This window comes from Streptomyces sp. NPDC008121 (assembly GCF_042957155.1).
Lineage (GTDB): Bacteria > Actinomycetota > Actinomycetes > Streptomycetales > Streptomycetaceae > Streptomyces.
Window position 1 is genome coordinate 800,627 of record NZ_JBIBHT010000002.1, and the last position, 56,203, is coordinate 856,829.

A 56,203-nucleotide genomic window follows, 5' to 3' on the forward strand; every position below is an offset into this window, starting at 1 on the left:
GCCCGGGGGGGGGGGGGGGGGGGCCGGGTTACGGTCCCCCCCCCCCGGGGGGGGTTGTGTGCCCACCCCCCTCACCCAAACCACACCCCCTAGGCGACCGGGACGAGGGTCAGGTACGCGATGCCGAGGACCTCGCGGTAGCCGTTCAGCCAGGCCGAGCGCTGGCGGTCCACGCGGGTGCGGGTCTCGGCGGCGAGGGGGTGGTCCGGGTGGGCGGCCAGCCAGAGTTCGGTGGCGTGGCGGTAGCCCGACTCGAACTCCTCCCACTCCTCGCGGCTCGCCGTCTCGATCCAGGCGGGCCGGAAGCCCGCCTCGATCGCCAGGTCCACCAGCCCGCCGAGCGACAGGTGGTCGTCGGTCCGCGCGTCCGGCCACATCCCGGCGAGCTGCTCCGCCGTCGGCGTACGCTCCCAGAAGCCCTCGCCGAGCACGACCCGCCCGCCCGGCGTGACCAGGCGTCGCAGTTCACGCAAGGCCGCGGCCGGGTCGTGCGGCTGGTCGGGGTCGCAGAGGGCCTGGCTCGAACCGAGGCACAGGATCGCGTCGACGGGCCCGCGCGTGGTGCCGAGCGCCGACTCCTCGACGAACTCCACCCGGTCGGCGAGTCCGCGTTCCCCGGCGAGGACACGGCCCCTGGCCAGGTCCTCCCCGTTGATGTCGAGTCCGACACCGGTGGCGCCGGGCGCGGCTTCCAGGACGCGCATCAGGAGTTCGCCCCAGCCGCAGCCGATGTCGAGGACGGTGGCGGGCGCGGGGGCCGCGAGCCGCTCGATGAGGCGGGTCGCCCGGGCCTCGGAGAGCGGGCCGTGGAAGGTGAGGTCGCCGAGACGGGGCGGAAGATCATTCGCGGTCATGGCGGGGAGGTTAGTGCGCGGACCGGGGCTCCGCCCCTCCATTTCCGTCCGCGGCGGAGCGCCAAGGCATGGGCCGCACGAGACCCCGGGCGCACGCACCCCGGTCGGGGCGGCGCGGGCTTCGGGATCCGCGTGCCCGGCAGACCGGGGCGTAGGGCGCCGCCCTCTAGGCCACCGGTCGGCCGAGGGCGGCCAGCGGGTCGTCGAGGACCGGCTGCCAGGCCAGCTCCGCCGCGCCGACCAGGCTGTTGTGGTCCAGCGTGCACGGCAGGATCGGCACACCGCCGCTGCGCCCCCACAGGCTGCGGTCCGCGACGACCGCGCGGAGCCGGTTGGGGTCGGCGTCGAGCAGCTCGCGGTGCAGGCCGCCGAGGATGATCCGGTCGGGGTTGAGGATGTTCACCAGCCCGGCCAGGCCGAGCCCCAGACGATCGATCAGCTCCTCGGTCGCGGCCCGAACCCCCGGGTCGTCCGGCCTGGTACGCAGCAGGTCGCGCGCCTGCTGAAGCAGCGACACTTCCGGCCCGGGCGCGCGACCGGCGACCGTGAGGAAGGCGAGCGGATCGGTCTCGACGTCCAGGCAGCCCCGGCTGCCGCAGTGGCAGGGGCGGCCCTCGGGGTTGACGGTGAGGTGGCCGACTTCGAGGGCCAGGCCGGAGCTGCCCGTGTGCAACCGGCCGTCCAGGACGAGGGCGCCGCCGACGCCCCGGTGACCGGTGGCCACGCACAGCAGGTCCTTGGCGCCCCGCCCGGCGCCGTGGCGGTGCTCGGCGAGGGCGGCGAGATTGACGTCGTTGCCGGTGAAGGCGGGGCCCTCGATGCCGGCGGCACGGACGCGTTCGGCGAAGATCTCCCGTACCGGAGCGCCGGCCGGCCAGGCGAGGTGGAGCGGGTTGAGCGCCGTGCCCTCCGGTTCGGCGACGGCGGACGGCGCGGCGAGCCCGGCCCCCACGCAGCGCCGGCCGGTCTCGCGGAGGAGCGCGGCGCCCGCGTCGACGACGGCGCCGAGCACCTGGGCGGGGTCGGCGGAGACGGTGACACAGCCGGGGGCGGTGGCGACGATGGTGCCGCCGAGGGCGACCAGCGCGGCCCGGAAGCCGTCGGAGTGGACCTGGGCGGCGAGGGCGACGGGGCCCTGGTCGGCGACGGCGAGGCGGTGCGAGGGGCGGCCCTGGGAACCGGCGGCCGCGCCGGGATTCGAGTCGACCCGGATGAGCCCCAGCGCCTCCAGCTCGGCGGCGACGGCTCCGGCGGTGGCGCGGGTGACGCCCAGCTCGGCGGTGAGGACGGCGCGGGTGGGCGCGCGGCCCGTGTGCACCAGTTCGAGTGCGGGTCCGAGCGCTCCGCGCCCCCTGTCCAGACGTGTCTTGGTCGTCGTCGCCTTGCCGTTCATGGGGGCGAGTCTCCCATGATCGGGGAGGGCCCCGGTTTCGGCGGGGGCCGAGGGGGTAGCGGCGCGGCGGAAACACGAGGTGCGCGGGAGGTCTCATGGCACGCTCCGAGGCGAGTGCGCGGGCGCGGGCGCTGGTGGCGGACGAGGCCGGGCGGACGTACGCCGAAGAGGCCGGAATCCGACTGAAGGACACGCCGCAGCCGCTGTACCAACTGCTCGTGCTGGCTCATCTGCTGAGCGCCAGGATCCGGGCGGCCACGGCGGTGGCGGCGGCCCGGGCCCTGTTCGAGGCGGGGATGCGCAGCCCGCGGGCGATGCGCGACGCGAGCTGGCAGGAGCGGGTGGACGCCCTCGGCGAGGGCGGCTACCGGCGGTACGACGAGCGGACCGCGACACAGCTCGGCGAGGAGGCCGGGCTGCTCCTGGAGAAGTACGGCGGCGATCTACGCCGGATGCGGGCCGCGGCGGACGGAGACGTGGACGCGCTGGGCGCGGCGCTGCGCGAGATGCCGGGGATCGGTCCGGCGGGCGCGGACATCTTCCTGCGGGAGGTGCAGGGGGTGTGGCCGGACGTCGGCCCCTATCTGGACGAGCGCGCTCTGGAAGGCGCCCGCCGGGCCGGCCTTCCCGCCGACCGTGCGGCGCTGGCGGAGCTGGTTCCGGGCAAGGACCTCCCGGCCCTGGCGTCGGCCCTGGTGCGGACCTCGCTCGACCGCCCCGCTAAGGGCTCGTAGGGAGAGCTTGGGCCCGCGCCACGGGCGCCCTACGGGACGGCAGGGCGGTGGTTCGCGCCGCACAAGGCGCCCTCCGGGACGCCGGCCTCCCCTCGCTCGCCCTCCTCTCCCGAGGGCGATCGGCTCGGCGAGGGGACCGCCCGAGGCCGCCCGCACGGAGCAGCGGGTGCGCGTAGCCCGTCCGTGGCCCAAACCGTCCGTCCCTCGCCGGGGCCGCCCGCCGTACTCCGCCAGCTCAAGCGCCGCCGCCCCGAACCAGCGGGCACCCGCCGCCCGTCCGTGGCCGAGGCCGCCCGTCGCCCGTCCCTGGCCGAGGCCATCCGTCCCTGGCCGAGGCCGCCCGCCGTACGCTGCCACCTCCCGGGACCAGAGCAACCCGCCGCCCGCGACCAGCGCGTCCCGTCCCCCACCCCCGGACGCGGGGTCACTCCTCGTACTCCGTCACCTCCAGCGCCGCCTCGCGTACGTCCGGGTCCGCGTGGCGGCGCAGGGTCCGCAGCAGGTCACGCCACTCCGCGGGCCAGCTCAGTCGGGCGCCCATGCCCGACACCATGCCGACGGCGAGCAGGCCGTCGATCGCGTCGCCACCCGTGGCGGCGCCCAGCAGGGCGGTGCGTACGGCCGAGGTGTCCTCCAGGCCGTCGACGGCCATGGAGGCGCGGGAGTCCAGGCTCCGGGCGACGGTGGCGGCGGCCACCCGGCTGTGCCGGACCGTGTCGGCCAGCTCGCCCAGCTGCGCGGAGAGCCCGGGGGCGTCCTGGTCGAACGCGACGAGGGAGACGAGCAGGCGTGCGCGGACGGCCGCCAGGCCGGGCTCGCCCGCCAGCAGGTCGGCCACCGCACGCGGCACGTGGCGGGAGGAGGTGGCCGCCCGCAGCGATTCCGCCAGCGACCGGAGTCGCCGGCGGGCCGGGAGGTCCCGGCCGTGCGGGTCCTCGTAGCCGTCCTCCTGTTCGCGGCGGACCCCGGCGAGGAGCGTGGTGACGGTGGTGTGCAGCAGGCCGCCTTCCACCGCCCCGCCCACGGGGTGCGGCGCACCGGAGCCGGCGAGGTCGGCGAGCGCGGTGGAGTGTGTCCGCCAGGCGCCGCCCGCGGCGAGGTCGGTCACCCGGTCGCGGAGGACGGTGAGCACCTCGGGCGTGGAGGCCGCCCATCGCGGAAGGGCCCGGTTCGCCGCCGCACGGACGTCGGGGTCGTCCGCGGCGGACAGGCCGACGACGAGCCGCCCGTACCGCGCGCGGTGCGCGGCCGGCAGGGCCCGGGGAAGGGTCTCGACGAGCGCCATCCGCACCGGGGGCGCGTCGCGCGCGGCCTCCTCCAGCACCTCCCAGGTGCCGGGCTCGCCGAGCAGCCCGGGTGCGGCCCGGACGATCACCGCTCGCACGTCGGGGTGCCCGCCGGGGGCGCGGAACGCGGCGGCCAGCAGCGCGGCGGCCCGGGCCGTGGGGAGGAACCGCGCGGCCAGCCGGACGGCCTCCTTGCGGCTGGTGACCTTGGCGTCGCTTCCCGGTGCCAGAACGGCGGCCAGCTCTTCGGCGAACGGTTCCGGCGCGCTGTGCGCGGCGGCCTTGCCCACGGCGTGGACGGCCACCCGCGCCCGGTCACCGCCCGCGTGGTCCAGCAGGATCCGCAGCGATTCGGCGGGCCGGTCCGGTCGGACGGCGGCGATGAGGGCGGCCTCCGCGAGCACTACCTCCGGTGCGTCCAGATACGCGTCGACCACCTCCCGGCCGTGGCCGCCGGGCAGGGCTCCGGCGGCGAGCAGGGCGGCGGCCCGCTCCCTCAGGGGCCGGGACGTGTCCGCGACCGCCGCCCGCGCCACCCGGGCCGCCGCCTCCTGCTGGCGCGGCAGCCAGCGGTCGGCGTACGCCACGTCGGGCAGCGGGCGGTCGGCGCCGCGCGGCAGGAAGCGTCCGTACGGCGGTTCCTCGGCCAGCAGCGCGTCGAGCAGGTCGGTCCGCCGCCGGGCCACCACCTCCCGTACGGCGGGAAGGACGGCGACCGAAGGCTCCCGTTCCAGGATTCGGCTCACCCGCGCCTCGCGCGTGCGCGGATCCGCCAGCCAGTGTCGGGCCGCGGTGGCGGCCGCCTCGTCACTCCCGCAGCGGAGGGCGCTCTCCAGGAGATCCTGGAGACCGGGGATGTCGTGGGCCCTCCGGCCGAGCGCGGCGGCGAGACCGAGGAGGGGCGCGTGGTCGCCCTTGCCGGCGGCCGTCTCCAGCCACGGCCGCACCGCGGCGAAGACCTGGTGCTCCTGGCCCCTGCGGAGCGTGGTGCCCAGGGGGCCGAACACCAGCGTGCCGGTGTCGCCGGTGATCAGGGGCAGGGCGGCGAGCGCCCAGGCGGCCAGGGCGGGCCGACCGGACACGGGGGCAGGCCGGTCGGGGGACGTGCCGTCACCGGCCGGGGCGGAAGGGCGTTCCTCCGCCGTGGCGGGCGTACCGGAGGCGGTTCCGCTCGCGCTCACGTTTCCGCCGCGGTTTCCGCCGCCCACCGGCTTCGTCGTCCGGTCGGTCCGACGGTCGACGGACCCGGAACCGCCGGACTGTCGCCCCGCATCGGCCGTACGGGGAGCCGGGCCGGCACCCCCGCGGCCGTCCGCCCTCCCCGTGTCGGTCTCCGCGTACGCCACCACCAGGCCGAAGGCCAGGCGGCAGAGGGCACCGCGGCCGGCCTCCGAGGCGTCGCGGGCGTCCAGCGCGTCCCGCAGGACGCGGTCGAGCCCCGGCACGTGCCGGTCGTGGAGCGCCGACGGGGGCAGTCCGGCCAGGGCGTCCAGGGCTTCGGCGCGTACGGGGTCGCGCTCGTTGCGCAGCCGGCCCATGAGGTCGAGGGCGTCGGTCACCGCGTCGGGGCCGCCGTCCCGGCCGGCGCAGGCGAGCAGCTCCCGCCACACCCGGGCCCGGTCCTCGGCGTCGGGTTGCCGGAGGGCGTCCAGCATCCGGGGCCGCGCCTCGGCGTAGGGCCCGAACGCGGCGGTCTCCAGCACGTCCCACCAGAAGTAGCCGCCCTCCGCGTCGGCCTCGGCGAGCCAGCGCCTGACCTCGGCCCACCGGCGCTCCCGGGGAAGGACGTCGAGCAGGTCGTCGGGGACGTAGCCGGTCGACGGCTGCCGCCCGTTCAGGGAGTCCAGGAAGGCGGCCCGGCGTCCCAGGGGCATCGCCTTCAGCAGGGCGGCGAGGTGCGGTGGATGCCTTAGCCACGCGCGGGCGAACCGTCCCAGGGACGGCGGTTCGGCCCTCACCAGCGCGCGCACGGCGCCGGGCGACAGCCGCTGGGGATACCGCTGGTGGTCGCGGTCCGGGGAGAGGAGCCATCGCAGGGTGCGTTCGGCGTCGGCGTCGAACAGCCCGCCCACCCGCTGCCAGATCGGGTGCGGCAGCATGCCGGGCCCGTGCCGCTCCAGCAGGTCGAGGACACGGTCCGGGCGGAGCCGCACCAGGACGGCCAGGCCGTGGGCGTTGCGCTGCCACCACCCGTCGCGCTCCCAGCGGTCGTACAGGTCGGCGAGGTCGCGCCCGGCCTGGTCGAGGAAGGCGTCAGGATGACTCCGCGCCAGCCGGGCCGGCCGCTCGACGGCGTGGGCGACCTCGGGAAGCAGCGCCGCGACGAACGGTGCCGAGCAGGCGGGCAGCAGCCGCGCGGCTTCGGCGTCGCCCCATGTGGCGCGTATGCGCGGTACGAGCCGTTCGGCGAGCGCCGTGCGGCCGCCGGCGAGCACGAGCCGGGCCAGGCGGGCGCGCAGCGCGGCCGACGCGCCGTCGTGGGCGGCCTCCACGGCATCGTCCGGGACCGGGAGCGTACGGGCGGCGCGCAGGGCGTAGCCGCCGACCACGGGGTCGGGGTCGGCGAGCCCGGCGACGAGGAACGACTCGCGCCGTCCGACGAGCGCGGCGAGGGCGGCGAGCCGCCGCTCGTACGGGCCTCGCCGGTCTAGCTCGTCGAGCACGGTCTCCAGCTCGCCGCCGGCTTCGAGGCCGGGGACGCTGAGCGCCAGGTGCCGCAGTCGACGGTGGTGCGGGAGGGGGTCGAGGGCGGCGAGCAGGCGGTCCACGGCGTACGGCATCCGGTGATCATCCCGTCGTCGCCGTGATCCCGGCCACTGGTTTTCCGGCGGGAGGCCGGTTGAAAACCACCCGGCCGGACCCCTATCCTGCGTTTGTGCCGCTACTAAACAAAGTACGGACGGCCGCAGCGGGGAGCCCCGGCGGAGACACCGCCGCCCACTCCCTGTCCCGCCTCCGCTCCGCCCTGACCCTCTTCTTCGCCCTCGACGGATTCCTCTTCGCCGGCTGGGTGGTCCGCATCCCGGCCATCAAGCAGCAGACCGGCTCCAGCGCGAGCGACCTCGGGCTCGCGCTGCTCGGCGTCTCCGCCGGGGCCGTGGTGACCATGACGCTGACCGGGCGCCTCTGCCGGCGTTACGGCAGCCACTCCGTCACGGTCGTCACGGCGCTGCTGCTCTCCCTCTCCATCGCGCTGCCCGCGCTGACCGGCTCGCCACTCGCCCTCGGTCTTGTCCTGCTGGTCTTCGGCGCGGCCTACGGCGGGATCAACGTCGCCATGAACAGCGCGGCCGTCGACCTCGTCGCCGCCCTGCGCCGCCCGGTGATGCCCAGCTTCCACGCCGCGTTCAGCCTCGGCGGGATGCTCGGCGCGGGCATCGGCGGCCTGGTCGCCGGCGGCCTGTCCCCCGCGACGCACCTGTTCGTCCTGACGGCCGTCGGCCTGCTGCTCACCGCCGTCGCCGGCCCCGTCCTGCTCCGGCACCCCTCCCCGGCCCCGCCGGAGGCCGAAACCGTCCCCCAGGCCGCGGCCGCCCGATCACACGGCCGGGCAGGATCGCGGGGCGGAGAGGGGTCCGAGGCAGGGAACGTATCGCGGGGCGGAGAGGGATCCGAGGCAGGGAACGGATCACAGGGCCGGAACGGATCGCGCAAGCTCGTGATCGTGTTCGGCGTGATCGCGCTCTGCACGGCGTACGGCGAAGGGGCCCTGGCCGACTGGGGCGCGCTGCACCTGGAGCAGGACCTCGACGCCCACCCGGGCATCGCCGCCGCCGGTTACTCCCTCTTCGCGCTGACGATGACCCTCGGCCGGCTCTCCGGCACCGCCCTGCTCGAACGCCTCGGCCAGACCCGGACCCTGGTCGCAGGCGGCACGACCGCCGCCGCCGGAATGCTGCTGGGCGCCCTCGCCCCCACCATCTGGGCCGCGCTCCTCGGCTTCGCCGTGACCGGCCTCGGCCTGGCCAACATCTTCCCCGTCGCCGTGGCGCGCGCGGGCGCCCTGGCCGGCCCCAGCGGTGTCGCCACCGCCTCCACCCTCGGCTACGGCGGCATGCTCCTCGGCCCCCCGTCGATCGGCTTCCTCGCCGACTGGTTCTCGCTCCCGGTCGCCCTCACCACCGTCGCCGTCCTCGCGGCCGGTGCCGCGGTGATCGGCTTCGCCGCCCGCAACGCCAAGGCGCACGAGCCGAGTTGACCGAGGACCGACCGGCGCCACGGAACGGGTGGCCTCCGGGCGGCCGGAGGCGAGGGCCATCCGCTACCCGTCCCGTCGGCTGGCAGAATCCCGGCACATGGAGATCATGAAGACAGCCGCCCACATCGAGACCCTCGACGCGCAGGGCCGGTCCCTCGCCGAGATCGCCGCCGCGGCGGGCATGGACGCCGAGGTGGCGACCTGCCCGGGCTGGCGGGTACGCGATCTGCTGCGGCACACGACGATGGTGCACCGCTGGGCGACCGCCTTCGTCTCCGAGGGCCACACCTCCTACCACCCCGACGGCGGCGAGCCCGATCTCGACGGCGACGCCCTGCTCGCCCACTACCGCGAGGGGCACACCCGGCTCGTCGCCGCCCTGCGTCAGGCACCGGACACCCTGGAGTGCTGGACGTTCCTGCCCGCCCCCTCGCCCCTCGCGTTCTGGGCCCGGCGGCAGGCCCACGAGACGACCGTCCACCGCGCCGACGCCGCGTCCGCGCTGCCCGGGGGCGCGCCGGGGCGGATGGACCCGGCCGTCGCCGCGGACGGGATCGACGAGCTGCTGCGCGGCTTCCACGCCCGCGACCGCAGCCGGGTGCGGACCGCCGAACCGCGCACCCTGCGCGTACGGGCGACGGACACCGGTGACGTATGGACCGTGCACCTGTCGCCGGAGCCGCCGCGGACCGACTACTCGGGCGCGCACCCGGCGGGCCCCGGGAGCACGGCGGGCATGGCGGGCACGGGCGTGGCGGCGGGCCCGGCGCGGGCGGCGGACTGCGAGCTCGGCGGGCCCGCCGACCGGCTCTACCTCATGCTCTGGAACCGGCTCCCGCACACCGCCGTGTCCGTGACCGGCGACGCCTCCCTCGCCGAGCTGTGGCGGGAGAACTCCGGCATTACTTGGTCGTAGACCGGCGCGGCGGGGGCGGCGCGGCGGGGGTGGGGCGGTCAGCCCAGCCAGCCCGGGCGCACGAGCCCCGACTCGTAGGCGAGGACGACCAGTTGGGCCCGGTCCCGGGCTCCGAGCTTCACCATCGCCCGGCTCACATGGGTCTTGGCGGTCAGCGGGCTGACGACCAGCCGTCCGGCGATCTCCTCGTTCGAGAGGCCGATCCCGACCAGGGCCATCACCTCCCGCTCCCGCTCGGTGAGTCCGTCGAGGCCGCGCGCGTCCGCCGGGACCTTGGAACGGGCCGCGAACTCCTCGATCAGCCGGCGCGTCACCCCCGGCGAGAGCAGCGCGTCCCCCTCCACCACCGCGCGCACGGCCCGCAGCAGCTCCTCCGGTTCGGTGTCCTTGACGAGGAAGCCCGAGGCGCCGGAGCGGATGGCCTCGAAGACGTACTCGTCCAGCTCGAAGGTGGTCAGCATGACCACCCTGACCGCGCCGAGCGCGGGGTCCCCGGTGATCGCACGGGTGGCGGCCAGACCGTCCCGCCGGGGCATCCGGATGTCCATGAGGACGACGTCCGGGCGCACCTCACCCACCAGCGCCACGGCCTCCTCGCCGTCCGCCGCCTCCCCCACGACCTCGATGTCCGGCTGGGCGTCCAGGAGCGCGCGGAACCCCGCCCGTACCAGCGACTGGTCGTCGGCGAGCAGGACGCGGATCACGGCGTCTCCTTCGGGCGGACGGGCAGGACCGCGCGCACCCGGAAGCCGCCGTCCGGCCGGGTGCCCGCCTCGATGGTGCCACCGAGCGCCGCGGCACGCTCCCGCATGCCGGCGAGTCCGTGGCCGCTGCCGCCCGCCTCGGCGCTCGCGCCTCCGGGGGACGCGGCGGCGGCCGGTCCCTCGTCGTCGATACGGAGTTCCAGACGGCCGGGGGTGTAGTGGATCACGACCCGGGCGGTACGGGACGCGGAGTGCCGGACCACGTTGGTCAGCGCCTCCTGCACGATCCGGAAGGCCGCGAGGTCGGCGCCGGGCGGCAGCGCCACCGGCTGCCCCTCGGTGACGGCGTCCACGGTGAGCCCTGTGGAGGCGGCCTGCTCGACGAGTTCCGGCAGCCGGTCGAGCCCGGGCGCCGGTGTGCGCGGCGCCTCTCCGGGCGCCCGCAGGGTCGCCAGCACCTGACGCACCTCCCCCAACGCCTCCTTGCTCGCCGCCTTGATGGTGGTGAGCGCCGTACGGGCCTGCTCCGGGTCGCTGTCGAGGAGGGCGAGGCCGACCCCCGCCTGGACGTTGATCACGGAGATCGAGTGGGCGAGGACGTCGTGCAGTTCGCGGGCGATCCGCAGCCGTTCCTCGTCGGCCCGGCGCTTCTCGGCCGCGGCGCGTTCGGCGCGCTGCTGCGCCCACTGCTCGCGGCGGACCCTGACCAGTTCGGAGGCGGCGAGGATCGCGACGACGAAGGCGGCGACGGGGAGTTCCCGCCCCCAGGGGGCCGCCGGGTCCCCGTCGGGCGGGAGGTGGCGGTACAGCCAGTGGCCGATCAGCAGGTTCCCGAGCCAGAGCCCGCCGAGCGCCGCCCAGGCCGCGTACCGGTGCCCGTGCACGATCGCGGCGTAGCAGGCGACGGCGACGGTGAGGAAGACGGGGCCGTAGGCGTACCCGGCGGCGAAGTACGCGAGAGTGGCCGCCGCCACGCCGAAGACGACCGGGACGGGGTGGCGGTTGCGCAGCAGGAGCAGCGCGGCCCCGGCCAGCAGCAGCACGCGGCCGAGCGCGTCCAGCGGCTCCCGGTCGGGCTGCCCCTGCGACGCGAAGCCGGAACCCACCGTCACGAAGACCGCCAGGAGCAGTGTCGATCGCCAGGGCAGTCCGCCGCCGGGCTCGGGCCCCGCCCACTGCCACAGCCGGGCCGGCCCGCTCCGCGCCTCGCGTACCGGGGGCGGTCCGCCGCGGCCCGGTGTCCGGTGTTCGTCCATGGCCGCCACGCTAGACGCGGACGGGACGCCCCGGCGTCAGCCGGGCGTGGTGGTCACGCCTACTCCCGGGGAAGTACGCCGTCCGCGCGCGGGGTGGGTGAGGGCGGTGAGCTCCGTGAGGCGGACGTCGCCGCTGGGAAGGTAACGGGAGAGCGCGGACGAACCGTGGAGGAGACCGCGCCTTCCCACCCTGGCCCGTTCTGTCCTGCTGAAGGAGTCTGCCGATGACCTCGCCGCCGTACTACCGCCGGGGCAGTGCGCTCGCCATCCGCGTCAACGGCGTGGTCGGCTGGCTCGCCCGCCACGGCGTCAGCCTGCTCGGCTCGGCCGAACTCTCCGTACCGGGCCGGAAGAGCGGCCGGATGCAGCGCATCCCCGTCAACCCGCACCGCTTCGGGGGCGAACGGTATCTGGTCTCGGCCCGCGGCCACTCCCAGTGGGTCCGCAACATGCGCGCGGCGGGCGGCGGAGAGCTGCGCGTCGGCCGGAAGGTCCGCACGTTCACGGCGACCGAGGTCGCCGACCACGAGAAGCTGCCGATCCTGCGCACCTATCTGGAGCGCTGGGGATGGGAGGTCGGCCAGTACTTCCAGGGGGTGACCGCCGCCTCCTCCGACGCGGAGATCCTGGCGGCCGCTCCCGACCACCCCGTCTTCCGCATCACGACGACCGCGTAGAGCGGCGGCCACGCCCACCCTTGCCGGGGAGCGCCGACGCTGTCGTCGCAGCGCCGGCGAATCGATCCGTCAGAGCCGGCCCGGGTTCGGCCCGGTCAGGGACCCGAGGGGTCTCGGCGGTCTCAGGGCTTTTCGGGGGCCGTCGGGTCCGGGGTGCCCGTGACGCCGTCCTCGGAGACCGGATCGGCGACGGACTCCGCCGCGTCCGGGCCGTCCGCGGAGCGGGGGGCGACGCCCCGGCCCGCCGCCGTGCCGCCCGCCGCCGCCATCCGGCGGTCCAAGAGGTCCAGCGCCCGGCGCGCCAGCCCGTTCGAGCGCACGAGGCCGGCGAGCGTGGTGGAGCCGCGGGTGATGTCCGTGAAGGCGTTCCACGCCGGTCGCAGGCCGGTGATCGCCGCGTGCAGCAGACCGGGGCGGCGCTCGAAGAGCGCGAGCATCCGCCGCCCGACCGCCATCTCCACGCCGAGGCCGGCCTTGATCGCGAAGGCGTAGTTCAGCGCCTGGCGGCGCGCGTCGACGGCGTCGTTCGCCTCGGCGATCCGGACCGCCCACTCGCCCGCGAGCCGCCCTGAGCGCAGCGCGAACGAGATGCCCTCGCGGGTCCACGGCTCCAGGAGGCCCGCCGCGTCGCCGCACACGAGGACGCGGCCGCGCGAGAGCGGCGAGTCGTCGCTGCGGCAGCGCGTGAGGTGACCGGAGGAGATCGCCGGTTCGAAGCCCGCCAGGCCCAGGCGGGCGATGAAGTCCTCCAGGTACCGCTTGGTCGCCGCGCCCTCGCCGCGTGCCGAGATGACACCCACGGTGAGCGTGTCGCCCTTGGGGAAGACCCAGCCGTAACTGCCCGGCATCGGCCCCCAGTCGATGAGGACCCGCCCCTTCCAGTCCTCGGCCACCGACGGCGGTACGGGGATCTCCGCCTCCAGGCCGAGGTCCACCTGGTCGAGCTTGACCCCGACGTGGGCTCCTATCCGGCCGGCGCTGCCGTCCGCGCCGACGACGGCCCGCGCGAGGAGCGTCTCGCCGTCGGCGAGGACCACGGCGACGGTCCGCCGATCGGGGACGGCCGGTCCGTGCTGCTCGACGCGCGAGACGGTGGCGCCGGTGCGCAGCTCGGCGCCCGCCTTCTGCGCCTGCTCGACCAGGCCGGCGTCGAACTCGGGACGGTTGATGAGGCCGAAGAGCATCCGGCGCGAGCGCCGGGTGCGGGCGAAGCGTCCGTTGTGGGAGAAGGTGACGGCGTGCACCCGGTCCTGGAGCGGGAGTTCGAAGCCCGGCGGGAGCGCGTCGCGGGAGGGCCCGATGATGCCGCCGCCGCAGGTCTTGTAGCGGGGCAGTTCCGCCTTCTCCAGGAGCAGGACCCGGCGGCCGGCGACCGCCGCGGCGTAGGCCGCGGACGCGCCCGCGGGGCCCGCCCCGACGACGATCACGTCCCAGACGGTCGGAGCCCCCTCGGGGAACAGCGCCTCCGCACCGGCTTCCGCACCGGCCTCGGGCTCGGGAGCGCCCGCCTCGGCTTCCCCGGCGGCCCGGTCCCCTGCCTCCGGACTCCCGCCGGTCCCGGCATCCCCGTGGGCGTCACCTTCGCCGTGGGCATCGCCGTGGGCATCGCCGTGGGCATCGCCATCGGCGCCGGAAGCGGCCTGCGCCGATTCGGGGGCCGGAAGGACCTCCTGGGCCTCACTCGCCTCAAGGGCCTCACGGGCCTCGGATGCCTCGGATCCGGTCCCCGTCTCCGGGGCGGCGAAGGCCGCTTCCGACTCCGCCGCTCCGGCGTCTGCGTTCTCGCTGCTCACGATGTGCTTCTGCTCCTGATCCGACCGGTGGTCCCTGCTCTGTACCGCATCCTACGGCGCGGCCCTCGACGGCCCGCGCCGTAGGATCGACCGTACGTTCGCCGTACACCCGACAACGGCAACGCCACTCTTAACGTCGCACCCACCAGGAGCGTGCCCATGACCGCGAATCCGATCGCCGAGACCGTCGCCGGCCTCATGCCCCGTGCCCGCGCGGAGCTCGCGGAGCTGGTGGCCTTCGAGTCGGTCGCGGACGAGGCCGTGGCGCCCCGCAGCGAATGCGAGGCCGCCGCCGCCTGGGTGGCCGACGCACTGCGCGCCGAGGAGTTCCAGGACGTGGAGCTGCTCGACACCCCCGACGGCTCGCAGTCGGTGTACGGCGTGCTGCCCGGCCCGGCCGGCGCCCCGACCGTCCTCCTCTACGCGCACTACGACGTGCAGCCGAAGCTGGACGAGTCGGCGTGGCTCAGCCCGCCGTTCGAGCTGACGGAGCGGAACGGACGCTGGTACGGACGGGGCGCGGCCGACTGCAAGGGCGGCTTCATCATGCACCTGCTGGCGCTGCGCGCGCTGAAGGCGAACGGCGGGGTGCCGGTCACGGTCAAGATGATCGTGGAGGGGTCGGAGGAGCAGGGCACAGGCGGTCTGGAGCGGTACGCCGAGGCGCACCCCGACCTGCTGGCGGCGGACACGATCGTCATCGGCGACACCGGCAACTTCCGGGTCGGTCTGCCGACGGTGACCGCGACCCTGCGCGGGATGACGATGATCCGGGTCCGGATCGACACCCTCGAAGGGAACCTGCACTCCGGCCAGTTCGGCGGTGCCGCGCCCGACGCGCTGGCCGCGCTGATCCGTGTCCTGGACACGCTGCGCGCCGAGGACGGCTCCACGGTCATCGACGGTCTGCCGGCCGACGCCGTGTGGGAGGGCCTGCAGTACCCGGAGGAGGAGTTCCGCAGGGACGCCCGGGTCCTGGACGGGGTGGGCCTGCCGGGCAACGGCACGGTCGCCGACCGGATCTGGGCCCGCCCGGCGGTCACCGTCATCGGCATCGACTGCCACCCGGTGGCGGGCGCGACGCCGTCGATCCCGTCGACCGCGCGCGCCCAGATCAGCCTGCGGGTCCCGCCGGGCCAGGACGCCGCGGAGGCGACCCAGCTGCTCTTCGCGCACATCCAGAAGCGAGTGCCGTGGAACGCGCGGGTGAGCTTCGAGCAGATCGGCCAGGGACAGCCGTTCAGCGCGGACGTGACGAGCCCGGCGTACACCTCGATGGCCGAGGCCATGCGGATCGCCTACCCCGGCGAGGAGATGCAGGCCTCCGGCATGGGCGGCTCGATCCCGCTCTGCAGCACGCTCGCCGCGCTCTACCCGAAGGCGGAGATCCTGCTGATCGGCCTGAGCGAGCCGGAGGCGCAGATCCACGCGGTGAACGAGTCGGTGTCCCCGGAGGAGCTGGAGCGGCTCTCGGTGACGGAGGCGCACTTCCTGGTGAACTACGCGCGCTCGAAGCGGGTCTGAGCGGAGACTCCGACGGACGCGGCGCCCGAGGGGACGGCGGGCCCGCCGTCCCCTCGGGCCGGCGGTTCGCTGGCTCCGGGGGCCGGCGGGGAGCGGGTGTTCAGCGCTCGGCGAAGCTCGCCGAGAGCGTAGCGGCCTACGGCGGACGGACGTGATGCGTACGTTCGCCGTATGGACCTCATCGAAATCACCCCGCGGCTGCACATGCTCCGTTTCTCCATCGGCCAGGCATATCTGTGGCGGGACGGCGACGAGTCGACCCTGATCGACGCCGGGTGGGTGGGCGCGGCCGACGCGATGGAGACGGCGATACGGACGGTGGGCCTCGACCCCGCGCGGCTGCGCCGGATCGTGCTGACCCACTGCCACCGCGACCACGTGGGCTCGGCCGGGGAACTGGCGGAGCGGTACGGCGCGGAGATCCTGGCCCACCGCCTGGACGCCCCGGTGGTCCGCGGCGACGCCCCGGTCCCGGAGCCCGACCTGCTCGACTGGGAGCTCCCGCTGTACGAGCACGGCCTGACCGTCCCCGAGGCTCCGCCCACCCGGGTGGACCGCGAGCTGGAGGACGGGGAGGTGCTCGACTTCGGGGACGGGGCCGTGGTGGTGCACACGCCGGGGCACACCGACGGCTCGCTCGCGGTCCATCTGCCGCGCCACGGCGTGCTGTTCACCGGGGACACGGTCGCCGCCGTGCAGGGGGTGACGTTCGGCGTCTTCCATGTGGACCGCGACCGCGCGAGGACGTCGATGCGCCGGCTCGCGGAGCTGGAGCCGGCCGTCCTCTGCTGCGGCCACGGCGACCCGGTGACGCAGGACGCGGCGGACCTGCTGCGGTCGGCGGCGACGACGGACGCCTAGGGGCGTGTTTCGAAAGTCCCGTCGGACCGGCCGACGGGCCCGTACCCGTCCGACCGCCGCAGCGATCAGCCGACGGGCACGCCGGCCTCGCAGTTCAGGACGGTGCCGCGTTCACGTGCGCGCAGGGCCCAGCGCAGGCGCTGGTAGCGGACGGGCGGGAGCATCTCGGCGGCCTCTTCCTCGGTGACGAAGCGCCAGGCGCGCAGTTCGGCCCCGGGCAGCAGGAGGCGGTCGGCCCGGGCGGCGGGCAGCCGGCCGCCGTCGAAGAGGAACCGCAGACCGCCGTAGCCGGGCGGCTGCGGGCGCTCCCAGTCGACGAGCAACAGGCGGGGCACGGCCTCCAGTTCGACGCCGATCTCCTCGGCCACCTCGCGCATGCCCGCGCGGGCCGGGGGCTCGCCCCGTTCGACGACGCCGCCGGGGAACTCCCAGCCGGGCTTGTAGGTCGGATCGACGAGAAGGAAACGATCCTCCTCGTCGAAGAGCAGCACGCCCGCGGCCAGCGTCTCGCCGGTCGGCTCGGGCGTCTGGACGATGCCGCAGGAGCCGGCGGCGCCGCTGCCGAGGGCCTCGACGACGGCGGCGGCCGACTCGGCGACGGAGAGCGCGGAGGTGTCGACGGTGTGGGCGTCGGCGTCGAGCCAGTCGGCCCGGGCGGCCCGGTAGGGCTCGATGTGGTCCAACGACCACTGGCGGACACGCTCGAAGCTCCTGGTGTCGGAGCCGTCCGGCGTCCGGGCCGTGATCCGTTCGCGCAGGATCGTTTCGTCGGGAGCGAGCAGCACATGCCGCACCTCGATGCGACGGGCGGCGAGACCGCCGAATATCTCGTCGCGGTACTCCTGCCGCAGCAGGGTCATCGGGACGACGAGCACACCGCCGACCTCCGCGAGCAGAGCGGCGGCGGTGTCCACGACCATGCGGCGCCAGATCGGCAGGTCCTGGAAGTCGTTGACCTCGGCGAGTCGTTTCTGCGGAAGCAGCCAGCCCATCGCGCCGCCGATGAGCTCGGGGTCGTACAGCGTGCTGTGCGGGATCAGATCGACCAGCTCGCGCGCGGTACTCGACTTGCCCGCGCCGAACGCACCGTTGATCCAGACGATCACGATTCCCCCTCTTCGGTAGCCCCCAGTGGCTTGCCCGCAACACCCTGCCACGGAAACCCCCGCGGGCAATCGGGCGATTCGGCCGGGCCGCAGGCCTGGTCGGGCCGGACGGGGGTACGCGAAGAGCAGACGCGTCACCGAACGAACGCGCGTGCGGGGCGGTGCGTAACACTTCGGGGCCGGCTGTCGTTGGACCGGCAAGGCAAGGGGGTGCGGAGATGAACCGTACGGTATTGGAGAAGTTTCCCGCGGGCGGTCCGCGGGGCAGTTGGCCGGCGGAGGAGTTCGCCAGCGCACGCCGGGACGAAGGACTCCCGGCGAAGGTGATCATGGACCTGGAGTCCGACACCTTCCTCGTCATCGTCGAACAGCGGACGGCCCGTTCCACCTCGGCCCGTCCGCCGAAGACGCCCCAACCGGCGGGCCGCTGACGGCCCCTGCCCTTCGGGCGGACGGCGCTACGTCCCTGACACGGCCCGGCCCGTCACGCTCGGCGCGCCGTCGCGGGCGTGGGAGTGCGGGGCGGGGACGCCGCGGCCGCCGCGCCCAGGAGTCCGGCGTCCGTGCCCGTGAGCGCCGGGGCGACCGTCAGGTCGCGGACGAAGGAGAGCGTGGCGTACGACCGCAGGGCGCGGCGGAGGGGCGCGAAGAGGACGTCGCCCGCGCCCGCCACTCCCCCGCCGACGACCGCGATGTCGATCTCCACCAGGGTGGCGGTCGCGGCGATTCCGGCGGCCAGTGCCTGGGCGGCGCGGTCGAAGGAGGCCACGGCGACCGGCTCCCCCGCCTTCGCGGCGGCGGCCACCGCAGCGGCGGAGGTGTCGCCGTCCGGGCCGGGCCGCCAGCCGTTCTCCAGGGCGCGGCGGGCGATGTGCGGCCCGCTCGCGATCCGCTCCACGCAGCCGCGTCCGCCGCAGGCGCACGGGTCGCCGTCCAGGTCGACGCTGATGTGACCGATGTGGCCGGCGTTCCCGGTGGGACCCGGGTGCACCCGGCCGTCGAGGACCAGGCCGCCGCCGACGCCCGTGGAGACGACCAGGCAGAGGGCGTTGGCGTGGCCCCGGGCCGCGCCCCGCCAGTGCTCGGCCGCCGTCATCGCGACGCCGTCGCCGACCAGCGTGACGGGCCGGCCCCCCACGACCCGGTGGACCCGCTCGACCAGCGGAAACCCGCGCCAGCCGGGGACGTTGACCGGGCTGACCGTGCCCGTGGAGGCGTCCACCGGGCCCGCGCTGCCGATCCCCACCGCGTGCGCCGCCTCCCACAGGGGCGAACGGGCCAGCTCCGCCAGCACCTCCTCCACCGCCCGCATCACCGTTTCGCCGTCCTCGCGCGCGGGCGTGGGCCGCTGCGCACGGAGGAGGATCCGGCCGTAGCCGTCCACCAGCGCACCGGCGATCTTGGTGCCGCCGATGTCCAGCGCGACGACGAGGTCGGCGACGAGGTCGGTGTGCATGGGGCGAGGTCTCCAGGAGGGCAGCCGGAACGATGATCGGTGTGATGTACAGTCTCCCCTCCTCTGACAACGTTGTCCAGGGCCTATGCTCGACAACATCACGACGGTATCCGCGAAGCCGTCCGCCGAGCGTCCGACAAGACAGAGGATCTGCGCACCGTGGCCGACAACGCCCGCCGCCCCGAGCACCGTTACGGCAATCGGCCCACGATGAAGGATGTCGCGGCGCGGGCCGGCGTGGGACTGAAGACGGTCTCCCGGGTGGTCAACGGCGAGCCGGGGGTCACGCCCGACACCGAGCGGCGGGTCCAGGAGGCGATCGACACCCTCGGCTTCCGCCGCAACGACAGCGCGCGCGTGCTGCGCAAGGGCCGCACCGCCTCCGTCGGGCTGGTCCTGGAGGACCTGGCGGACCCCTTCTACGGCCCGCTCAGCCGCGCCGTCGAGGAGGTCGCCCGCGCCCACGGCGCGCTGCTCATCAACGGTTCCAGCGCGGAGGACCCCGACCGGGAGCAGGAGCTGGCGCTCGCCCTCTGCGCCCGGCGGGTCGACGGGCTGATCATCATCCCGGCCGGCTCGGACCACCGCTATCTCGAACCGGAGATGAGGGCGGGCGTGGCCACCGTCTTCGTCGACCGTCCGGCGGGCGGGATCGAGGCGGACACGGTGCTCTCGGACAGCTTCGGCGGGGCGCGGGCCGGCGTGGCCCATCTGATCGCCCACGGCCACCGCCGCATCGGCTTCATCGGCGACCGGCCGCGCATCCACACGGCGACCGAGCGGCTGCGGGGCTACCGCGCGGCGATGGAGGAGGCGGGTCTTGCGGTGGACCCGTCGTGGGTCTCGCTGGGGCCGACGGACCCGCTGCGGGTACGGGACGCGGTGGAGGCGATGGTGGCGGGCGGGGAGCCGGTGACGGCGCTCTTCGCGGGGAACAACCGGGTCACGGTCACGGCGGTCCGCGCCCTGGCCGGACGCGACCACCCGGTGGCCCTGGTGGGCTTCGACGACATCGAACTGGCCGACCTCCTGGGCATCACGGTCATCGCCCAGGACGCGGCGGCGCTGGGTCGCACGGCGGCCGAGCGCCTCTTCCGCCGCCTCGACGGCATCGACGAGGCGCCGGCGCGGGTGGTGCTGGGCACGACGCTGATCCCGCGCGGTTCGGGGGAGATCGCTCCCCCGGCCTGAACGCCTCTTCTCTCGCTTGTTCGGCTCGGTTCGCCTCCGGGGCGCTTTGTGCGGCTGTCGACAGTCGGACGTGCTCGGTCCCTCGTACCTCGGGACCTGCGCGCGACCTCACTTTCGACAGCCGCGCGCCCCTTCGGCTCACTCGCCGGCCGCCCCGAGCCCGTGGCCTCCGTTCCGGCCGCCGGGGCGCCCGGAGGGAGGGGCTCCGGCGCGGCGATGAGTCTCGGGGCACCCGTGGGTCTATCTCTATGACGGAGACAACCGACTCATCGGGAGCACGCCATGGGACTCATCCACATCGAGCTGTTCGCGACCCTCGACCTCGTCGGGCAGGCACCCGGCGGGCCCGACGAGGACCCCGCGGGGTTCCCGTTCGGCGGCTGGCAGGCACCCTTGCTCGACGAGGTCGCCGGGGCGCAGATCGGTGCCGCGTACGAGGGCACGGACGCGCTCCTGCTCGGCCGGCGGACGTACGACATCTTCGCCGGCTTCTGGCCCCACCAGGAGGGTGGCGAGGACAGTGAGATCGCCACGCTCTTCAACCGCATCCCGAAGTACGTGGCCTCCCGCGGGACGCCCGACCTCTCCTGGGCCGGGTCCTCGCAGCTCGGCCCGGACCTCGCCGCCGCGGTGCGCGAGGTCCGGGAGCGGCACGAGAACGTGAAGGTCGTCGGGAGCCTGAACCTCGTGCAGACCCTTCTGCGCGAGAAGCTGTTCGACCGCGTCGATCTCTGGCTGCACCCGGTGGTGCTCGGCGTCGGCAAGAAGGTCTTCGACGAGGGCGCGGTGCCCACCAACCTCACGCTCCTCGCGCCCCCGGCGGCCGGCCCGAAGGGCGCCGTGTACCTGCGCTACGGGCTCGCCGACGGCACCCCTGCGACCGGCGACATGAGCAAGCCCGACCGCGGTACCGCGAGCGACGGCTGAAGCCGCCCCGCGCCGCTCCGGAGCCCTGACGCCCGGCGGCACCGCTCCGGAGGTCCGCCGCCCGGCGACGGTCCGGCCCCGGCGGAGCCGGGCGTCGGCGGATGCCCCTGTGCGTCAGAGCGCTATGCCCGGCTTGCCCGGATATCGTGGGGAGGGTGATCGAGTCTGGACGGCCGCGGCACCGTCGGCGCTACGGCCGGGGGAGGCTTGTGCGGCTGTCGCCGGTCATCCTGACCGTGGTGATCGCCGGTCTGGCCTACGCCACCCCGCCGGAAATGGCGTTCAGCCGCCTCCTGCCCGCGGCCCCCGCCCTGGCCGCCGCCATGTGGCCGGTCCTCCCCACCATCCTGCTCGGCACGGTCTGCCTCCTTCTGATGATCGGCCTCAGCCTCGTCTTCCCCGACCTGGGGACGTGGTGGACGGCCGCGGGGATCATCGCGGTGACGGTGGCCGCCGCCTATGGGAGTCATGTCCGGCTCCAGCGGGAGCGCACGCTCTTCCAGGTGCGGCTCGTCGCCGACGCGGCGCAGAAGGTGGTGCTGAGCCCGCTGCCCCGCCGCTTCGGCAGCATCGAGCTCGAGTCGCTGTACGTCGCGGCCGCGGCGGAGGCCCGTATCGGCGGGGACTTCTACGAGGTGGTCGACACGCCCCACGGGGTCAGGCTGCTCATCGGCGACGTGCGGGGCAAGGGCCTGCCGGCGGTCGGGGCGGCCGCCGCGATCGTCAACGCCTTCCGGGAGGCCGCGTACGGCGAGACCGACATGGTCGACGTCGCGCGCAGGCTGGACGCCGGCAGTACCCGCTACAACGCCGCGTTTCCCCCCGAGGGGCCGATGGAGCGCTTCGCCACCGCCCTCCTCGTCGAGATCCCGCACGGGGGCGGACGGATCGACGTTCTCAACTGCGGGCACCCCCCGCCGCTGCTGGTGAACCACGGAAAGGTGCGCATCCTCGAACCGGGCACGCCGTCGCCACCGCTCAGCCTCGCCGAGCTGATCGGCGATCACTACACCGTCGACACCTTCGCCTTCGCCCCCGACGACCTGCTGCTGCTCTACACCGACGGGATCGCCGAGGCGCGCGCCCGCGACGGCGAGTTCTTCCCGCTGGCGGCGTGGCTGCGCCGGCAGCCCCTGGCCCCGCCCCGCGAACTGCTTGCGGCCCTGCACCACGATCTCCTCCGCTACAGCAGGGGCCGGCTCGACGACGACATCGCCGCCCTCGCCGTACACCTGCGCGCGCCCTGAGCCGGGGAGCGGCCGGCCGCGGCCCCCGGTCCCGGGCGGCTCACCCGGACGGCCCGGCCGGGGCGGGCCCGCCGAGCAGAGCCAGGGTCTCGCTCAGCCGCTCGCGGGCCCAGTCGTACTGCTCGGTGTCGGTGTACGCCCGGAAGTCCGTCTCGATGATCTGGATCAGGGCGAGGTGGAGGTTGTACAGCCGTCGGCGGGTCCGCTCGGCCGGGGTGAACGGCCGGTGGCCGTAACCACGGATGAAGGCCGCGGAGTCGCCGTACGCGCTCGACTCGCCGCCCGCGAAGCCGAACTCCATCAGCGGATCGCCGTAGAACGCCCGCTCGTGGTCGAGGATCGCGACGATCGCGCCGTCGCGCACCATGCAATTGCCCGGCCACAGATCCCATTCGACGAACCGGGGCTCGGTCACCTCGTCCAGCGCCCCGGCGTGGGCCGCCACGATGTCACGGATCACGGTGGGGTCGTGGCCCAGGTCGACGGCGCGTCGCGCGCCGTCGGCCAGCAGTTCCTCGACCATCCGGTGGAAGGCCGCGCGCCAGGTGGGTTCGCCCGGCCCGGCCAGCGGCCCGAAGGCGGGGCCGGGGATGCCGTTCAACTCCCGCGTGACCGCCCCGAGCGCCTCAACGGGCTTGTCCCGCCTCTCTGTTGCCCGGAAGGACACCGGGCCCCGTTCTCCGGTGGGCGCGTGGTGCGTGCCGGAGTACGGGGCCCGGTGGAATCCGCGGGGCGGGGCGGCGGCTCGCTACGGGGCCGTTGTGGTCAGGTCGCCGCGCCGCGGGGCCGCGAAGCGGTCCAGGTCGGTGCGGGTCAGGCCGGTGAGGGCCTGGACCTCGGCCGTGTCCAGGGCGCCGCAGTCGATGCCGCGCAGCAGGTAGGAGCTGAGGGCCTTGGCGGTGGCGGGTTCGTCCATCACGTCGCCGCCGGCGTGATTGGCGTAGGCGGAGATGCGCTGGGCGGCGGCCTCGAAGCCCTCGCGGTAGAAGGCGAAGACGGCGGCGTAGCGGGTGGGGATGTGGCCCGGGTGCATGTCCCAGCCCTGGTAGTAGGCGCGGGCGAGGGCGCGGCGGGTGAGGCCGTAGTGCAGGCGCCAGGCCTCGTGGACGTGCTCGGTGGAGCCCACCGGGAGGACGTTGGTGGAGCCGTCGGAGACGCGGACGCCGGTGCCCGCGGCGGCGACCTGCATGATCGCCTTGGCGTGGTCGGCGGCCGGGTGGTCACTGGCCTGGTAGGCGGCGGAGACGCCGAGGCAGGCGCTGTAGTCGAAGGTGCCGTAGTGCAGTCCGGTGGCGCGGCCCTCGGCGGCGTCGATCATCCGGGCGACGGCGGCGGTGCCGTCGGCGGCGAGGATGGACTGGCTGGTCTCGATCTGGATCTCGAAGCCGAGGCGGCCGGCGTCCAGGCCGTGGGCCTTCTCGAAGGCCTCCAAGAGGCGTACGAAGGCGGAGACCTGCTCGGGGTAGGTCACCTTGGGGAGGGTGAGGACCAGGCCGTCGGGGAGGCCGCCGTGCTCCATGAGGCCGGTGAGGAAGATGTCGGTGGTGCGGATGCCGCGGTCGCGGACGGCGGCCTCCATGCACTTCATCCGGATGCCCATGTACGGGGCGGCGGTGCCGTCGCGGTAGGCCTCGGCGATCAGCCGGGCGGCGCGGGCGGCGTCGTGGTCCTCGTCCGTGCCGGCGTAGCCGTCCTCGAAGTCGACGCGCAGGTCCTCGATGGGCTCGCGCTCCAGCTTGGCCCGTACGCGTCCGTAGACGTCCTCGGCGAGGGAGCCGGGGAGGCCGAGGACGGCGGCGAAGGTCTCGGCGTCGCGCGCGTGCTCGTCGAGCGCCGCGAGGGCCTGGTCGCCCCAGGAGCGGATGGTCGTGGCGTCGAAGAGCTGGCCGGGGACGTAGACGGTGTGGACGGGCTGGCGGGTGCCGGGGTCTCCCGGGTAGCGGCGGTCCAGCTCGGCGTCCACGGCTGCGAGGGAGGCGCTGATGCCCTCGCTGACCGCGCCCGCGAGGCTCGTTGCCACCTTCTCCTGCTGACCCATTCCCACACCCTTCTCTTTTCCGCTTCACGGAATCAACAATCCGTATAGCGAAGTTAATAGGCCCCGGGACCTGCGTCAATGGTTGTCCGAAACGGCCGGGGGCCGCACGGTGAGAGATCACCGTGCGGCCCCCGGGCCCGAAAGAAGCGCAGGTCACGCGCGCCAGGTCAGCCCTTGCGGGCCTTGACCTCTTCGGTCAGCTGCGGGACGACCTCGAAGAGGTCGCCGACGACGCCGTAGTCGACCAGGTCGAAGATCGGGGCCTCGGCGTCCTTGTTGACGGCCACGATGGTCTTCGAGGTCTGCATGCCGGCGCGGTGCTGGATCGCGCCGGAGATGCCGGAGGCGATGTACAGCTGCGGCGAGACCGACTTGCCGGTCTGGCCGACCTGGTTGGAGTGCGGGTACCAGCCGGCGTCGACGGCGGCGCGGGAGGCGCCGACGGCCGCGCCGAGCGAGTCGGCGAGGGCCTCGATGATCGCGAAGTTCTCGGCGCCGTTGACGCCGCGACCGCCGGAGACCACGATGGCGGCCTCGGTCAGCTCCGGGCGGCCGGTGGACTCGCGCGGGGTGCGGGCGGTCACCTTGGTGCCGGTGGCCAGCTCGCCGAAGGAGACCGCGAGGGCCTCGACGGTGCCGGCGGCCGGCGCGGCCTCCACGGCGACCGAGTTCGGCTTGACCGTGATGACCGGGGTGCCCTTGGACACCCGGGACTTGGTGGTGAAGGAGGCGGCGAACGCGGACTGCGTCGCGACCGGGCCCTCGGCGCCGGCCTCGAGGTCGACGGCGTCGGTGATGATGCCGGAGCCGATGCGGACCGCGAGGCGGGCCGCGATCTCCTTGCCCTCGGCGGAGGACGGGACGAGCACGGCGGCCGGGGACACCGCTTCGTAGGCGGCCTGGAGGGCGTCCACCTTCGGTACGACGAGGTAGTCGGCGAACTCGGGGGCGTCGGCGGTGAGGACCTTCACCGCGCCGTGCTCGGCGAGGGCCGGGGCGGTGGCCTCGGCGCCGTTGCCCAGCGCGACGGCGACGGGCTCGCCGATGCGGCGGGCCAGCGTCAGCAGCTCGAGGGTGGGCTTGCGGACGGCTCCGTCGACGTGGTCGACGTAGACGAGAATCTCAGCCATGGGACTTCCATCTCCTGCGAACGAAAAAGGGGCGGTCTGAGGGGCTCGCGCGAGCCCTGGAGGAACTCCGGGCACGCGGGACGGCCTCCTAGATGAACTTCTGCTCCGCAAGGAAGGCGGCCAGCTGCCTGCCGCCCTCGCCCTCGTCCTTGACGATCGTGCCCGCGGTGCGCGCGGGACGCTCGGCCGCGGAGTCGACGGCGGTCCAGGCGCCTTCCAGACCCACTTCCTCGGCCTCGATCTCGAGGTCGGAGAGGTCCAGGGACTCCACCGGCTTCTTCTTGGCGGCCATGATGCCCTTGAAGGACGGGTAGCGGGCCTCGCCCGACTGGTCCGTCACGGAGACGACGGCCGGAAGCGTGGCCTCGAGCTGCTCGGAGGCGGTGTCGCCGTCGCGGCGGCCGGTCACCTTGCCGTCCTCGACCTTGACCTCGGAGAGCAGCGTGACCTGCGGGACGCCCAGGCGCTCGGCGAGGATGGCCGGGAGGACACCCATGGTGCCGTCGGTGGAGGCCATGCCGGCGATGACGACGTCGTAGCCGGTCTTCTCGATCGCCTTGGCGAGCACCAGCGAGGTGCCCATGACGTCGGTGCCGTGGAGGTCGTCGTCCTCGACGTGGACAGCCTTGTCGGCGCCCATCGACAGCGCCTTGCGCAGGGCGTCCTTGGCGTCCTCGGGGCCGACCGTGAGGACGGTGACCTCGGCGTCGTCCGCCTCTTCGGCGATCTGCAGCGCCTGCTCGACGGCGTACTCGTCGAGCTCCGACAGCAGGCCGTCGACGTCGTCGCGGTCGACGGTCAGGTCATCGGCGAAGTGCCGGTCGCCGGTGGCGTCGGGCACGTACTTCACACAGACAACGATCCTCAAGCTCACGCCGGCTCTCCTACTGCATCGTCATAACGGGCTGCCTTGTTGCTCGCAGCATAGGCGCCTGAAGGGCGGGTTTCCGGTCGGGGCGGCTTGCGCCCCGGCGAAAATATTACTCGCCAGTACAGCCAGTTCGTTACCGGTGAGCAAGCGCTCAGGCGTGTGAGCTTGGCAACGCCCGAACGGCCGGTGCCGTCGGTCGTGCGGGGCGTTCGGTGCCGTCAGTCGCGCAGGGCGTGGAACCCGCCTTGGTGGTAGAGCAGCGGCCGACCGGCCCCGGCGGGGTCGCCGGCGACGGCTTCGGCGATCACGATCCGGTGGTCCCCGGCGGGGATCCTGGCCACCACGCGGCAGACCAGCCAGGCGAGGACGCCGTCGAGGACGGGGACTCCCTCGGGGCCGGTGCTCCACCGGGCGTCCGGGCCGAAGCGGTCGGCGCCGCTGCGCGCGAACGTCTCGGCCAGCTCGCGTTGGTGGTCGCCGAGTATGTGCACGCCGACGTGTTCGGCCTCGGCGAGCACGGGCCAGCTCGACGAGGCGGTGCCCACCCCGAAGGAGATCAGGGGAGGCTCGGCGGCGACGGAGTTGAGCGAGGTGGCGGTGAAGCCGACGGGGCGGTCGCCGTGGGCGGTGATGACCGCGACTCCGGCGGCGTGCCGCCGGAAGACGGAGCGCAGGAGGTCGGGGGAGGCCGAGCGGGGGGCGGGTACGGTGCGGAGCTCGGGTGAGGCCGTCATGGAACTGTCCTTCGGCGAGGGCGTGATGAGAGGGGTCCGTGGGTTCTCAGACACCCTGACAGCGCGCGCTCGCGTGGTGGTCGGGGTCCGCATGGACCCGCCCGTGGCGAAGGAGTTCTGGGGGCAGCACCGTGCCAGCCTGACGATCGATGGTGGGCACAGTCAAGTGCGTACCGGCATGTGCGAGATGTGTCACGGCGTCAGACCGCCCGGCCGAGCGCCGCGATGACGTCCGCACGGCGGGGCTGTCCGGCGGCCCGGACGACGATCCGTCCGGCGCGGTCGAGGACGAGCACCGTGGGGGTGCGGACGACTTCCAGCGCGCGCACCAGGTCGAGGCGCTCCTCGGCGTCGATCTCCACGTGGCCGACGCCCTCGACCATGGCCGCGACCTCGGTCAGGGTGCGCCGGGTGGCCCGGCAGGGCTGGCAGAACGCCGTGGAGAACTGCACGAGCGTGGCCCGCTCCCCCAGCGGGACCCCCAGGTCCGCGGCGTCCAGCACCCGCGCGGCTGCCGCCGTACCGGCTTCCGGTTCCTGCCGCCGCCCGTCCATGCCCGTTCCCTCGCCTCTCCGTCTGCCGTCCGCCCCCTCAGGCCGCCCCTGGGGATGCCCGTACGGGACCCGTACGGGTGTTCCGTACCGCCCCGTGCAGCGTCCCACGGCACCGATCGATTCCCGCCACGACCACCCGGAGTGACGAGAATCTCTCTGCACGAAGCCGTCAGGACTGGTACCGGACGCCCACATGGGGCACGATCTGCCCAAAGCCGAAAACCTACGGCCGCGTAACTTCCGCCGGGAGCAGCCTCCCCAGGAACAGAAGAAGGGGTTCCTCTCTGATGGCAGAACTCGTCTATCGGCCGGTCATCGGCGCCGCCCTCACGATGTTCAAGGCGCTCGACCTCAAGATCGACACGCAGGGTTCGGAGCACATCCCCCGCACGGGCGGCGCGGTGCTGGTCAGCAACCACATCAGCTATCTGGACTTCATCTTCACGGGCCTGGCCGCGCTTCCGCAGAAGCGTCTGGTCCGCTTCATGGCCAAGGACTCGGTCTTCCGGCACAAGGTGTCGGGGCCTCTGATGCGCGGCATGAAGCACATTCCGGTGGACCGCGCCCAGGGCGAGCACGCCTACCAGCACGCGCTGGAGTCGCTGAAGGCCGGCGAGATCATCGGCGTCTTCCCCGAGGCGACCATCTCCCAGTCGTTCACGCTGAAGAGCTTCAAGTCGGGTGCGGCGCGCCTCGCGCAGGAGGCCGGGGTGCCGCTGATCCCGATGGCCCTGTGGGGCACCCAGCGGGTCTGGACGAAGGGCCGCGCGCGGAACTTCAAGCGCAGCCACATCCCGGTGACGATAAGGGTCGGCGAGCCCATGGAGGCCCCGGCGGACCAGTACGCGGGCGCCATCACCCGGCGGCTGCGGGAACGCGTCCAGGAGCTGCTGGAGGCCGCGCAGCGCGCCTATCCCGTGCGCCCCAAGGACGCGGGCGACACCTGGTGGGTGCCCGCGCACCTCGGGGGCACGGCTCCGACCCCGGCGCAGGTCAAGGAAGCCGGCTGACCGACCGTCCCCGCGCGCGGGGCGTCACTCCGGGGTGCCGACCGTGATCCGCGCCCCGGGGCTCAGCTTCTCCAGGGACTCGGCCAGCTCCGCGCCGGCGGCGAGGAGCTCGTCGTGGGTCATGGGGGCCAGCGACTCCAGCAGGAAGATCGCGTTGACCGTGGTCTCCTCGATACGGGTGCGCGGCCCCTGGCGCCAGTTCCAGCGGCGGCAGGTGACGCCCGCATCGTCCCGCCAGACGATCTCGCCGGGCTCGGGGTGCTCCACGGTCTCCTCGCCGCCGGCCATGGTCACGAACGGTTCGTCGCCGGCCGCGCGCAGGAGACGCATCTCGCCCTGGATGCGGTCCAGGTCCTCGCCGCCGACCGGGATCAGGTGGGCGACGCTGATCGCGTTGTAGGCGTCGACGAGCCGGTTGATCCGGGGCAGGCCGCCGTCCGCGAGCGCGCGCTTGGCGAGCGCTTCGGCGGAGTTGCGGGTACGGGACGGCTTCGCGCCGAAGGCGCTGTAGGCGGCCCGCCAGGCCGCGATGTGCGGGTCCTTGTCCGGAGCGGCGCCGTCGAGGCGCTCCGCGAGGCGTCCGGCGGCGTCGTCGAGGAGCGCCGAACTGGCCTCGTCGCTCGGCCCGTTGACGAGGCCGTGGGCCTCGACGGCGAGGTGGGTGAAGCCGGGTACGAGGGCACGCACCTCGTCGGACACGGTGAGGGTGAGAGGCATCGTCGTCCTTGCGTCAGGGTTCCGTCGGAAGGGTCCGCGAGCGGGACGGCCGGGCGGGAGCGGAGGTCGACGCGCTCGGGAACGGCCGGATGCGGTTCAGCGTACAGCACCGGCGAGTCCACTTCATTGGACTTGGGGCGGACGGCCGCCTGGGGAGGACGCCACCCTCGGCGCGCGGGCCGTCAGCGGCCGTACTCCGCGCCTCATGCACGCGGCCGTCGACACGGAAGCGGCCCGGCTCCTGCCGACGAGGTCTCGTCGGCAGGAGCTGGGCCGCTTCTCGGGGGGATGACCGTCAGCCGGCCGCCATCTCCTCCTTGAGGGCCTGCAGGAACGCGTCGACGTCGTCCTCCGTGGTATCGAAGGAGCACATCCAGCGCACGTCGCCCGCGGCCTCGTCCCAGAAGTAGAAGCGGAAGCGCTTCTGCAGCCGGACGCTGACCTCGTGCGGCAGCCGGGCGAAGACCGCGTTGGCCTGGACGGGGTAGAGGATCTCCACGCCGTCGACCTCCCGCACCCCGGCGGCGAGGCGCTGTGCCATCGCGTTGGAGTGCCGGGCGTTGCGCAGCCACAGGTCCTTCGCGAGCAGCGCCTCCAGCTGGACCGAGACGAAGCGCATCTTGGACGCGAGCTGCATGGACAGCTTGCGCAGGTGCTTCATGTGGCTGACCGCGTCCGGGTTCAGGACGACCACGGCCTCGCCGAAGAGCATGCCGTTCTTGGTGCCGCCGTAGGAGATGACGTCCACGCCGACCGCGTTGGTGAACGCCCGCATGGGGACGTCCAGGGACGCGGCGGCGTTGGCTATCCGGGCGCCGTCGAGGTGCACTTTCATGCCCTTGGCGTGGGCGTGCTCCACGATGGCCCGGATCTCGTCCACGGTGTAGACCGTGCCCAGCTCGGTGTTCTGGGTGATCGAGACGACCTGCGGCATGGCCCGGTGCTCGTCCTCCCAGCCCCAGGCCTGCCGGTCGATCAGCTCGGGGGTGAGCTTGCCGTCCGGGGTGGGCACGGTGAGCAGCTTGAGGCCGCCCATCCGCTCGGGGGCGCCGCCCTCGTCCACGTTGATGTGCGCGGACTCGGCGCAGATCACCGCGCCCCAGCGGTCGGTCAGCGCCTGGAGGGCGGTGACGTTCGCCCCGGTGCCGTTGAAGACCGGGAAGGCCTCCGCGGAGGGCCCGAAGTGGCTGTGCATGATCCGCTGGAGGTGCTCGGTGTAGTCGTCCTCGCCGTAGGCGACCTGATGGCCGTCGTTGGCGAGCGCGATGGCCGCGAGGACCTCCGGGTGGGCTCCGGCGTAGTTGTCGCTGGCGAAGCCCCGGACCGACGGGTCGTGGTGACGACGCGCGTCGGTCCTCGGGGGCATCGCGGGGGTCACGGCTTGGGGGTCAGCCACAGACGCTGTCCATTCACTTCCTGGGCGGGCCGGTCCCAGACTCCGGCGATCTCCTCGGCCAGATCCTTGACGTCCGTGAAGCCCGCGAACTTCGCGTTCGGTCGCTCGGCGCGCATGGCGTCGTGGACCAGTGCCTTGATCACCAGGATGGCAGCCGCGGCCTTGGGGCCTTCGTCGCCCCCCTGCTTGCGGAAGTCGTCGCCGAGGGCGAGGGTCCAGGCCTCGGCCGCGGCCTTGGCGGCGGCGTAGGCCGCGTTGCCGGCGGTGGGCTTGGAGGCGCCCGCGGCGCTGACGAGGACGTAGCGGCCGCGGCCGCTGCGCATCAGCGGCTCCTGGAAGGCGAGCGTCGTGGACTGGACGGTGCGGATCAGCAGCCGCTCCAGGAAGCTCCAGTCGGCGAGGTCGGTCTCGGCGAAGGAGGAGCTGCCGCGCCAGCCGCCGACGAGGTGGACCAGGCCGTCGATCCGGCCGAACTCCTTCTCGGTCTTGTCGGCCCAGTCGCGCGCCGCGCCGAGGTCCAGGAGGTCGACCGTGTCCCCGACGACGGTGGCGCCGCCGTGGGCGTACCGGGCGGCGTCGACCGCCTCGGCCAGCCGGGCCGGATCCGCGTCCGAGGCGACGACGATCGCGCCGGCGTCGGCGAGTCGCATCAGCGTCGCCCGGCCGGCCGCGCCGGCCGCTCCCGCGACCGCGATGACGGCACCTTCCAGCGGTCCGCCGTTCCCGTTGCCGTTCATGGTCGTCGCCTCCTCCGTGACGTGGTTCACGCGGCAGCCTGCTCGGCCCGCGAAGCGTTCACGGCGGTGATGCCCTTGGTGGAGGCGATCACACCCTTGAGCTTCTTGGCCAGGGCCTCATAGAACATGCTGAGCGGAAACTCGTCCGGAAGCACGTCGTCGACGAGCTTGCGCGGCGGCTGCGTCAGGTCCAGGGCGTCGGGACCCTTGGCCCAGCGCGAGCCGGGGTGCGGGGCGAGGTAGGTGGAGACCAGCTCGTACGCCTTGAACCAGTGGACCAGCTTGGGGCGGTCGATGCCGTCGCGGTACAGCTTCTCGATCTCGGCGCAGAGCTGATTGGTGACCTCGGGGGCGCGCTGCCAGTCGATCTTGAGGGTGTTGTCGGTCCAGCGCACCACGTCGTGCTTGTGGAGGTACGCGAAGAGGAGCTGGCCGCCCAGACCGTCGTAGTTGCGGTTGCGGTCGCCGGTGACCGGGAAGCGGAACATCCGGTCGAAGAGGACGGCGTACTGCACGTCCCGGCCGTGCGCGTTGCCCTCGGCCTCCAGCTTCACGGCCTCCTTGAAGGCGGTGAGGTCGCAGCGCAGCTCCTCCAGGCCGTACATCCAGAACGGCTGGCGCTGCTTGATCATGAAGGGGTCGAAGGGCAGGTCGCCGTGGCTGTGGGTGCGGTCGTGGACCATGTCCCAGAGCACGAAGGCGGCCTCGCAGCGCTTCTGGTCCTCGACCATGGCGGCGATGTCCCCGGGCAGGTCGATGCCGAGGATGTCGACGGCGGCCTCGGTGACCTTGCGGAAGCGGGCGGCCTCGCGGTCGCAGAAGATGCCGCCCCAGCTGAAGCGCTCGGGGGCCTCGCGCACGGCGATGGTCTCGGGGAAGAGGACGGCCGAGTTGGTGTCGTACCCGGCGGTGAAGTCCTCGAAGGTGATGCCGCAGAAGAGCGGGTTGTCGTAGCGGGTGCGCTCCAGCTCGGAGAGCCACTCCGGCCAGACCATGCGCAGCACGACGGCTTCGAGGTTGCGGTCGGGGTTGCCGTTCTGCGTGTACATCGGGAAGAGCGCCAGGTGCTGGAGCCCGTCGACGCGGTCGGCGGCCGGCTGGAAGGCCAGCAGGGAGTCGAGGAAGTCGGGGACCTGGAAGCCGCCGGCGGCCCACGCGCGCAGGTCGGCGACGAGGGCGCGGTGGTATGCGGCGTCGTGCGGGAGCAGCGGGGAGAGCTGCTCGACCGCGGCGACGACGCGCTCGACGGTGGCCCCTGCCTGGGCGTGGGACGGCGCGTCCGCGGCGTCGAAGTCGATGGAGCCGTCCGCGCGCTGCCAGGGACGGATCTCCTCCACGGCCTTCTTGAGCTCGGGCCAGGCAGGGTGGTCGATCACCGGGGCGGAGGTGGATATCCCCCCACCGGTCACGTCCTGCACAAGAATTTCCGTCATTCCTCTTCCTCCACAGGAGAACCTCGCGTCAGGACACCGTATCCATCCGCGGCTTCTCCACACAAGGGGACCAGGATAAATTATCCTGCGCACCCCCCTGGTCACCGCTAATTTTCCTGCCGTACGGGGTTTAGGCGCGTGCATCGGTGGCAGAGGCAGGCGCGGCGGCACGGGCGCCGCAACCCCTCGCACGGTTCGCCCGCATACCCCGCGCGCGCGTGCTTCCCTCTTCGGTCCCACCGATTAGGCTGCGCCCCCACCGGGAGACCGGCGGGACCCGGGCCAGGACATCGACGGAAGCGAGAAGATCTTGAGTTTCCTCACCATCGGTCATCGCGGAGTCATGGGCGTCGAACCCGAGAACACCCTGCGTTCCTTCGTCCGCGCCGAGCAGGCCGGGATGGACGCCATCGAACTGGACCTGCACCTGAGCAAGGACGGCGCCCTCGTCGTCATGCACGACGCGGACGTCGGACGGACCACCGACGGCAGCGGCCCGATCGCCGAGCTGACCCTGGCGGAGCTGCGCGGCCTCGACGCCGGCAAGGGCGAGCGCGTGCCCGTCTTCGAGGAGGTCCTGGACGCGGTGCGCTCCCCCCTCCAGGCCGAGATCAAGGACGCGGCGGCCGCCCGGGCCCTCGCCGAGGTGATGGTGCGCCGGGCCCTGGCCGACCGGGTGGAGGTCCTCTCCTTCCACGACGAGGCCCTCGCGGAGATCTCCCGGCTGGTCCCCGGCGTGCGGACCGCTCTGGTGGCGGACCGCTGGGGCGCGGACGTCGTGGACCGGGCGAAGGCGGTCGGAGCCGCCGCCCTCGTGCTCAACATCCGCCACCTCACCCTGGAGACCGTGGAACGGGCCCACACGGAGGGGCTGCGCGTCATCGGCTGGGTGGTGAACACCCAGGAGCACCTGCGGCTGGTGCGGGCCCTGGAACTCGACGGCGCGACGACCGACTACCCGGAGATCCGCCGCACCGGCCGGTTCACGGCCTGAACGCCGGGGGCACCCACGGCCCCCGGGGCCGGCTCAGACCAGCGGCTTGACCAGGAGTTCGAACTGCAGGTCGTCGCGCTGCGGCAGGCCGAAGCGCTCGTCGCCGTACGGGAACGGCGTCATCCGTCCCGTACGGCGGTAGCCGCGCCGCTCGTACCAGGCGATCAGCTCCTCGCGCACCGAGATCACCGTCATGTGCATCTCCCGCACACCCCAGACCTCGCGCACCCGGCGCTCCGCCTCGGCGATGATCCGACGGCCGAGGCCGGCGCCCTGCAGCTCGGGACGGACCGCGAACATGCCGAAGTAGGCCGCGTCGCCGCGGTGCTCGAGCTGGCAGCAGGCGACGACCTCGCCGTCGCGCTCCACGACCATCAGCCGGCTCCCCGGAGCGGTGATGACCGCCCGCACGCCCTCCGCGTCGGTGCGCTGCCCCTCCAGGATGTCCGCCTCGGTGGTCCACCCGGTCCGGCTGGAGTCGCCGCGATAGGCCGACTCGATGAGCGGTACGAGCACCGGGACGTCGTCCTCGACCGCGTCGCGGTAGCCGATCCGGCTGGTGTCCTGGGGCACGGCGGTGTCCATGGTCTGCGGTCTCCCCTCGGGGCGGTGAGCGATCGGTGGAGGCGATCGCCCCGAGCCTATCGGGCGGCGCACTCCCCCTCGTACACCCCCGCGCGCCTCTGCGCTCGCGTGTGCACCCGTGGCGACGGGCATGCAGCAGAGGACCGAGCGGCGCCGTCGAAGGGGGAGGTGTGCCGTGCACGGACCGGCGTGGTCGGCCTGGCCGGCGTGGCTGTCGGTGGTGCTGTGCGGGGCGAGCGGGGTGTACTGCCTGCTGCGCACGCGCGGCCGTGCCGGACAGGAGCGCAGGGCGGCGGGGGGCGAGGCCGTGATGGGCCTCGGGATGGCGGCGATGGCCCTGCCCGCGGCGGTGCTCACGCCCCCGGCATGGAGCTGGGCGGTGTACGCCGGAGTGTTCGGCACCGCGGCGCTGCGCTCGCTGGTCGCGGCCCGGCGGGGCGGACACCACCTCCACCACCTCGTGGGCTCCTCGGCCATGGTCTACATGGCGGTGGTGATGGCCGCCCCGGGCGCGGGCGCACACGGGGGGCACGGGGGGCACGGAGCCGACGGCACGGGGGGCGTTCCGGTCCTGACAGGGCTGCTCCTCGCGTACTACACGGGGTACGTCCTGTGGTCCGGGGCGCGGCTGGTCCCGGGGACCCTCCCGGCCGCGGCGGTCCCGGCCGGGCCGACGCCGGTCGCCGCGGACGCCCGGCCGGAGTTCACCCGGGTGTGCCGGCTGTCGATGGCACTGGCGATGCTGGCGATGCTGCTGACGCTGTGAAACCGTGGCGTACGTCACTTGGCGCGCGAGGACATACCCCCGGGTGGCACCGCACTCATAGGCTGACGCCATGTTGGTCTCCCTCGCGCTGCTCGCGCTCGGCGTCCTGACCGCCGCCGTGGCCCCGCGGCTGCTGTCGCGGTCCGACTGGGCGGAGCGCGAGCCCGTGGTGGCGCTCTGGGTGTGGCAGTGCGTGGTCGCGGCGGTCCTGCTGAGCTTCGCGCTCTCCATGACGTTCAGCGCGGCGGCCGCCTGGCAGGCGGTCCGCGGACGGGTCTTCGCCCCGGCCCCGAGCGGAGTCCTGGAGGCGTACGAACTGGGCACGCACCAGCCCTGGTCGGGAGCGCTCGCCGTGGTCCTGGCCTGCGGCGGGCTGTGGACCGGCGCCATGCTCGGCCGGGAGATCGGCCGGGCCCGGGCCCGTCGGCGGCAGCGCCGTCGCGAACTGCTCGTCCGCTCCCCGCTGTTGCCCGGGGAGGAGCCCGGCGGCGAGCGGCTGGTGGTGCTGGAGGGCGAGCGGGCGGACGCCTGGTGGCTGTCGGGCGCCGCGCCGCAGCTGGTCATCACGACCGCCGCCCTGCGGCGGCTGAAGGGACGCCAGCTGGACGCCGTGCTCGCCCACGAGCAGGGACACGCCCGGGCGCGACACGACTGGCTGCGCCATTGTTCGGCCGCGCTGGCCGACGGCTTCCCCGGGATCCCCGTCTTCGCGGCCTTCCGTGACCAGATGCACCGGCTGGTGGAGCTGGCCGCCGACGACGTGGCCTCGCGCCGGTTCGGGCGGCTGACGATCGCGCTGGCACTGGTGGAACTGAACGAGGACCGCGGGGTGTTCGGGCCCGGGCAGGCGCAGGACGCCGATCTGCCGCACCGGGTGAACCGCCTCCTCACGGCCGCCCCGCGCTTCACGGCCGGGCGCAGGCTGCGGCTGACCGCCGCGGCGGCCCTGGTGCCCGTGGTCCCCGTCGTGGTGGCCTTCGTCCCCGCACTCAGGGCACTGGGCTGGTAGCGCCCACCGGAGTACTTCGCACGGCTCGGGGAAGATCGTGGCATGCGTTCCTCCGCCGTCGTCTCCGGTGCCCTGTCCGTGCTGCTGCTCGCCCTGGTGGCCTTCGGATGGCCCCCGCTGCTCGCCCTGGACCGGTCCGTGACGGACACGCTCCACGACAACGCCGTCGCCGAGCCCGGCCTCGTCCGGCTCAACCGGGTCCTGAGCGACTGGGTGTGGGACCCCCTCACGATGCGGGCGCTGATCGCCGCCGCCGTGGTGGCGCTCTGGTGGCACCGCGAGCGCCGGCTCGCCCTGTGGCTCGTCGTGACGACCGCGCTGGCCGCGGCGGTGCAGCAGGGGCTGAAGGCGGCGGTCGGCCGGGAGCGCCCGAGCTGGACCGACCCGGTCGACACCGCCCACTTCGCCGCCTTCCCCTCCGGGCACGCCATGACGGCCATGGTGAGCTGCGGGCTGTTGCTCTGGGTGCTGGCGCTGCACTGGCGGGAGACCTGGCGGGGGTGGAGCCTCCTCACCGTGGCCGCCGTGGTGTCCGTGCTGGGCGTCGGGTGGACTCGCGTCTATCTCGGGGTGCACTGGCCATCGGACGTGGTGGCGGGGTGGCTGCTCGGCTGGACCTTCGTCGCTGTGGCGATCGTCACGTACCGCGGAAAAGGGGCGGGCCGGGAGGGTCCGGGGCGTCCCGGGAGCGACCGGAGGAGAATGGGGGAAACGCACTGAAGCCGTCTGTCCTGGACGATCCCCCGCGTCGCCCAGAACAGACGGCAAACCCGCTGACCAGGCACGAAGGCGCGACAGCAGGATGCGCTGAGTATATTGGCTGCGAGCCAGTCAACGCAGGAGTCCAGCATGTCCCCGCGTAGCGCATCGGTCAATGAAGAGCTTCGGAGGCGTTCGCGCGAACGGCTTCTGCAAGCCACCGTGGAGCTGGTCTCCGAGCGGGGTTTCGAGGCCACCACGCTGGGCGACATCGCCGAGCGGGCCGGTTCGGCGCGCGGGCTGATCTCGTACTACTTCCCGGGCAAGCGCCACCTGCTGCAGTCGGCGGTGCACCGGCTGATGCATCTGACGCTGGAGGAGGCGCTGGAGCGCGAGCCGCGTACCGAGGACGGGCGGGAGCGGATGGCCCGGGCGATCGACGCGGTCCTGGGGCTGGCCGTGAGCCGCCCGGTGCTGATGCGGACGCACATGGCGGGCATCCTGCAGGCCGAGGGGTTCGTGCAGTGCGACGAGCAGCAGCGGCTCGCCTTCCTGCTGCGGGACACGGTCACGCGGTACGGCTCCCCGGACGTGGACACGGAGTATCCGCTGCTGCGGGCCCTGCTGATGGGCGCGGTGGTGGCGGTGCTGCTGCCCGGCGCGCCGATGCCGATGGCGCGGTTGCGGGCGGAGCTGTTCCAGCGGTACGGCCTGGACTGGGAGATGGGGATGCCGCCGGACGGAGGTCCGCCCGACGGCATGCCGCACGACCGGTCCGGGGGGCCGGACCGGGTGCCCGGTCAGTCGTCGAAGTCGTCGGAGTAGTCCGGCTGGGTCTGGACGTTGAGTTCGTGCATCCGGACCCGCTTGGCGGCGTCGGTGCGCCGGTCGTCGAGCCGCAGGACGTCGAAGCCCTTCGCCATGTCGTTCGAGTAGATGTGGCCGTTGTAGTAGTACGCCGACCAGGTGCCGCCGCCGACCAGCGAGGTGGCCGAGAGGGGGCCGCGCTCGAAGAAGGCGATCTCCTTCGGCCTGCGCGAGTCGGTGAAGTCCCAGACGGAGACACCGCCCTGGTACCACGACTGGACCATCAGGTCCTTGCCCTTGACCGGGATCAGCGAGCCGTTGTGCGCGACGCAGTTCTCGGTGTCGGCCTGGTGACGCGGGATCTTGTAGTAGCTGCGGAAGACCAGCTCGCGCCGGTCGCCCTTGCCGACGATGTCGTAGATGCCGTTGGCGCCGCGGTTCGGGCCGACCTCCGCGTTGCAGGTGGCGGCGCCGCCGCCGCCCAGCTCGTCGGTGAAGACGACCTTGTTCGCCTTCTGGTTGAAGGTCGCCGAGTGCCAGAACGCGAAGTTGACGTTGTCCTGGACCTGGTCGATCACCCGCGGGCGCTCGGGGTCCTTGATGTCGAAGAGGATGCCGTCACCCATGCAGGCGCCCGCCGCGAGGTCCTTGGAGGGCAGGACGGTGATGTCATGGCAGCCGGTGGTCTTGGAGACGCCCGGGTTGGTCGGGCCGCCAGGGTTGCCGCCGCCGTCCGGACCCTCGCCCGGGAAGAGGACGGGGAAGCCGACGATCGCGGCCTTCTCGGGCGCCTTGCGGGGCACCTTGATGACCGTGATGCCGTCGTGCGGGGGTTGGCAGTCCGGGAAGGCCGCGTTGGGCGAGTACGAGGAGACGTAGACGTAGACGTTCCTGCGCTCGGGCACCAGCGTGTGGGTGTGCGAGCCGCACGCGGTCTCGACGGCGGCGACGTACTTCGGGTTGCGGATGTCGCTGATGTCGAAGATCTTCATGCCCTCCCAGGAGGACTTCTCCGTGGCCGGCTGGGTGGTGCTGGCACAGGAGTCGTCGCTGCGGGAGGAGTCGGTGGAGAGGAAGAGGAGGTCGCCGGAGACGGAGACGTCGTTCTGCGAGCCGGGGCAGAGCACCTGGGCGACGGTCTTCGGGGCGGACGGCCGGCTGATGTCGAAGATCCGGAAGCCGTCGTAGTTGCCGGCGAAGGCGTACTTCCCCTGGAAGGCCAGGTCCGAGTTGGTGCCCTTGAGCGCGTCCTTGGGGATGTTGGCGAGGTGCTTGATGTTGGCGGAGTGGACGATCTCGTCCACTCCGGGTATCTCGCCGCTCTGGATGGCGGCCCGGGCCTCGGCGGCCTGCTCCGCCGAGACGGTGCCCCGCACGGTGGCGTCACCCGGATCGGGCGTGGCGGCGGCGGGGCCGGCGGCGAGCAGGCCGACCAGCAGTCCGGCCGCGGCGGTGGCCACACCCAGACCTCTGATCCGTGCGCGCGGAGTACGCGTGGTACGCAACGAAGTCACTCCGTCCTCCCTTGTGTCCGTTCGCGGTTGAACGGTCGATGGACGTCGGCAGTATCGTCCTTGCCGTGCACATCTCAACAGATGGCAACACGGACGTCATCAAGGATTTTGATCGGCGACCGGATGAGGCGTGCGGGGAGCGGGCGTTGGGAACGGTCTCCTCGGCGCCGCGCCCGCAGGCCGTGATGCCGTCATGCCGGAAACCTTCTCGAAGCCTTTCTGGAGGTCGTCTTGTCGAACCGCCGTACGCGTGCAGCCGTCGCCGTCGCGCTGAGCGCCGTGATCGCGGGGGCGCTGACCGGCTGCGAGTCGGGCTCCGACCGGGAGGCTCCGCGCGGCCAGGGCTCCGGCTCGCCGGCGGTGGTGGCCCCCGGCAGACCGGGCGAGGAGGCGCGTCGGATATCCCCGGAGGAGGCGGCCCGGCTGCTGCCCGACGACAAGCCCAACTCCGCCGACTTCACGTATGCGCAGATGATGATCGTGCACCACCGGCAGGCGCTGACGATGACCGCCCTCGCCCCGCAACGGGCCGATTCACCCCAGGTGAAGAAGGTGGCGGAACGGATCGCTGCGGCGCAGCGGCCGGAGATCGGCGCGATGGAAGGTTGGCTGAAAAACAACGGTGGCCCGCGTCCGCAGAAGGGGCACGACCACCACTCGATGCCGGGGATGGCGACCGAGGCGCAGCTGGCCCAGCTGAAGACCGCCCGGGGTAAGGCGTTCGACGAGCTGTTCCTGCGGCTGATGATCACCCATCACGAGGGAGCGGTGTCGATGGCGGCCGAGGTGCTCGGCGAGGGCAACAACGTCCTCGTGGAGGAGATGGCAAGCGATGTGATCGCCCAGCAGACCGCGGAGATCAACCGGATGCGGTCCATGTAGGGCGATGCGGGCGGGGCGGGCCCAGGCGCGTGAGGGCGGTGCGGCACGGGCGCGTGGGCGGACCCAGGCGCGTGAGGGTAGCGCGGCACGGGCGCGTGGGCGGACCCAGGCGCGTGAGGGTAGCGCGGCACGGGCGCGTGGACCTCCCGCGCGGGGGCCGGCGGTGGGATGCTGGAAGCCTCTCGGCAGGGATCCCCGCGGCGGGAAGGAGTACGGCCGTGCTTCGAGTCGCTGTCGTCGGTTCCGGGCCCAGCGGGGTCTACACCGCCCAGGCGCTGGTCCAGCAGACCGCGGTCCCCGACGTGCGGGTGGACGTCCTGGACCGGCTGCCCTGCCCGTACGGCCTGGTGCGCTACGGCGTCGCACCGGACCACGAGAAGATCAAATCCCTGCAGCAGAACCTGCGGGCCGTGCTGGAGGACGAGCGGATCGGCTTCCTCGGCAATGTCGAGGTCGGCGCGCGCGGGCTGACACCGGCCCGCCTGCTGGAGCTGTACCACGCCGTCGTGTACTGCGTCGGCGCGGCGCGCGACCGGCGGCTCGGGGTCCCCGGCGAGGAGCTGGCGGGCAGCTTCTCGGCGACGGACTTCGTCTCCTGGTACAGCGCGCACCCCGATGCCGTGGCCGACGGCTTCGGGCTCGCCGGGCGCTCGGCGGTGGTGATCGGGGCCGGGAACGTGGCGGTGGACGTCGCCCGGATCCTGGCGCGCGGCCCGGACGGGCTGCGCGCCACCGATGTGCCGCAGGGGGCGCTGACGGCACTGGAGGCGAGCCGGGTGCGCCAGGTGCACATGGTGGGCCGGCGCGGTCCCGGGCAGGCCAAGTTCACGACCAAGGAGCTGCGCGAGCTGGGCGCGCTCCCCGGAGCCCGGATCCGGGTGGAACCGGCGGATCTGGCGCTCGACCCCTCCTTCGCCGACCCCGCGGGTCTCGCTCCCGCGAACCGGCGGAACGTGGAGGTCGTCCGCGGCTGGGCGGCGGCAGCGCCCGTTCCGGCGGGGGCGCGCTCGCTCACCCTGCGGTTCTTCCTGCGGCCGGTGGAGTTGCTGGGCGAGGACGGCAGGGTGACGGCGGTCCGCTTCGAACGCACCGAGCCGGACGGCGACGGGGGCGTTCGGGGCACCGGCCGGTTCGAGGAGATCGAGGCGCAACTGGTGCTGCGGGCCGTCGGCTACCGAGGGGTGCCGCTGCCCGGGCTGCCCTTCGACGACGCCCGGGGAACCGTGCCGCACACGGCGGGCCGGGTGCTGCGGCAGGGCGTGCCGTCGCCGGGCGAGTACGTGGCGGGGTGGATCAAGCGCGGGCCCATGGGGGTCATCGGCAGCAACCGGCCCTGCGCGAAGGAGACGGTGACCTCGCTGCTGGCGGACGCGGAAGGGCTGGCCGGGCGGGCGGTGGCGCCCGACCCGCTGACGGCGCTGCGCGACCTGGGCCACGAGCCGGTCGCCTGGCCCGGCTGGCTGGCCATCGAGACCGCCGAGGCGGCCCTGGGCCGCTCGCTCGGCCGCGGCCGGGTCAAGATCGCGGACTGGGCGGGCCTACGCGCCGCGGCCCGCCCGGACGCGGCCTGAACCCGCCCCCGGCGGCGGTCCCGGCGGCGGGGCCTCCCGGACATGGTCCAGGGCGAAGCTCGCCTCAGGTCGCCGAGGGGGCGCCGAGACGGAGTTCCTGGCCCTCCGCGGCGGTGAGGACGCTGTCGAGGAGGCCGGGGAAGAGCGCGTCCAGATCGTCCCGGCGCAGGGCGTTGAGCTTGGCGGTGCCCCGGTAGATCTGCTGGATGACGCCGTTCTCGCGCAGCACCCGGAAGTGGTGCGTGGTCGTGGACTTGGTCACCGGGAGATCGAAGTACGAACAGCTCAGCTCCCCCTGCTCACGGGCCATGTCGCGCACGATCCGCAGCCGCACGGCGTCCGACAGGGCATGGAGCACGCCCTCCAGGCGGATCTCCTCGCGCGTGGGGTGGTCGAGGACCCGGGGGTTGGTCGCGGTGGTCACGGCGGCTCCTCTGCGTCGGGGTACGCCGACATTGTACGAGGACCCTCGTAGTTTGACAGATGCCGTACTACGATGAGTATCGTACGAGCATCCCGTCAGGCCCCCTGGATCGGAGTCGCCATGAGTGCCGCCCTGTTCAAGCCCTACACCCTCCGCTCGCTGACCATCCCCAACCGCGTCTGGATGGCGCCGATGTGCCAGTACTCGGCGGAGACGACCGGGCCGAACGCGGGCGTGGCACACGACTGGCACTTCGCGCACTACGCCTCTCGCGCCACCGGTGGTACGGGCCTGATCCTCGTCGAGGCGACCGCCGTGGCCCCCGAGGGCCGGATCAGCCCCGCCGACCTCGGCCTCTGGAACGACACGCAGGCCGAGGCGCTGGCCCGGATCGCCGCCTTTCTCAAGGACCACGGCACCGTCCCCGGTATCCAGATCGGTCACGCCGGCCGCAAGGCCGCCACCAACCCGCCCTGGGTGGGCCGCGGTCCGGTCGGCGAGGACGGACACGGCTGGCAGCCGCTCGCGCCGAGCCCCGTCGCGTTCGCCGACGGCTACCCCGTGCCCACCGAGCTCACAACCGAGCGGATCGACGAGATCGTCGGGCAGTTCGCCGACGCGGCCCGCCGCGCCCTCGCCGCCGGCTTCCAGGTCCTCGAGGTGCACGGCGCCCACGGCTACCTCATCGGCGAGTTCCTCTCCCCGCACAGCAACCACCGCACGGACGCCTACGGCGGCTCCTTCGAGAACCGCACCCGCCTCGCCCTGCGGGTGGTCGACGCCGTCCGGGCCGTCTGGCCCGCGGAACTGCCGCTCTTCTTCCGGATCTCCGCCACCGACTGGCTCGGGGAACAGGGCTGGACCGCGGACGAGACCGTCCGCTTCGCCGCCCTGCTGCGGGAGCACGGCGTGGACCTCCTCGACGTCTCCAGCGGCGGCAACGGCGGCCCGGCCGACATCCCGGTCGGCCCCGGCTACCAGGTGCCCTTCGCCGCCCGCGTGAAGGCCGAGACGGGGCTTCCGGTCGCCGCGGTGGGTCTGATCACGGACAGCGAGCAGGCCGAGAAGATCGTCGCCAACGGGGAGGCGGACGCCGTCCTGCTCGGGCGCGAGCTGCTGCGGGACGCCTCCTGGGCCCGCCGGGCGGCGCGCGAGCTGGGCGCCGAGACGCACGCGCCGGACCAGTACGCCTGGGCGATCTGAGACCGGCGGCGGCCGCGCACCGGCGTGGGCCGCCGCCGGCCGTAGGTCGCCGCGCGCCGCTCACCGCTGGCCGCTCCCCACTCGTCACGGAAGCCCGCCTCCGTGCGTCGGCCAGGCTCGCCTCCGTATGTCGCCGCCTCCGGGGCCGGACCCGGAACACGCCCCCGACCTGCGCAGACGCGGCTGCGGGAGCCACTGTCAGTGGTCGGGTGCAGACTGGCCCGTATCCGCGACAACGGCGTCCTGGAGGTGTCGGCCATGCCCGACGTAGTACTGACCGTAGGCACCCGCAAGGGTCTGTTCATCGGCCGCAGGCGCGCGGGCCGGTGGGAGTTCGGCGAACCCCACTTCAACGCGCAGGCGGTCTATTCGATCGGCATCGACACCCGCAGGGACACGCCCCGGCTGCTCGTCGGCGGGGTCAGCGAGCACTGGGGCCCCTCGGTGTTCCACTCCGACGACTTCGGGGCGACCTGGACCGAACCGTCGAAGCCGGCCGTCAAGTTCCCCCAGGACACCGGCGCTTCGCTGGAGCGGGTCTGGCAGTTGCATCCCGCGCCCGCCCACTCGCCGGACGTCGTCTACGCCGGGACGGAGCCCGCGGCCCTGTTCACCTCCGTCGACGGCGGGGAGTCGTTCGAGCTGGTGCGCCCCCTCTGGGAGCACCCGACCCGCTCGCGCTGGGTGCCGGGCGGCGGCGGCGAGGCCGTGCACACGATCGTCACGGACCGGCGCGACCCGGAGTCCGTGACCGTCGCGGTGTCGACCGCCGGGGTCTTCCGCACCCGGGACGGCGGCGCGAGCTGGGCGCCCGCCAACCACGGCGTCTCGGCGGTCTTCCTGCCCGACCCGGACCCGGAGTTCGGCCAGTGCGTCCACAAGATCGCCCAGGACGCGGGCGACCTGGACCGGCTGTACCTGCAGAACCACTGGGGGGTGTACCGCAGCGACGACGCGGGCGGGAAGTGGACGGACATCGGAGCCGGCCTGCCGTCCGACTTCGGCTTCACCGTCGCCGCCCACCCCCATCGGCCCGACGTGGCCTATGTGTTCCCCATCAACGCCGACATCGACCGCGTGCCCGCCGAGCGGCGCTGCCGGGTGTACCGCACCAGCGACGCCGGCGGCAGCTGGGAACCGCTCACCTCCGGCCTTCCGGAGGGCGATCACTACGGCACCGTGCTGCGCGACGCCCTGTGCACGGACGGCGCGGACCCGACGGGCGTCTACTTCGGCAACCGCAACGGCGAGGTGTACGCGAGCGCGGACGACGGGGACAGCTGGGAGCTGCTGGCCGAGCACCTGCCCGACGTGCTCTGCGTGCGGGCGGCGGTGATCGACTGAGTCGCGCGGGCCGGCCCGGCACGTGGTGATCGCCGGGGGGGCGATCCCGTGCCGGGGCGGGGCGCTGCGCCAGTAGAGTGACGGCCGTGGCAGCACGACCGTTGAATGAGATCGTCGAGCCGGGGTGGGCGCACGCGCTCGCGCCCGTGGCCGAACGCGTCGCCGCGATGGGCGACTTCCTGCGACAGGAGATCGCCGCCGGGCGCACCTACCTTCCCTCCGGGGCCCACGTCCTCCGGGCGTTCCAGCAGCCGTTCGACGAGGTGCGGGTCCTCATCGTCGGCCAGGATCCCTACCCGACGCCGGGACACGCCGTCGGGCTGAGCTTCTCGGTGGCGCCGGACGTGCGGCCCCTGCCGCCCAGCCTGGAGAACATCTTCCGCGAGCTGAACACCGACCTGGGGCTTCCGCGCCCCTCGAACGGCGATCTGACGCCCTGGACCCGCCAGGGGGTGCTGCTGCTCAACCGAGCCCTCACCACGGCTCCGCGCAAGCCGGGCGCGCACCGCGACAAGGGCTGGGAGGCGGTCACCGAGCAGGCGATCCGGGCGCTGGCCGCCCGTGGGAAGCCGCTGGTGTCCGTGCTGTGGGGGCGTGACGCGCGCAATCTGCGTCCGCTGCTCGGCAATCTGCCGGCCATCGAGTCCTCGCACCCCTCCCCCATGTCCGCGGACCGCGGCTTCTTCGGCTCCCGGCCGTTCAGCCGCACCAACGAACTGCTCCTGCGCCAAGGGGCGCAGGAGGTCGACTGGCGGCTTCCGTGACCCGGGGCGGTCGGCGCCGGTGACGGCCGGCGGCTGGGTCCTGGGCGTCGACTCGGGCGGGTCGGGGCTGCGGATCGCCCTGGCGCACGCCGAGGACGGCCGCGTGGTGGAGACGGTCTCCTCCGGCGAGCCGGTGCCGACCGGCCCGGCCGGGATCGAGGCCGCCGCCCTCCTGCGGCAGCTGTTGCCCGCCGTCGAGGCGATGCGGCTCAGCGCCGGGGCCGTCGACGCCCCGGCCGCCGTGGCGATCGGGGCGGCCGGGATGGCGACCCTCGGGGGCGAACTGCGGGCAGTGCTCCCCGGCGCCCTAAAGCAGGCCCTTGGGGTGCGGAGGCTGGCACTGGCCGCCGACGCCGTCACCGCCTACGCCGGGGCGCTGGGGCAACGCCCCGGAGCCGTCGTCGCGGGCGGCACGGGGATGATCGCGCTCGGCACGGACCTGGTCTCCTGGCGCCGGGCCGACGGCTGGGGCCATCTGCTGGGCGACTGCGGCGGCGGCGCGTGGATCGGCCGGGCCGGACTGGAGGCGGCGATGCGCGCCCACGACGGCCGGCGGGGCGGCTCCGGCGCGCTCCTGGCCGCCGCCGAGCAGCGCTTCGGGCCGGTCGGCGGGCTGCCCGGCGCGCTCTATCCGCGGACCGACCGGCCCGCCGTCCTGGCCTCGTTCGCTCCCGACGTGGCGGGCTGCGCCGCCGAGGGCGACCCGGTGGCGGCGGACGTCCTGGCCCGGGCCGCCGCGCACATCGCCGAGGCCGCGGCGGCGGTCTGCCCCACCGCCGGGGAGTGCGAAATCGCCCTGACGGGCCGGCTGTTCAAGCTGGGCGACCCCCTGCTCGTACCGCTGGCCGGCGAGCTGGCAGACCAACTCCCGTACGCCCGGCCGGTGTCGGCCGCCGAGGATCCGCTCGGCGGCGCCGTCGCGATCGCCGCGGCCCTCGCCCGCGGCTCGCTGCGGCTGCCGAGAGACCCCCGACTGCTCCATCTCGGCCCCCCGGAGGTGTCCGGCGGATCGGGGTCGGACACGACCTAAGGAGCGGTTCGGACATACAGGGGCAGATAACGCTCGACCGCACCTCACCGAACTGCGCCGCGGGCAAAACCAGTAGCATGCGGGCGCATGAGCTCCCCCACTGGGCCTGCTTCCGGCCTGCCTGTACGAATGCCGCGACCCCGCCAGACCGGACGGCACCGTCGCCCCGAACCCGCGGCGGCGCCCGAGGGCGCTCCCGCACTCGTCCTCGCCGTCCCCGGCACGCCGTCGGCCGCCATACGCTCGCTCGCCGACGAGGTCGTGAGCATCGCCCGTTCCGAGCTGCCCGGCCTGGAGGCCGCGATCGGCTACCTCGACGGTGACGACGACGAGTACCCCACCCTGGCGACCGTCCTGGCACGGACCTCCGCCCTGCGCACCGACCGGTACCGGCTCGCCCTGGCCGCCGGCCGTGAGGTCAGCGCCCCCGAGGGCCCGGCCGCCATCGTGGTCCCGCTGCTCGCCGGCCCGGACAGCGCCCTGATGCGCCGGATCCGCCAGGCCGTCATGGACAGCGGCAACGTCGCCGAGCTGACGGACGTCCTCGGCCCGCACCCGCTGCTCGCCGAGGCGCTGCACGTGCGCCTGTCGGAGGCCGGTCTGGCGCGCGCCGACCGGGCCCGGCTGTTCACGGTCGCCACGGCCGCCGACGGCATCGTCCTCGCCACGGTCGGCGGTGAGGAGGCGGTCCAGGCCGCCGGCATCACCGGCATGCTGCTCGCGGCACGCCTGGCCGTCCCGGTGATCGCCGCCGCGCTGGACCAGGAGGGTTCGATCACCGCGGTCGCCGAGCAGCTGCGCGGCTCGGGCTCGGAGCAGCTGGCGCTCGCGCCGTACCTGATCGGCCCGGAGCTGGCCGACGGTCTGCTCGACGCCGCCGCGAAGGAGGCGGGCTGCGCCGCCGCCGAGCCGCTGGGCGCGTACCCGGCCATCGGCAAGCTGGTGCTCTCGCAGTACACGGCCGTGCTGGGGATCGCTCCGCAGCAGCCGCAGGGCGCCCCTGCCCACTGACCCCGCGCGGTGACGCGGGCACGGGCCCAGAAGCGTACGGAAGGGTCCGCACCGGACACGCAGGTGGCCGGTGCGGGCCCTTCCGTGCGTCGCAGGGCGGCCCCGGCGCGTCCGACAGGCGCTCGGCGTGCGGAGCCGGGTGCGCGGCGCTCACCGGCCGCGGGCGCGGCAGACGACTTTCGGCGGCCCGACCGTGTCCGACCGGGGGCGTCGCCCCGCCCGGGACCCGTCGGGGCCCCAGGCGCCGGCGCGGCCGGGTTCAGCCGAAGATCACGCAGGAGGCGGCGGGGGCGGCGAGGGAGCCCGCCCGGCGCGGGACGCCGGTCTCCTCGTCGAGGTCGAACCAGGTGACGTCGCCGGAGCGCTCGTTCGCCGCGTACAGCCGTCGGCCCGAGGGGTCCAGGGCGAGGTCGCGCGGCCAGTGGCCCCCGCAGGGGACCGTGGTGACCAGGGTGGCGTTCTCACCGCTCCGGTCGAGGGCGAGGACGGCGAGGGAGTCGTCGCCGCGCACGGCGGCCCACAGGAAGCGTCCGTCGGGCGCCACGACGACTTCGGAGGGGTAGCTGGGCCGGGCGGCGCCCTCGGGCAGGACCGGTGTCTCGGCGAGCGGCCGGAGGACTCCCGCGTCGGCGTCCCAGCGGCACACGGTGAGGGTCGGTTCGAGTTCGTTGAGGACGTAGGCGTACGTCCCGTCCGGGTGGAAGGCCAGGTGGCGGGGGCCGGTGCCGGGGCGCAGGGCGGTCTCGCCGTGCGGGCGCAGGGCGCCCCCGGCGCCGTCGAGGGCGTGGACGTGGACGGAGTCGGTGCCGAGGTCCACGGCCACCACCCAGCGTCCGCTCGGGTCGGGCAGCACGTGATGGGCGTGCGGGGCGCTCTGGCGGTCGGTGACGGGGCCGGAGCCCTCGTGCCGGGCGAGCGCGGCGACGGGGCGGAGCGTGCCGTCCTCGGCCAGCGGCAGCGCGCCGACGCTGCCGGAGCCGTAGTGGGCGGTGAGGAGGTGCCCGGAGGCGACCGAGAGATGGGTGGGGCTCGCGCCGCCGACGGCCACGGGGGCGCCGAGGGGGCGCGGTGCCGCGCCGGTGACGTCGAAGGCGGCCGCGGCACCCTCCTCGGTCTCGGAGACGGCGTAGAGGGTGGTCCCGGAGGGGGCGAGGGCGAGGAACGACGGGTCGGCGACCGCGTCGCTCGCGCCGGTGACGGTCAGGGCTCCGGTGGCGGGGTCCACGTCCGCGGCGAGGATGCCGCGGCCTCCGGCCGAGGTGAAGGACCCGATGAAGGCCCGTACGGGCTCGCGACGCGGCCCCTCCCCCGCGCCGCCGTGCTCCGATCGCGCGCCGGACCGACCGGCCCGCGCGCTGCCCTGATCCGCCTGCGTGCTGTCCCGCCCCGCGTCCGCGCTGCCCTGATCCGCCCGCGTGCTGTCCTGACCCGCGTCCGTGCTGGCCTGATCCGCCTGCGTGCTGTCCTGACCCGCGTCCGCGTCGCGCACGGCGCCTCCCCTGTCCGCCGGCCGGTCACGGTTGGCCGGCCGTAGTCCCGGCAGACGGTAGCAGCGGTCTAGACCAAGTGGGATCAACGGGAGCGGGTTCCGGCCTGGTGTCCCGTGCATCAGGGAGGGCCCGGAGGTCAGGCCGCCGGGACGAGGGGTGCGCCGGGGGCGGTGCGCAGTGGGGTGGCCAGGTCGACGAGGGCCCGCTCCAGGCTGTGGAGGTGCACGAGGGCGGCTTCGGCGCCGGGGTGGTGGTGCGGCACGGCGTCGGCGGCGGCGTCGGCGGTCGGGTCCGCGGGGCGGCCGGGCGGGACCAGGGCGTGGACGGCCGCCTCGACGCGCCAGGAGGCGGCGGCCAGCCGGGCGTCGTGTGAGGCGTCGGGGTCGGCGGCGACCGCCGCGAGCCCCTTGATCTCGCGGGCGCAGTCGTCGAGCAGGGCGAGCACCCGGCGGGCGCGGGCCTTGCGGGCGCGCAGCGGGCTGAGCGGGTGCACGAGCGGCGCGAGCGAGAGGCGGACCCGGCCGAGCAGCAGCTCCAGCTCGGCGGCGTGCGGTGCCGGGTCGGCCTCCGGGTCGCCGGCCAGGCGCCGGGCGGCGGCCGTGGTGCAGGCGTGCACGCAGGTGACGGCCCGCTCGATCCAGGCGTTGGTGGCGGCGTGGGTGGTGACGGGCAGCAGGGCGACGCCGACGGCCGCGCCGAGCGCCCCGACGGCGGTCTCCTCGAAGCGGAGCAGCAGCAGGCCGGGGTGCAGCACGCCGAGCAGGCCGTAGAGCAGGCCGGCCATGACGGTGACGAAGAACATCATCCAGCTGTACGAGAGCGGGGCGGTGTAGAAGATGCCGAAGACGCAGACGGCGACCAGGGCGGCGGTCGGGGCGGGCGCGCCGGCGAGCGGGATCGCCACGAGGAGTCCGGCGGCGATGCCGGTGACCGTGCCGACGACCCGGCGGAAGCCGCGGACCAGGGTCTCGCCGCGCGAGGCGGTGTTGACGAAGATCCACCAGGCGGTGCCGACGGCCCAGTACCACCGCTCGTGCGAGATGACCTGTCCGGCGGCGAGCGCCACGGCGCAGGCGACGGTGGCCTGGAAGGCCTGCCGGGTGGTGGGGCGGGCGAGGCCGGTGCCCGGGAGCGGGGCGGGGGCGGCGGGGGGCGGGACGCGCCGCTCGATGCACCAGGCGACGTGGCGGACCGCGCCGCAGACGACGAGGGCCAGGCCGATGGCCGCGTACAGCTCCGGCAGTTGTGCGGGCACCGCGTGCAGGAACTGGGTGACGAAGAACATCATGAAGGCGAAGATGCCGAGCGCGTGGCCGCGCGGGCCCCAGCGGCGGGCGTACACACCGGCGAAGACGACGAGCAGCCAGGCGGTGTCCCGCAGGAGCGGCGCCCCGTGCAGTGCGGTGGCCAGCGCGAGGACGGGGAAGCCGACGGCGGGCAGCAGGGCGGTGGTGGCGGCCTGGCGCCGGACGGTGGGGTCGCCGACGGTGAAGAGCGCGAGCAGCGCGGCGAGGCCGCCGGTGAGGGAGGCGGTGAGGGAGAGGCCGGCCAGTTCGGCCGCGGCGACGGAGAGCGCGACGCCGAGGACGGCGCGCGAGGAGACGCGCAGCCGGACCCGGCCCGGATCGGGGGCCAGGAACATCTGCCGGGCGAGCCGGCGGCAGGCCGCCCGGCCCTTCTTCACGACGGTGACCCCGCCCCCGCTGTCTTCCACACACCCTCTTCGCGTGATCTCGTGCCCCGGCCTGCTCGTGGCGGCCCGCCGGACATGGGAAAGGCGCCGCGGGTCCGGCACCGGCCTCGTCGCCGGTGCGGCGCGTGCGCGGCGCCATCTGTACGTCTGTACCCCGAGGAAAACACCTGATCACCCACTGGCTCAACTCGGCGGCGGGACGCTATGCCATTGGTACAGTCTTCGCGGGTAGATCTCGACCAGAAGGGAGCCAACGGACCATGGCGGTGGACGAGCTCGACACGCGCATCCTGCGTCTGCTGATCGGGCAGCCGCGCACCAGCGTGCGGGAGTACGCGCGGATCCTCGGGGTGGCGCGCGGGACGGTGCAGGCGCGCATCGACCGGCTGGAACGCGACGGGGTGATCATGGCGACCGGCCCGTTCCTCTCCCCCGCGGCGCTCGGGCATCCGGTCCTCGCCTTCGTCCACATCGAGGTGACCCAGGGGCGTCTGGACGAGGTGGGCGACGCGCTCGCCGCCGTGCCGGAGATCGTGGAGGCCTTCTCGATCACCGGCGGGGGCGATCTGCTGACCCGGGTGGTGGCCCGGGACAACGGCCATCTGGAGGACGTCATCCAGCGGCTGATCCGGCTGCCCGGCGTGGTCCGCACGCGTACGGAGATGGCGCTGCGCGAACGCGTCCCGTACCGGCTCCTGCCGCTGGTCGAGTCCGTGGGGTCGGCAGCGGGCCGCTCGGACGGCGAGGCCGTACGGGGTCAGTAGACGTCGCGGACGTACCGCTTCTCGGCGGCGAGGCGCTTGACGTACGCGGCCGCGGCCTCCTCGTCCAGGCCGCCGTGCGCGACGGCGATGTCGCGCAGCGCCCGGTCCACGTCCCCGGCCATCCGCGCGGCGTCACCGCAGACGTAGAAGTGGGCTCCCGAGCGCAGCCACGACCAGAGCTGCGGTCCGCGCTCGCGCATCCGGTCCTGGACGTACACCTTGGCGCGCTGGTCGCGCGAGAAGGCGGTGTCCAGATTGTCCAGGGTGCCGTCGGCGAGGAGGGTGGTGAGCTCCTGTTCGTAGTAGAAGTCGGTGGCCCGGTGCTGTTCGCCGAAGAAGAGCCAGTTCGGCGCGGTGTGGCCGAGGGCCCGGCGCTCCTCCAGGAACCCGATGAACGGCGCCACGCCCGTGCCGGGGCCGACCATCACCATCGGGGTGGCGGGGTCCGGCGGCGGCCGGAAGTGCGGGGCGGCGCGGACCACGACCGGGACGGCGGCGCCGGGTCCCGCGTCGGCGAGGAACGGTGAGCAGACGCCCTTGCGGGGGCGGCCCCGGCGGTTCTCGTAGCGGACGACGGAGACGGTGAGCGAGACCCGGAACGGGTCGGTCAGCGGGCTGGAGGAGATCGAGTACAGGCGGGGCTGCAGGCGCCCCAGCACCTCGGCCCACTCCTGCGCGCCGGCCAGGACCGGGTGCTCGGCGATCACGTCGACGGCCTGCCGGCCCCAGGACCACTGCGCCAGCCCGTCCTTGTTGTCGGGGCGGAGCAGCCGCTTCAGGTCCCGGTCCCCGGTCCGTTCGGTGACGAAGCCGAGAAGGGCGGGGGTGAGCCGGGTGATGTCGAGGTGGCGGTGCAGGGCCTCGCCCAGGGGGACGGCGCCGAGGCCGGGCAGTGCGACGGGCGCCCCGGCGTCCAGGCCGGTGACGGCCAGCCACTCGGCCACCAGGTCGGGGCAGTTCACGGGGTGTACGCCGAGGGCGTCGCCGGCTTCGTAGAGGAGCGGGGTCTCGCTGCCGCTGGTGTCGAAGGTGAACCGCCGTACCTCCTTGCCCGCGCCCGGCAGGCTGAGCAGCCGGTTTCCGGTGAGCCGGGCGAGGACCGGCGCGGGCTTCGGACGGGAGGCCCGGGCGGGGACGGCGGCGGGGGCGGGGGCGGGGGGCGTCAGCGGTCCGTTCCCGGAGGCGACGGGAGCGGCGGCATCGGAGAGGCTTGCGAGGTCGGTGGGGTCAGTGAGGCGTGCGAGGTCGGTGGGATCGGTGAGGCCGGCGAGGACCTGGTCAAGCCAGGCGTGGGCGGACGGCTCGTAGTCCGGTTCGCAGTCGGTGCGCGGCGCCAGGCGTACGGCCCCCAGCTCGTCCAGCCGCCGGTCCAGGCGCCGGCCGTGCCCGCAGAAGTCGGCGTAGGAGGAGTCGCCGAAGGCGAGGACGGCGTACCGGCGGCCGTCGAGGCGGGGGGTGTCGGGGGCGGTCAGCGCGTCCCAGAACCCCGAGCCGTTGTCCGGCGCGTCCCCGTCCCCGAACGTGCTGGTGATCAGCAGCAGATCGGCGGCGGGCGGCAGGGCCCGGGGGTCGGCCTCGTCCATGCCGGCGAGGGCGGCCCGGTGCCCGGCCGCCGTCAGGCGGTCGGCGGTGGCCGCGGCGAACTCCTCGGCGTTGCCGGTCTGCGAGGCCCACAGCACGACGATCTCGCGGGCCGCCGCCCCCGCCCCGGGCGCCGGGGCGGAGGCGGTGTCGCCCGGCGTACGGGAGTACAGACCGGCGAGGACCCCGTTCACCCAGCGGGCGTGCTCCTCGACGAAGGGTGCACCCGGGGGCAGGACGGGGATGCCCGGGGCGCCAGATTCCAGACCGGCGAGGAAGCCGACGAGGTACTGCCGCTCCCGTTCGGAGAGGACGGGCGGCGGGGTGGGTGCGAGACCGAAGGCGGCGGCGGGACCGGCCGGCAGGACGGCGCTGGGGAGCAGAGCGGCGGGGGCGGAACCCGGAATCACGGCCGCGAGGCCGGCTCCGGGGCCGGCCGCGAAGGCGCCGGGGCCGGGCGGCGCGGCCCCCCGGCCCGTCTCCCCCGCCGTCGCCGCTCCCTCCTCCGCCGCCGCTTCCCCTTCCGCCGCCGCGACCTTGGTCAGCGCCACCGCGCACACCTTCAGCTCGGGCTGGAAGGAGAGCGGGTCGACCGCGTCGTTGGTGACGGCGTTGACGCTCAGGTCCGCTCCGAACAGGTCGTTCCAGTGGAACGGCGCGAAGCACGCGCCCGGCGCGACCCGGTCCGTGACGACCGCGGGGAGGACCGCCCTGCCGCGGCGCGAGGCGATCTCGACCCGGTCGCCTTCCCGGAGGGAGAGGCGTTCGGCGTCGTCGGGGTGCACCTCGACGAAGGGCGAGGGGTTCAGCTTGTTCAGTCTGGCGACCCGGCCCGTCTTGGTCATCGTGTGCCACTGGTGCTGGAGGCGGCCGGTGTTGAGGACGAAGGGGTGGTCGTCGTCGGGCATCTCGGCCGGGTCGACGTGCGGGCGCGGGTGGAAGACGGCGCGGCCGCTCGGCGTGGGGAAGACGGGCCCGGCGCCGGTGTCGTCGACGTACCGGATCGGGTTGCGGGCGGGGCCGCCCTCGGCGGCGGGCCACTGGACGGATCCGGTGCGCAGCCGCGCGTAGGTCGCTCCGCCGAGGTCGTAGCCGGTCCGGGGGTTCCCGGCGCGCTTGATCTCCTCGAAGACCTCCTCGGCGGTGTCGTACGCGAACGCCTTCTCGTACCCCATGGCCTGGGCGACGCGGGAGATGATCCGCCAGTCGGCCATCGCTTCGCCGGGCGGATCGGCGGCCGCCTGGGCGAGGGTGAGGTTGCGTTCGCTGTTGATCAGTACGCCGTCGGTCTCGGTCCACAGGGCGGCGGGCAGGACGACGTCGGCGTACGCGTTGGTCTCCGTGTCGGCGAACGCGTCCTGGGTGATGACGAGTTCGGCGGCGCGCAGCCCCTCGATCACGGTCCGGCGGTTGCCGACGGAGGCGACCGGGTTGGTGCAGATGATCCAGCAGGCCTTGATCTCGCCGTCGGCCATCCGCCGGAACAGGTCGACCGTGCCGCGGCCCGAGCCGTCCTCGCGGAGCGTTCCGGGCGCGAGGTCCCACAGCTCCTCGGTGAAGGCGCGGTCCTCGGGCACCAGGACGGACCGCTGGCCGGGGAGGCCGGGGCCCATGTAGCCCATCTCCCGCCCGCCCATGGCGTTGGGCTGGCCGGTCAGCGAGAAGGGGCCCGAGCCGGGGCGGCAGATCGCGCCGGTGGCGAGGTGGAGGTTGACGAGCGCGTTGGTGTTCCAGGTGCCGTGGGTGGACTGGTTGAGGCCCATGGTCCAGCAGCTGGTCCACTCGCCGGCCTCGCCGATCCAGGCGGCGGCGGTACGGATGTCCTGCTCGGGTATGCCGGTGATCGCGGCGACGGTGGCGGGCGGGTAGTCGGCGAGGAAGGCGGGCATCGCCTCCCAGCCCTCGGTGTGGTCGGCGATGAAGCCGGGGTCGGTGTGCCCGTTCTCGTACAGCAGGTGGAGCAGGCCGTTGAGCAGGGCGAGGTCGGTGCCGGGCTTGATGCGCAGGAAGAGGTCGGCCTTGTCGGCGGTGGCGGTGCGCCGGGGGTCGACGACGATCATTCTGGCGCCGGCCTTGACGCGTTCCCGCATGCGGAGGAAGAGGATGGGGTGGCAGTCGGCCATGTTGGAGCCGATGACGAGGAAGACGTCGGCCCGCTCGAAGTCGTCGTAGGAGCCGGGCGGGCCGTCGGCGCCGAGGGAGAGTTTGTAGCCGGTGCCGGCGCTCGCCATGCAGAGCCGCGAGTTGGACTCGATCTGGTTGGTGCCGAGGAAGCCCTTGGCGAGCTTGTTGGCGAGGTACTGCGCCTCCAGGCTCATCTGTCCCGAGACGTAGAGGGCGACGGCGTCGGGGCCGTGCTCGTCGACGATCGCCCGCAGGCGGCGCGCGGTGTCGGCGAGGGCGTCGTCGGTGGCGGTGGGGACGGGCGCGTCGTCGCGGGTGGGGCGGACGAGGGCGGTGGTGAGCCGGCCGGGGGCGGCCAGGAGGTCGGCGGTGGTGGCGCCCTTGGTGCAGAGCCGACCCGCGTTCGCGGGGTGGTCCTTGTCGCCCGTCGCCTTGAGGACGGTGCGACGGCCGTCGGGTCCCCTGCCGATGTCGAGGAGCATGCCGCAGCCGACGCCGCAGTAGGAACAGACGGTCCGTACCTGCTCGGCATCCTGCCGCGGGGCCCGCTCGTCCTGCGTCGTCACCGGGGCGCCTCTCTGTGGAACCGATCGGATCCCGACGGTACGGAACGGCCGTTACATCCGTGTCAACCGGGCCGATCATGATCCGTAACGCGCGTCACACAGAGAGGTGGGGCGAGGTGTGAGGGCGGGGGCCTGCGGGCGGCACACCGCCGCCGACCTGCGGAAACGACTGCCCTTCGCATCATCGGAGTCCGCGTGAGGGGGCGGCGGATCCGCCGCCCCCTCGCCCGGGTCAGGAACCCCAGGCCTCGAATTCGTAGATCCTGGCCGCGGGGTCCGCGGTCTGCGTCGGCCGGGTGATCTCCAGGCGTACGTACCGGGCGGCGCGGGTCACCGGGTGGGTGGTGGTCGCCGCCGTGTTGCCGGTGACGGTCACGGCGGTGGTCCACGGGTCGGCGGTGGAGCCGCGGACCTTGATCGTGAAGTCGCGCGTGTTCCAGGCCGGGTCCTCACCGCCCGCGCCGGCGTGCCGGACGACGAAGCGGTCGAGGGTACGGGAGGAACCGAGGTCGACCTCCAGCCACCGGGCGGTCGTGGTCGTGCACCACTTGTCGGCGGTGCCGCCGGAGACGCTTCCGTTGACGGCCTTGGCCGGGCCCTCGGCGGTGGCGCACCGGCCGGAGGCGGTGGCCGGGCGGT

The 56,203-nt window shown here is 74.1% G+C and carries 49 protein-coding genes (1 of these 49 only partly in view); 24 read left to right on the plus strand and 25 right to left on the minus strand.

Going from position 1 to position 56,203, the window contains the following annotated elements; all coding sequences use genetic code 11:
* Positions 1-89: 89 nt before the first annotated feature.
* Both ACFZBD_RS09115 and ACFZBD_RS09120 read right to left on the minus strand, forming a co-directional pair.
* Positions 90-854, minus strand: a complete 765-nt coding sequence (locus ACFZBD_RS09115) for a methyltransferase (RefSeq protein ID WP_391137986.1) — start codon at positions 852-854, stop codon at positions 90-92.
* Positions 855-1,020: 166 nt separating this feature from the next.
* Positions 1,021-2,247: an ROK family protein gene (locus tag ACFZBD_RS09120; RefSeq protein ID WP_391137989.1), complete on the minus strand. Its 1,227-nt coding sequence runs from the start codon at positions 2,245-2,247 to the stop codon at positions 1,021-1,023.
* 95 nt (positions 2,248-2,342) lie between these two features.
* Between ACFZBD_RS09120 and ACFZBD_RS09125 the strand changes: the two genes are divergently transcribed.
* Complete coding sequence (locus tag ACFZBD_RS09125) at positions 2,343-2,981, plus strand: endonuclease (protein ID WP_391137991.1); 639 nt, start codon at positions 2,343-2,345, stop codon at positions 2,979-2,981.
* A gap of 424 nt (positions 2,982-3,405) precedes the next feature.
* Here the strand turns inward: ACFZBD_RS09125 and ACFZBD_RS09130 are convergent, their stop codons facing one another.
* The gene (locus ACFZBD_RS09130) at positions 3,406-7,047 is read right to left on the minus strand and encodes a hypothetical protein (protein WP_391137994.1); all 3,642 of its coding nucleotides are present in this window, start codon (positions 7,045-7,047) and stop codon (positions 3,406-3,408) included.
* A gap of 95 nt (positions 7,048-7,142) precedes the next feature.
* On the opposite strand from ACFZBD_RS09130, the gene ACFZBD_RS09135 reads away from it, so the two are divergent.
* Positions 7,143-8,465 (plus strand): MFS transporter, encoded by a 1,323-nt coding sequence (locus ACFZBD_RS09135; RefSeq protein WP_391137997.1) that lies wholly within the window; start codon positions 7,143-7,145, stop codon positions 8,463-8,465.
* Positions 8,466-8,571: 106 nt separating this feature from the next.
* Complete coding sequence (locus tag ACFZBD_RS09140) at positions 8,572-9,381, plus strand: maleylpyruvate isomerase family mycothiol-dependent enzyme (protein WP_391138553.1); 810 nt, start codon at positions 8,572-8,574, stop codon at positions 9,379-9,381.
* Between the two features lie 38 nt (positions 9,382-9,419).
* Here ACFZBD_RS09140 and ACFZBD_RS09145 read toward each other — a convergent pair whose 3' ends face one another.
* Complete coding sequence (locus ACFZBD_RS09145; protein ID WP_391138000.1) at positions 9,420-10,085, minus strand: response regulator; 666 nt, start codon at positions 10,083-10,085, stop codon at positions 9,420-9,422.
* On the minus strand, positions 10,082-11,341 hold the full coding sequence (locus tag ACFZBD_RS09150) for a histidine kinase (protein ID WP_391138003.1): 1,260 nt from the start codon (positions 11,339-11,341) through the stop codon (positions 10,082-10,084). Before ACFZBD_RS09150 ends, ACFZBD_RS09145 begins: the two co-directional genes overlap by 4 nt.
* Positions 11,342-11,565: 224 nt before the next feature.
* Here ACFZBD_RS09150 and ACFZBD_RS09155 point away from each other — a divergent pair, with 224 nt between their 5' ends.
* Positions 11,566-12,018 carry a nitroreductase family deazaflavin-dependent oxidoreductase gene (locus ACFZBD_RS09155; RefSeq protein WP_391138006.1) on the plus strand — a complete coding sequence of 151 codons (453 nt, stop codon included), beginning with the start codon at positions 11,566-11,568 and terminating at the stop codon, positions 12,016-12,018.
* Between the two features lie 122 nt (positions 12,019-12,140).
* On the opposite strand, the gene ACFZBD_RS09160 is transcribed toward ACFZBD_RS09155, so the two are convergent.
* Positions 12,141-13,478: a geranylgeranyl reductase family protein gene (locus ACFZBD_RS09160; protein ID WP_391138555.1), complete on the minus strand. Its 1,338-nt coding sequence runs from the start codon at positions 13,476-13,478 to the stop codon at positions 12,141-12,143.
* Between the two features lie 492 nt (positions 13,479-13,970).
* On the opposite strand from ACFZBD_RS09160, the gene ACFZBD_RS09165 reads away from it, so the two are divergent.
* Positions 13,971-15,335, plus strand: coding sequence for a M20/M25/M40 family metallo-hydrolase (locus ACFZBD_RS09165; RefSeq protein ID WP_391138009.1), 1,365 nt, complete (start codon positions 13,971-13,973; stop codon positions 15,333-15,335).
* Positions 15,336-15,506: 171 nt separating this feature from the next.
* Positions 15,507-16,196, plus strand: coding sequence for an MBL fold metallo-hydrolase (locus tag ACFZBD_RS09170; RefSeq protein WP_391138013.1), 690 nt, complete (start codon positions 15,507-15,509; stop codon positions 16,194-16,196).
* A 65-nt stretch (positions 16,197-16,261) separates the two neighbouring features.
* Here the strand turns inward: ACFZBD_RS09170 and ACFZBD_RS09175 are convergent, their stop codons facing one another.
* Positions 16,262-17,305 (minus strand): NUDIX domain-containing protein, encoded by a 1,044-nt coding sequence (locus tag ACFZBD_RS09175; RefSeq protein ID WP_391138557.1) that lies wholly within the window; start codon positions 17,303-17,305, stop codon positions 16,262-16,264.
* A 215-nt stretch (positions 17,306-17,520) separates the two neighbouring features.
* Between ACFZBD_RS09175 and ACFZBD_RS09180 the strand changes: the two genes are divergently transcribed.
* Positions 17,521-17,733, plus strand: a complete 213-nt coding sequence (locus ACFZBD_RS09180; RefSeq protein WP_391138016.1) for a hypothetical protein — start codon at positions 17,521-17,523, stop codon at positions 17,731-17,733.
* Between the two features lie 53 nt (positions 17,734-17,786).
* Here ACFZBD_RS09180 and ACFZBD_RS09185 read toward each other — a convergent pair whose 3' ends face one another.
* Complete coding sequence (locus ACFZBD_RS09185; protein ID WP_391138019.1) at positions 17,787-18,758, minus strand: ROK family protein; 972 nt, start codon at positions 18,756-18,758, stop codon at positions 17,787-17,789.
* Positions 18,759-18,968: 210 nt separating this feature from the next.
* Here ACFZBD_RS09185 and ACFZBD_RS09190 point away from each other — a divergent pair, with 210 nt between their 5' ends.
* The 3 genes from ACFZBD_RS09190 (at position 18,969) to ACFZBD_RS09200 (ending at position 22,123) form a co-directional block, all read left to right on the plus strand.
* The gene (locus ACFZBD_RS09190) at positions 18,969-19,949 is read left to right on the plus strand and encodes a substrate-binding domain-containing protein (RefSeq protein ID WP_391138559.1); all 981 of its coding nucleotides are present in this window, start codon (positions 18,969-18,971) and stop codon (positions 19,947-19,949) included.
* A 282-nt stretch (positions 19,950-20,231) separates the two neighbouring features.
* Positions 20,232-20,876, plus strand: a complete 645-nt coding sequence (locus ACFZBD_RS09195; protein WP_391138022.1) for a dihydrofolate reductase family protein — start codon at positions 20,232-20,234, stop codon at positions 20,874-20,876.
* Positions 20,877-21,085: 209 nt separating this feature from the next.
* Positions 21,086-22,123 (plus strand): SpoIIE family protein phosphatase, encoded by a 1,038-nt coding sequence (locus ACFZBD_RS09200; protein WP_391138025.1) that lies wholly within the window; start codon positions 21,086-21,088, stop codon positions 22,121-22,123.
* A gap of 40 nt (positions 22,124-22,163) precedes the next feature.
* On the opposite strand, the gene ACFZBD_RS09205 is transcribed toward ACFZBD_RS09200, so the two are convergent.
* From ACFZBD_RS09205 to ACFZBD_RS09230, 6 genes are all read right to left on the minus strand, one after another.
* On the minus strand, positions 22,164-22,790 hold the full coding sequence (locus ACFZBD_RS09205) for a phosphotransferase (RefSeq protein ID WP_391138028.1): 627 nt from the start codon (positions 22,788-22,790) through the stop codon (positions 22,164-22,166).
* A gap of 81 nt (positions 22,791-22,871) precedes the next feature.
* Complete coding sequence (locus tag ACFZBD_RS09210) at positions 22,872-24,161, minus strand: DUF6986 family protein (RefSeq protein ID WP_391138031.1); 1,290 nt, start codon at positions 24,159-24,161, stop codon at positions 22,872-22,874.
* A 167-nt stretch (positions 24,162-24,328) separates the two neighbouring features.
* Complete coding sequence (locus tag ACFZBD_RS09215) at positions 24,329-25,291, minus strand: FAD-binding protein (RefSeq protein ID WP_391138034.1); 963 nt, start codon at positions 25,289-25,291, stop codon at positions 24,329-24,331.
* Between the two features lie 88 nt (positions 25,292-25,379).
* The gene (locus ACFZBD_RS09220; RefSeq protein ID WP_391138037.1) at positions 25,380-26,165 is read right to left on the minus strand and encodes an electron transfer flavoprotein subunit beta/FixA family protein; all 786 of its coding nucleotides are present in this window, start codon (positions 26,163-26,165) and stop codon (positions 25,380-25,382) included.
* A 215-nt stretch (positions 26,166-26,380) separates the two neighbouring features.
* On the minus strand, positions 26,381-26,896 hold the full coding sequence (locus ACFZBD_RS09225) for a flavin reductase (RefSeq protein ID WP_391138040.1): 516 nt from the start codon (positions 26,894-26,896) through the stop codon (positions 26,381-26,383).
* A 200-nt stretch (positions 26,897-27,096) separates the two neighbouring features.
* Positions 27,097-27,450, minus strand: coding sequence for a thioredoxin domain-containing protein (locus tag ACFZBD_RS09230; RefSeq protein ID WP_391138043.1), 354 nt, complete (start codon positions 27,448-27,450; stop codon positions 27,097-27,099).
* A gap of 287 nt (positions 27,451-27,737) precedes the next feature.
* Here ACFZBD_RS09230 and ACFZBD_RS09235 point away from each other — a divergent pair, with 287 nt between their 5' ends.
* Entirely contained in the window at positions 27,738-28,460 is a 723-nt protein-coding gene (locus ACFZBD_RS09235; RefSeq protein WP_391138046.1) for a 1-acyl-sn-glycerol-3-phosphate acyltransferase, read from the plus strand.
* Between the two features lie 24 nt (positions 28,461-28,484).
* On the opposite strand, the gene ACFZBD_RS09240 is transcribed toward ACFZBD_RS09235, so the two are convergent.
* The 4 genes from ACFZBD_RS09240 to ACFZBD_RS09255 all read right to left on the minus strand — a co-directional run bounded on the left by ACFZBD_RS09240 (position 28,485) and on the right by ACFZBD_RS09255 (position 32,743).
* Positions 28,485-29,177 (minus strand): phenylalanine--tRNA ligase beta subunit-related protein, encoded by a 693-nt coding sequence (locus ACFZBD_RS09240; RefSeq protein ID WP_391138049.1) that lies wholly within the window; start codon positions 29,175-29,177, stop codon positions 28,485-28,487.
* A gap of 295 nt (positions 29,178-29,472) precedes the next feature.
* Positions 29,473-30,543, minus strand: coding sequence for a beta-eliminating lyase-related protein (locus ACFZBD_RS09245; protein ID WP_391138561.1), 1,071 nt, complete (start codon positions 30,541-30,543; stop codon positions 29,473-29,475).
* A gap of 8 nt (positions 30,544-30,551) precedes the next feature.
* Positions 30,552-31,310 carry an SDR family NAD(P)-dependent oxidoreductase gene (locus ACFZBD_RS09250; RefSeq protein WP_391138563.1) on the minus strand — a complete coding sequence of 253 codons (759 nt, stop codon included), beginning with the start codon at positions 31,308-31,310 and terminating at the stop codon, positions 30,552-30,554.
* A 26-nt stretch (positions 31,311-31,336) separates the two neighbouring features.
* Positions 31,337-32,743, minus strand: coding sequence for a DUF6421 family protein (locus tag ACFZBD_RS09255; protein WP_391138052.1), 1,407 nt, complete (start codon positions 32,741-32,743; stop codon positions 31,337-31,339).
* Positions 32,744-33,053: 310 nt separating this feature from the next.
* Between ACFZBD_RS09255 and ACFZBD_RS09260 the strand changes: the two genes are divergently transcribed.
* On the plus strand, positions 33,054-33,737 hold the full coding sequence (locus ACFZBD_RS09260; RefSeq protein ID WP_391138055.1) for a glycerophosphodiester phosphodiesterase family protein: 684 nt from the start codon (positions 33,054-33,056) through the stop codon (positions 33,735-33,737).
* A 33-nt stretch (positions 33,738-33,770) separates the two neighbouring features.
* Here ACFZBD_RS09260 and ACFZBD_RS09265 read toward each other — a convergent pair whose 3' ends face one another.
* Entirely contained in the window at positions 33,771-34,322 is a 552-nt protein-coding gene (locus ACFZBD_RS09265; RefSeq protein ID WP_391138059.1) for a GNAT family N-acetyltransferase, read from the minus strand.
* A 175-nt stretch (positions 34,323-34,497) separates the two neighbouring features.
* Between ACFZBD_RS09265 and ACFZBD_RS09270 the strand changes: the two genes are divergently transcribed.
* From ACFZBD_RS09270 to ACFZBD_RS09285, 4 genes are all read left to right on the plus strand, one after another.
* Positions 34,498-35,088: a DUF5134 domain-containing protein gene (locus ACFZBD_RS09270; protein WP_391138065.1), complete on the plus strand. Its 591-nt coding sequence runs from the start codon at positions 34,498-34,500 to the stop codon at positions 35,086-35,088.
* Positions 35,089-35,158: 70 nt separating this feature from the next.
* Entirely contained in the window at positions 35,159-36,097 is a 939-nt protein-coding gene (locus ACFZBD_RS09275; RefSeq protein WP_391138068.1) for a M48 family metalloprotease, read from the plus strand.
* Positions 36,098-36,139: 42 nt separating this feature from the next.
* On the plus strand, positions 36,140-36,817 hold the full coding sequence (locus ACFZBD_RS09280) for a phosphatase PAP2 family protein (protein WP_391138071.1): 678 nt from the start codon (positions 36,140-36,142) through the stop codon (positions 36,815-36,817).
* A 129-nt stretch (positions 36,818-36,946) separates the two neighbouring features.
* Complete coding sequence (locus ACFZBD_RS09285) at positions 36,947-37,621, plus strand: TetR family transcriptional regulator (protein ID WP_391138073.1); 675 nt, start codon at positions 36,947-36,949, stop codon at positions 37,619-37,621.
* Here ACFZBD_RS09285 and ACFZBD_RS09290 read toward each other — a convergent pair.
* On the minus strand, positions 37,597-39,117 hold the full coding sequence (locus ACFZBD_RS09290) for an LVIVD repeat-containing protein (RefSeq protein ID WP_391138076.1): 1,521 nt from the start codon (positions 39,115-39,117) through the stop codon (positions 37,597-37,599). The two genes, ACFZBD_RS09285 and ACFZBD_RS09290, sit on opposite strands and share 25 nt — an antisense overlap.
* 231 nt (positions 39,118-39,348) lie before the next feature.
* Between ACFZBD_RS09290 and ACFZBD_RS09295 the strand changes: the two genes are divergently transcribed.
* A complete protein-coding gene (locus ACFZBD_RS09295) occupies positions 39,349-39,999 on the plus strand; it encodes a DUF305 domain-containing protein (protein WP_391138079.1) in 651 nt (216 codons plus the stop codon).
* A gap of 218 nt (positions 40,000-40,217) precedes the next feature.
* Positions 40,218-41,570: an FAD-dependent oxidoreductase gene (locus ACFZBD_RS09300; protein WP_391138082.1), complete on the plus strand. Its 1,353-nt coding sequence runs from the start codon at positions 40,218-40,220 to the stop codon at positions 41,568-41,570.
* 64 nt (positions 41,571-41,634) lie between these two features.
* Here ACFZBD_RS09300 and ACFZBD_RS09305 read toward each other — a convergent pair whose 3' ends face one another.
* The gene (locus ACFZBD_RS09305) at positions 41,635-41,994 is read right to left on the minus strand and encodes an ArsR/SmtB family transcription factor (protein WP_391138085.1); all 360 of its coding nucleotides are present in this window, start codon (positions 41,992-41,994) and stop codon (positions 41,635-41,637) included.
* 120 nt (positions 41,995-42,114) lie between these two features.
* On the opposite strand from ACFZBD_RS09305, the gene ACFZBD_RS09310 reads away from it, so the two are divergent.
* The 5 genes from ACFZBD_RS09310 to ACFZBD_RS09330 all read left to right on the plus strand — a co-directional run bounded on the left by ACFZBD_RS09310 (position 42,115) and on the right by ACFZBD_RS09330 (position 47,346).
* Positions 42,115-43,197 carry an NADH:flavin oxidoreductase/NADH oxidase gene (locus ACFZBD_RS09310; RefSeq protein WP_391138088.1) on the plus strand — a complete coding sequence of 361 codons (1,083 nt, stop codon included), beginning with the start codon at positions 42,115-42,117 and terminating at the stop codon, positions 43,195-43,197.
* Between the two features lie 258 nt (positions 43,198-43,455).
* Positions 43,456-44,541 (plus strand): exo-alpha-sialidase, encoded by a 1,086-nt coding sequence (locus ACFZBD_RS09315; protein ID WP_391138091.1) that lies wholly within the window; start codon positions 43,456-43,458, stop codon positions 44,539-44,541.
* Between the two features lie 86 nt (positions 44,542-44,627).
* Entirely contained in the window at positions 44,628-45,305 is a 678-nt protein-coding gene (locus tag ACFZBD_RS09320) for a uracil-DNA glycosylase (protein ID WP_391138094.1), read from the plus strand.
* 19 nt (positions 45,306-45,324) lie between these two features.
* The gene (locus ACFZBD_RS09325; protein ID WP_391138097.1) at positions 45,325-46,335 is read left to right on the plus strand and encodes a BadF/BadG/BcrA/BcrD ATPase family protein; all 1,011 of its coding nucleotides are present in this window, start codon (positions 45,325-45,327) and stop codon (positions 46,333-46,335) included.
* 87 nt (positions 46,336-46,422) lie between these two features.
* Positions 46,423-47,346 carry a sirohydrochlorin chelatase gene (locus ACFZBD_RS09330; RefSeq protein ID WP_391138100.1) on the plus strand — a complete coding sequence of 308 codons (924 nt, stop codon included), beginning with the start codon at positions 46,423-46,425 and terminating at the stop codon, positions 47,344-47,346.
* Between the two features lie 259 nt (positions 47,347-47,605).
* Here ACFZBD_RS09330 and ACFZBD_RS09335 read toward each other — a convergent pair whose 3' ends face one another.
* The gene (locus tag ACFZBD_RS09335; RefSeq protein WP_391138565.1) at positions 47,606-48,619 is read right to left on the minus strand and encodes a beta-propeller fold lactonase family protein; all 1,014 of its coding nucleotides are present in this window, start codon (positions 48,617-48,619) and stop codon (positions 47,606-47,608) included.
* A 353-nt stretch (positions 48,620-48,972) separates the two neighbouring features.
* On the minus strand, positions 48,973-50,478 hold the full coding sequence (locus ACFZBD_RS09340) for an FUSC family protein (RefSeq protein WP_391138567.1): 1,506 nt from the start codon (positions 50,476-50,478) through the stop codon (positions 48,973-48,975).
* Positions 50,479-50,789: 311 nt separating this feature from the next.
* Here ACFZBD_RS09340 and ACFZBD_RS09345 point away from each other — a divergent pair, with 311 nt between their 5' ends.
* Entirely contained in the window at positions 50,790-51,293 is a 504-nt protein-coding gene (locus ACFZBD_RS09345) for an Lrp/AsnC ligand binding domain-containing protein (RefSeq protein ID WP_391138103.1), read from the plus strand.
* On the opposite strand, the gene ACFZBD_RS09350 is transcribed toward ACFZBD_RS09345, so the two are convergent.
* Both ACFZBD_RS09350 and ACFZBD_RS09355 read right to left on the minus strand, forming a co-directional pair.
* Complete coding sequence (locus tag ACFZBD_RS09350; RefSeq protein ID WP_391138569.1) at positions 51,287-55,480, minus strand: molybdopterin-dependent oxidoreductase; 4,194 nt, start codon at positions 55,478-55,480, stop codon at positions 51,287-51,289. The genes ACFZBD_RS09345 and ACFZBD_RS09350 overlap by 7 nt on opposite strands.
* Before the next feature lie 316 nt (positions 55,481-55,796).
* Positions 55,797-56,203, minus strand: partial view of a discoidin domain-containing protein gene (locus ACFZBD_RS09355; protein ID WP_391138106.1) — the 3' portion only. 2,029 nt of this gene lie beyond the right edge of the window; 407 of the gene's 2,436 nt are visible here — the last part of the coding sequence; its start codon lies beyond the right edge, outside the window; its stop codon occupies positions 55,797-55,799.

What these genes read in the sequence shown, in the direction of transcription:
- ACFZBD_RS09275 (WP_391138068.1), top strand. Translation starts at nt 35,159, where the DNA reads ATGTTGGTCTCCCTCGCGCTGCTCGCGCTCGGCGTCCTGACCGCCGCC.
- ACFZBD_RS09280 (WP_391138071.1), top strand. Translation starts at nt 36,140, where the DNA reads ATGCGTTCCTCCGCCGTCGTCTCCGGTGCCCTGTCCGTGCTGCTGCTC.
- ACFZBD_RS09235 (WP_391138046.1), top strand. Translation starts at nt 27,738, where the DNA reads ATGGCAGAACTCGTCTATCGGCCGGTCATCGGCGCCGCCCTCACGATG.
- ACFZBD_RS09150 (WP_391138003.1), bottom strand. Translation starts at nt 11,341, where the DNA reads ATGGACGAACACCGGACACCGGGCCGCGGCGGACCGCCCCCGGTACGC.
- ACFZBD_RS09120 (WP_391137989.1), bottom strand. Translation starts at nt 2,247, where the DNA reads ATGAACGGCAAGGCGACGACGACCAAGACACGTCTGGACAGGGGGCGC.
- ACFZBD_RS09215 (WP_391138034.1), bottom strand. Translation starts at nt 25,291, where the DNA reads ATGGCTGAGATTCTCGTCTACGTCGACCACGTCGACGGAGCCGTCCGC.
- ACFZBD_RS09180 (WP_391138016.1), top strand. Translation starts at nt 17,521, where the DNA reads ATGAACCGTACGGTATTGGAGAAGTTTCCCGCGGGCGGTCCGCGGGGC.
- ACFZBD_RS09345 (WP_391138103.1), top strand. Translation starts at nt 50,790, where the DNA reads ATGGCGGTGGACGAGCTCGACACGCGCATCCTGCGTCTGCTGATCGGG.
- ACFZBD_RS09330 (WP_391138100.1), top strand. Translation starts at nt 46,423, where the DNA reads ATGAGCTCCCCCACTGGGCCTGCTTCCGGCCTGCCTGTACGAATGCCG.
- ACFZBD_RS09265 (WP_391138059.1), bottom strand. Translation starts at nt 34,322, where the DNA reads ATGGACACCGCCGTGCCCCAGGACACCAGCCGGATCGGCTACCGCGAC.
- ACFZBD_RS09315 (WP_391138091.1), top strand. Translation starts at nt 43,456, where the DNA reads ATGCCCGACGTAGTACTGACCGTAGGCACCCGCAAGGGTCTGTTCATC.
- ACFZBD_RS09195 (WP_391138022.1), top strand. Translation starts at nt 20,232, where the DNA reads ATGGGACTCATCCACATCGAGCTGTTCGCGACCCTCGACCTCGTCGGG.
- ACFZBD_RS09130 (WP_391137994.1), bottom strand. Translation starts at nt 7,047, where the DNA reads ATGCCGTACGCCGTGGACCGCCTGCTCGCCGCCCTCGACCCCCTCCCG.
- ACFZBD_RS09170 (WP_391138013.1), top strand. Translation starts at nt 15,507, where the DNA reads ATGGACCTCATCGAAATCACCCCGCGGCTGCACATGCTCCGTTTCTCC.
- ACFZBD_RS09250 (WP_391138563.1), bottom strand. Translation starts at nt 31,310, where the DNA reads ATGAACGGCAACGGGAACGGCGGACCGCTGGAAGGTGCCGTCATCGCG.
- ACFZBD_RS09115 (WP_391137986.1), bottom strand. Translation starts at nt 854, where the DNA reads ATGACCGCGAATGATCTTCCGCCCCGTCTCGGCGACCTCACCTTCCAC.
- ACFZBD_RS09230 (WP_391138043.1), bottom strand. Translation starts at nt 27,450, where the DNA reads ATGGACGGGCGGCGGCAGGAACCGGAAGCCGGTACGGCGGCAGCCGCG.
- ACFZBD_RS09350 (WP_391138569.1), bottom strand. Translation starts at nt 55,480, where the DNA reads ATGCTCCTCGACATCGGCAGGGGACCCGACGGCCGTCGCACCGTCCTC.
- ACFZBD_RS09210 (WP_391138031.1), bottom strand. Translation starts at nt 24,161, where the DNA reads ATGGGTCAGCAGGAGAAGGTGGCAACGAGCCTCGCGGGCGCGGTCAGC.
- ACFZBD_RS09245 (WP_391138561.1), bottom strand. Translation starts at nt 30,543, where the DNA reads ATGCCCCCGAGGACCGACGCGCGTCGTCACCACGACCCGTCGGTCCGG.
- ACFZBD_RS09285 (WP_391138073.1), top strand. Translation starts at nt 36,947, where the DNA reads ATGTCCCCGCGTAGCGCATCGGTCAATGAAGAGCTTCGGAGGCGTTCG.
- ACFZBD_RS09165 (WP_391138009.1), top strand. Translation starts at nt 13,971, where the DNA reads ATGACCGCGAATCCGATCGCCGAGACCGTCGCCGGCCTCATGCCCCGT.
- ACFZBD_RS09155 (WP_391138006.1), top strand. Translation starts at nt 11,566, where the DNA reads ATGACCTCGCCGCCGTACTACCGCCGGGGCAGTGCGCTCGCCATCCGC.
- ACFZBD_RS09255 (WP_391138052.1), bottom strand. Translation starts at nt 32,743, where the DNA reads ATGACGGAAATTCTTGTGCAGGACGTGACCGGTGGGGGGATATCCACC.
- ACFZBD_RS09125 (WP_391137991.1), top strand. Translation starts at nt 2,343, where the DNA reads ATGGCACGCTCCGAGGCGAGTGCGCGGGCGCGGGCGCTGGTGGCGGAC.
- ACFZBD_RS09310 (WP_391138088.1), top strand. Translation starts at nt 42,115, where the DNA reads ATGAGTGCCGCCCTGTTCAAGCCCTACACCCTCCGCTCGCTGACCATC.
- ACFZBD_RS09240 (WP_391138049.1), bottom strand. Translation starts at nt 29,177, where the DNA reads ATGCCTCTCACCCTCACCGTGTCCGACGAGGTGCGTGCCCTCGTACCC.
- ACFZBD_RS09140 (WP_391138553.1), top strand. Translation starts at nt 8,572, where the DNA reads ATGAAGACAGCCGCCCACATCGAGACCCTCGACGCGCAGGGCCGGTCC.
- ACFZBD_RS09190 (WP_391138559.1), top strand. Translation starts at nt 18,969, where the DNA reads ATGAAGGATGTCGCGGCGCGGGCCGGCGTGGGACTGAAGACGGTCTCC.
- ACFZBD_RS09225 (WP_391138040.1), bottom strand. Translation starts at nt 26,896, where the DNA reads ATGACGGCCTCACCCGAGCTCCGCACCGTACCCGCCCCCCGCTCGGCC.
- ACFZBD_RS09340 (WP_391138567.1), bottom strand. Translation starts at nt 50,478, where the DNA reads ATGTTCCTGGCCCCCGATCCGGGCCGGGTCCGGCTGCGCGTCTCCTCG.
- ACFZBD_RS09185 (WP_391138019.1), bottom strand. Translation starts at nt 18,758, where the DNA reads ATGCACACCGACCTCGTCGCCGACCTCGTCGTCGCGCTGGACATCGGC.